The sequence below is a fragment of the Mycoplasma suis str. Illinois genome, from assembly GCF_000179035.2.
Taxonomy (GTDB): domain Bacteria; phylum Bacillota_I; class Bacilli_A; order Mycoplasmatales; family Mycoplasmoidaceae; genus Eperythrozoon_A; species Eperythrozoon_A suis.
The window spans coordinates 1-57,671 of the sequence record NC_015155.1; the positions used below are offsets into that span (position 1 = coordinate 1).

Below are 57,671 nucleotides of genomic sequence, written 5' to 3' on the forward strand. Positions count from 1 at the left end.
TTGTCAAAAAATTTACTAGAAGAAATAAAGAAGCACTTAAATAACGACCTTAATAAATTTAAAACTTTTTCTGAAACAGATTTTTACATAGAAAACTCAGAAAACTCTTCAATTAGAGGGAAAATTGAAGAACTTTTATCTTCAAATTCAGGTAATTCAATACTCATTTTAGGTGAAAAGGGATGTGGTAAAACACATCTTTTTAAGTGATTTTTAAAAGATTTGAATGACTTTTTATATATTGATTTTCTGAATTTTAGAAAGATTTCTCTTTTTTTAACTGAAAAAAATTTAGAAAAATTTGATTTTTTATTTCAAAAAAAGTTACTTTTAATTGATAATTTTGAAGATTTAAAGATTAATTCGAAACTTTATAAGAAGGTTAAGTTACTTAAAGAAGAAAGAGAAAAAAGAGGGAATATCAATATATTCATAGAAACTTGAGAAAAAAATCTTTTCGAATATAAAAATGCCTTATTTGAAAAAAAGGACATTATTTATTTGAGGAAACCGAATAATGAATTTTTAAAAGAAATGATAAAAAACTTAATTCAAAAGAATTTCAAAGAATTGAAGATTACTGAATCTTCAATATCTTTTTTATCTATTTATTTAGGAAATGATTTAAAGATTTTTATCAATAAGTTATTGAAGTTATTTTTATTCCTTAAATGTTTTGAATATAACGCTAATGTATTAGATACAAAAAATCTTCAAAAGATATTGGATTTTCTTTTTAATGAGCAAGAAAGGAAAGAATTAATTAACTATAGAAATAATTCACAATTAGAAATTATTTGTGAGAAAAAGAATTTTGAAGTTGACAGGATAAGAAGTAAATCTAAAAAAAGAAAAATAGTTTTTGAAAGAGATCAAGTTATTTTTATCTTGAAAGAAAAATTGAATTTTTCTATAAAAGATATTTCAAAAATTCTTTTAAAAAGTCAATCGGGAATAAATTATTCCCTAAAAAAGACTTATAGAAGAAGAAAAAGTGAAAATTTTAGAGAATATTTTGACTTTTTAGCTCAGATTTAGAAGGGTTTGGTAATTAAGAATAGAAAAATTAAATAATCTTTATTTTGTATTATCAATTATTTTTTATTTATTAATAGATTTATTAATTAATTAATAAATTAAATTAATTAGTTAATTAATTTAGATAGATAGATTATTAGATTAATTAATTAATAATGAACTTTTATATAAATAACAAAGTTAATTCAAAAATAAGAGATTTTTTGAATATGAACATAATTACTAATTTTTTAACACCAGAAAGAGAAGAAATTCTTATTAAGTGCAAAAAAGAAGAATTACTTTTTTATGCAAATAATGGATTTACTGAATGTAAGTTGACATTCAAAAGTTCAGAAATTAAATACAAAAAGCAAGGAGAATGTGTAATAAGTGCAAAAATTCTCCTAACTTTATTGGAGAATCTAAAAAATTGTGAAGAAATAGGTTTTAAAAAAATAGAAAATGCACTATTACAGATATCTTCTGATAAGTTTGAATGCAACTTAATTTGCTTAACAAAGAAATTACTAATAAAAGATATCCAAATTGAAGAAGATATGAAAAAATTGACTTTTGATTTTGATTTCCTTAATCTAATAAATTCCAAATTTAAGGATTTTTACAGAAGTTCTTCAAGTCAACCTCAAAAAATTCAAAAGAATTCAGTTTTCAGCACTATTAATTTCAGAAAAAAAATTGACTCAGAAGAAATTAATATCATCCTTTCCGATTCTTCTAGAATTTTGAAAGCTAATTTTGCTTTAAAAGAGTTAGAAGAGGTAAATTTTTTTGAATTTAACTTACCTGTAGAGATCTTGAATAGCATAATCTCCCTGTTTAGGGAGAATCATGATTCAAAAAAAATTAATTTTTACTTAAAAAATAATTCTCTTTTGATCAATTCAGAGAATTTGATTTTCAAAACACAACTATATTCTGGAACTTATCCAGATTTATTGAAAATGTTTTCAGCTCAAGAGAAAATTAATTTCTCAGTAAATAAAAGTACATTGATTTCTGCGCTAGAAAGAAATCTATTACTTTCTGAGAAAAATCTAAGTTTTGCCTGTTACAAAATTTTTGATAATAATTTGACTCTGGAATACAGAGACTCTTCTAAGGGTTATTTAAGAGAAGAAATAGAGATCCAAAATAATAAAGGTAAAGAAAAATTTATTGAATTTTCACTAAATAGTCTTTTCCTAAAACAACTTTTAAAAGGTATTCCGGATTCTGAAATAATATTCAGTATTTCAGAAACTTTTAAACCAATAATTTTGTTCGGAGAAGAAGAAGGTAAAAATTTCAAGCAACTTATCTTACCTCTTAAGTTCAGCTAGATAGTTAATGAAGATACTAAGTAACACAATCTTTAACTACGAAACTAATTTCAGTTCATTTGTTAAGAATGAAAAGAATTTCAAGATATTGATGCACATATTCATCATTATTTCGGTAGTTGTAGTATCCGTTTTGGTTTCTACAAAAGTATCCACATTACTTTATGAATATGTATTTAGATTTTTTGTTCCATTCAAAATAACTCATTATTTGACTGATTTTTTCCAAGATTTTGTTTTTTCCGGAAATAGCAAAGCTTTTTCAGAATTCCAGAACTTATTTACTGATTACAGGAGATATGTTTATGGAATAATAATTCTCTTCACCATTGAAAAAATCCGACTATTTATGAGGTATTTCTACACTATTAGAAAGTGAGATAGGTTCTCACTTTCATATGGAATTTATGAAAACAATAAGTTTTTGAAAGTGAAGAAAGAACTTCTCTCTACACTAGGAAATGTTCTTAGTTTTGGAGTATCACTTGTTGTTTTCTTTGTGATTATTACTTTCGCAATTTATAAACAATTGCAAAAGAAATTTGACTTCCAAAATAATTTCATGTTTGAAGGAATGGTGTTCGCACTATTTTTCTGATTAGCAATTGTTATATTTTTTGCACTAAATATTTATCAACGAATTCACAATTACTATAGAAACTATCTAAAAAATAATGCGATTAATCAGAAGAAAGATGCTTGACAATCAATTAAGAGTTTGATGTGACATTATCTCCTAAATATTTTTGGATTTGTAATCATTTCTTTGAATTACCCAATAGATTTATTCTTAATGTTTATGACTCTTAAATTCATTCCTTTTAGAGCTATTTTCTCCCGTTTGCGAGAAAATAGAGCTTCTAATCCTGAAAGATTTTTTCTTCCTTTCGGAAAGGTTCTTAATTATTAGAAGATAAGATAGTGACATTACATCCAGTTAAGTGCAATATGCTTCCAATCAAGAAAGAAGAAGAAGATCTTCTTAATGCTAGACAAAAGGAAATCATGAAAATGATCGTAGAAATGTACATAAATGAAAAAGAAGCTATAAGTAGTCTCAATTTGAAGTCCAAAAAGTTTTATAAGTGATCTTCTGCGACAATAAGAAATGAAATGATGGTTCTAGAAAGTAAAGGATTTCTCAAGAAAGAACATAAGTCTTCTGGAAGAATCCCTACTAAAGAGGGATACAAACTTTATATTGACTCTTTAATGGGAAGACTGAAGAGTGTAGATGTAAATGTAAAGGCTAAATTAATTGAACTCTTTTCTTATAGAAATGAGTCAATTGATGTAACTCTAAATAAAAGTGCGGAAATTATTTCTAATTTCCTTAATTTACCGATAGTTCTGTCAGGAGAAAATGATTTAAATCTAGAGATACTAAAAAAAATAGATTTAGTTGAAATAACTGACCATGAATTTATTATTTTGGCAGTAACTTCTTCTGGAGAGGTTTATAAAGACAAGATATGAGTAGAAGAATTTAAAGAGAAAGAGGACTTAAGTATTTGTATAAAACTACTAAACGAAAACTTAGTAGGTTGTCCTCTTTCAAAAATAGATTTAGAAGCTACTAAGCTTCTACCTAAGATAAGAAGAAGTGTTCATAGATATGAATTTGTTTATGAAAAAATCATTACAAAAATTTGTTCAAGTATCATAAACAAAGATCAATCCTTCTATAGGATTTACAACAAAAATGCAATTATTTCTCAACCGGAGGTTAAGAATAATCAAATAAGTTTAGAGAGAGTCTTCCATGTTTTGGAAGACTATTCTACTTTCTCCCAGTTAAATCTAAATTACTTTAAAACTGGAAAAACTCTAATTAACCTTGAGGGAGCTATGGATGGAATTTCAGTAGCTACTACAGTATTAAATAACAAAGAAAAAACTAGAAGTATGTCCATCATAGGTCCTCTAAGAATGGACTACCCACTTATAAGGAGTTTGTTTGAGTTCATAAATGAAAACTTAACTCCAGAAAATAAATAATAATATTTAAATAGAGTTTGTATTAATATAGAGGGCATTGAGCGATTTTTCTCCTAAAGATAAGAAGGACACCAAATTAAATGACCTTCTTAAGCTTAAAAAAGAGTTTAAAGATATTGAAAAAGAAACTAAACAACTAAAGGATTATTTAAACCAAAACATTTTTAGTGCTTTTGATAGCACTAATAATTCTTTAGAACTTAAATTAGAAGAACTTTTCAAAGCTGAAAGCGGATCTTTCAACTTTTTCAAAAAATTATCTAAGAGTGGAGTTTTTGACTTTAACTTCCCAGCTCTTGAAGTTAATAACTTAACTAAGTACTATGGAAATAAAAATATTTCCTCCTTAACTAATGTTTCTTTCAAAGTATTTTTTGGAGATTTTCACGTAGTGATTGGACCTTATTCTTCTGGTAAGACTACTTTGTTCCACTGTTTGAATGCAAAAGAAGAATATGAAGGAGAAATATTATTTGGATCTGTTAACCATAAGGGAGATATAGCTAAAGTAACAAAAGTTTGCGCTAGCGTTAGCTATGATCATGAATTTGATTTATTTAGTAGTTTGGAAGATGTAATTAATACCAAACTACAAATAATTGGTATTGAAGAGGAAAGCATAAAGAGTTATTTAGACATTCAATTAAAAGCTTTTGGTTTAGAAGACAAAAGAGGTGATATGATGATAGATTTATCACTTCTTGAGTTAAGAAAAACTCAATTGTTAATTGCTATGGCTTATGATCCTCCTGTTATATTGTTAGATCAACCTCTTTTGGGACTTCAACATTCTGAAAAAATGGAATTCCTAGAAATACTTTATAAATTGAAGACTCAAGAAAGAGCTATTGTTTTGATGTCTCATGAATTTGCAGATCTTTCCGAATATGCAAATTCATGTACTTTACTTCTAGAAGGTAAGACTTATTATTCCGGTTCTATAGAAAATCTTTTGCTAGAAAGTAAGAATAAATACTTTATTTCTTCTTCAGACAATGAAGAATGTCTGAAGATAGTAACTAAATATAGTGAAAAGTATTACATTAATGACTTGAAGAATTCAATTTTCTGTGTTTTTGATGGAAAATTAAATTTCCTTTTATTCCAAAGAGAATGTTCACAACAAAACATTATTCTCTTTGAAATTAGAAAAGTAAGTCTAGAAATAGAAGATATTTACTCTTCTATTTCTAAGTTAGGAAGTAAGTCTGCTAGACTAGAACTTAATAGAAAAAAATACTTTTCAACAAACTAGTTAAATAGTTTCCATTTAGGGACTTCCCCAGCCCTAATAATCTCTTTTTTATCGTAGTCATAAATTGTTGAATTAATTCCTGAGCAAACACAACCAGAGTTAACAATCATAAATTGATCTCTGTATTCCCTGAATACAGATTTAGCTTCTTTTAGAGTTTTAATAGGTTCGCATCCAGAGATATTGGCACTTGTAGAATAAAGAGGTCCTAGATGTTCACACAATTTAATAATTATTGGATTATTGGGCATTCTATAAGCTATTCCCTTATATATAACAGTTAGGGGTCCTGGTCAGAATCGCTTTAGAATGCACTTTAAATCAGAGGGGATAGGAGCAGGAATCTGCTCTATCTTACCTATGAAAGTGACTAGTTTTTTTTAAGGGTCTATTTTTCATCCTGTAAAGGATGTTTTTGTTAAGCGAGACAAGAGCCATTAAAGTATCTGTTTCTATTACAATAGCTCTTCCCAGAATAAGAGTTTTGCAAATAGTAATATAGTTATCTAAATATTGCTTTATGAATTTATTCATTATGAAATCTTTTTTAGCTGAAGACATAAGTTTATGCTTTCATCCCTAAATTCTTTTTTATCAGATTATTAAATGGAGCAGAATATGAGAATCAAACTCACGACTCAACCTTGGCAAGGTTGTGTTTTATCACTAAACTAATTCTGCAAGCACAGTTTCTGCTTCTTAAGTTAGATAGCATAACTTACTAGCTATTTTACTTACTTAGAATAAAGTTTATTCAGAAGAATGGAAAATCAGAGACCGAAAGAAAAAATTTTAGATGAGTATTCTTGATGAAAAGTTCATTGCTATTACACCAAGTTAAGAGCAATAACTTTTATAGAAGAATTCATCAAAAATTTTCAAAGAATACAGTGAAGTGACAAGAAAAGGGTAATAAGAGAAACTTGTTTTGTGTTGATTATTGCTGGAATACTAACTAGTTTCTTTTACTTTGTTTTCTTATTTATGTGATTAGTTACTAGTTAAGAAACTAATCACTAAATATTTTTTTAATTAAAGTTTTTAATTAGATGAGCATTAATACAGAGTACTACAAAATTCTCAATTTAAGCGAGAATGCTTCTATCGCTGAGATAGAAGAATCTTATGAAAAATTAAGCGATCAAGTTCACGCAGGTAAAGGAAGTAGAGAAATAAAGAATATTCGACTAGAACAATTAAGAAAAGCTTATTCTTCACTAATTGAATTCAAAATGGAAGCAGAAGATGAAAAATTAGGACTTACTTCTTCATTCAGATGATATGTAGCGAGAAGCTACATAGCTAATGAAGATAAGTTAATAGAGTCACTTTGAGACAAAATAAGACAACACAAAATGGTTGATTCTGTAAAGGAAATTGTTTCCTTTAAAGAAACAGTAATAGATGAAGGAGAAGAAATATTCCCTGATTCAGCTGAATTACCTAAATTAGCTTTCAAGAATAGCAAAACAACTATATGAGTTAAGTTAAAGAATGGTAATTTCAGAAAGATTAGATTGAGGGTTAAGAGACCCTTCAAATGTTTCATATTCTTCAATATGCTAAATGATCTTGATGTGTTTGTAAAGATCAATAGTTGAGCATTAGGACTAAGTTTCCTTGAATTCCCTAACTTAAAAGTGATTTCCGAAGAGGAAATTAAGGAAATGAAGGGAAAAGTTAGTGATGAAATCCCTGACTTAAATGAATATATTGGTGAAAAAGGTTATGAAATAGTATCTGGATCAGTATCTAAGCACGTTAATGAAAGTGCTTCAGTATACATGAGAGATGAGGAAGATGATGAGGAAGGAGTTCACCTAATAGAAAAAGAAGAAAAGTTTGCTGGTGAAGTAAAAGAAGAAGAATACAGTTATGGTCCAACTGACAGAACGAGAGAAAATATTGTTATTGAAAAATTAAAGGCGAATGACTTTGTTTATGTTTCTGAAATGGGAACAAAAGGAGTTGTTCTGTCAGTAGATGTAAAACAAAGAATTGTTACTGTTAATATCAACTTGTTCGGTAGAAATCAAACAATTAAGTGTAAGCCAGAACAATTAAAAGAGTTTTAAAATAAAACTAGTTTAGAAACAACTTAAAAATGTTTGGTTTTTTCAAAAAGAAAAAAGTAGATGATGAATCAAATGTAATAAATGTTTATTCTCCAATTGATGGTTTTGTAGTATCCCAAAAGAAAATCCCTGATGAGGGATTTTCAGAAGGATATATGGGATTAGGAGTTGGTTTAAGACCTAGAACATTTCAAACTGGTGAAGAAAAGAAGCTAGAAGTAGTAGCTCCTTTAGGAGGAAAACTAGAAGTAGTATTTAAAACTGGTCACGCTTACATTATTAGAGAAAATAAGCATAACTTAGCTGTTATGCTTCACCTAGGAATTAATACCGTTGAAATTTCTCAAGATAAAGGGGCATTCGTAACTGAATTAAAACAAGGTCAAGACATAAATGAACTAGAACCTCTTTGCACTATGAATTTAGATGTAATTCATGAAATAATGAAGACAGAACGAGAAAAACCTGCTAGTCCTGAAGAAGATATGGAAGGAAAGAAAACAAGTGATGTTTCTGCTCTTTTAGTTCAATCAGAAAATTTAGAAGGAAAAACAGTTGTTCCAGTTAAAAAGGATGGAGAACCTGTAAGTAAAGGAGAAGTAATTTTGAAAATTATTCCAGAAAAGTAGTATTTTTGTAATGGTTTGTCAACCATCAAAAAATACGAATCACTTCTCCTAGAGAGTAAACTAGCAAGTCCCGGACTTGTTTCCGGTACTTTTTTTCTTCACCCTCGTGGTTGTTTTATTTGGGAACAAATTCAGTCTTTCTTAAATGCTGAATTCAGTAAATTAGGTGTTTCCAATGTTTTGTTTCCAGCCCTGCTACCTTTTCAAAAGTTCCAAGAGGAACAAAAAAATAGTGAAACACTTAATTTGGAAGAAATTATGAGACTTCACAATAGTAAGTCAGAACAAAGTGTTGTAGCACTCAGACCAACTAGTGAGATATTATTTTCTCACTATTTCAAAGAAAGGTTAAAAGAGAGGGATATTAAATTACCCTTTCTCTTAAATCAATGATCCTCAGTCTATAGAGAAGAGAGAAATACAAAACTCTTTTTCAGAAGTAAAGAGTTTTATTGACAAGAGTTACATTCTCTTCACGAAAATCAAAAAGATTTAGATTTTCACTTAGAAAAAATTCACGAAATATATAAGAAGCTCCTGAGAGAGCTTCTTTGTATTGAATACATTACAGGAGAGAAAACAATACTAGAAAGATTTCCTGGAGCCCAAAAAACATTAACTAATGAATGTATTCTTCCGGATGGACAGTCTCTTCAATTGACTACAACACATGATTTATCTAATTTCTTTTCTAAATTGATGGATATCAAATATTGGGGAGCCAATGATATTGAAATGACTCCCCTGCAATTGTCTGCGGGTAGTTCTACTAGACTAATAGGAGCTTTAGTTGAGATGCACAAAGATAGTGTTGGAGTTATTCTTCCCTGAAATCTCTCAAAGGAGAATATAGCTATTCTCCTATTGGGAGAAAATAGAGATGAAGAAACTATTTCTTATATTTCCTCTATTAGAGAAAAATTATGTAATTACAGATTACATATAGATGATTCTTATTCCTCTTTCGGGAAGAAAATCAATAAAGTAGAGAGATTAGGAATTCCTGTTAGTCTAATAATTGGACAACAGGAAATTAAAAATAAGAAAATTACGATTAAATCTAGGTTAAGTGAAAGTAAATATGAATGTGATCTTTCAAATCTTGAGAATGAAATCTCAAGATTTTCTAAAGAATATGATCAAAAATTAAGGGAAAGAAGTGAAAATAAAAAATTAAGTTTGATAAAAGAAAGTTATAAGATGGAAGAATTAGTGCAATTAGTTAAAGAAGGAAATTTAGCTCTTTCTCCTTGGTTTAATGATTTGGAGAATGAACAAAATTTTCAAGAATGTAAATACAATTTTTCTCCTAGATGTATAAAGGAGAAAATAAAAGATAAAGATCTATATTGTGTATTTAGTGGAAAGAAAGCCAATTGCTTGGCTTACTTTGGGAGAAGTTATTAGTTTTTAGGTAGGTATGGCAATTAGTCTAAATTTTCAATTTATTTCAACAGTAACACTAGATGAAATAAAAAAGAAGTATTCTCATAGATTAGTAGAAATCTATGAGAAATTGCAATCAAGAACTGCTGAGGGAATTGAAATGACTAATTGAATGCCATGAATATTTGAAGATCATTCAAATATTCTTTCTCAAATGAGAAAGATTAGAAATGAATGAATTGGTCAATTAGTTGATACTGTAGTAATAATAGGAACTGGAGGTTCCTATTTAGGTTCTAAAGCTTGTTTAGATTTTGTTCTCCCTAAATTCGAAGATCAAAATCTAGAAATAATATTCCTACCTTATTTTGCAGATAGATATGTTTCTTCTGTTCTCGAATATCTAAAGAACAAGAAATTTGCAATAGTAGTTATTTCTAAGTCTGGAAGCACTCTTGAGAGTGCTGTTTCATTCAGACTTTTGAGAGAACTACTATTCGAACAAGAAAAAGAAAATCATTCAAAATATATTGTTTCAGTAACAGGTAATTCAGGAACTCTATATGAACTATCTAAAAAACATGGATATCAAATTTTTGAGATAGATCCCGGAATTGGTGGCAGATACTCTACTCTAACTCCAGTAGGATTAGTTCCTGCAATTTTGAGTGGTATTTCAGGAGATGAACTCCTAAAAGGAGCTAGAGATTGCTATAAAGAGTGTTATCATATGGATTTCTCTTCTAACTTGGCCTTTCAATATGCAGCTTTTAGAAATTTCTTTGCAGAAGAAAGAGGACTTTCTTCTGAATGTTTAATTTCTTATGAACCCCAATTAAATGGAGTTCTCCACAAGATTAAGCAATTATTTGCTGAATCTGAGGGAAAAAATGATAAAGGATTAATGCCAGTGATATTAGATTTCACTCCTGACCTACACTCTGTAGGTCAATTACTTCAAGAAGGTAAAACTACTTTTTTTGAAACAGTTTTCTGAGTTAGAGATCAAGAAAGAGTTTTCCTTCAAGATAGTGTCTTCGGAAATGAAGACAAGTTAGATTGACTAAAAAATGTTAGTTTATTAGAGATGAATCATTCAGCTCTAGTTGGAACAGCTAGAGCTCACGGAGAATTAAAGAAGATTGATACATTAGTATTCAATCTTCAAGATTGATCAGCTTATACATTCGGATATCTTTACTTCTTCCTTTGCCTAAGTGCAATGTTCTCAGCTTATCTATTTGGTCAAAATCCTTTTGATCAACCAGGAGTTGAAGCTTATAAAAAGAGAATGATCTCTCTATTAAAGAGAGAGACCTTAACTAAGTAGTATCATAACAACATTAGAAAAGCTGAAACCTATAAGTCTCTACAGACATTTAGACGAATTGGTCTATCTTCTTCGTTTGTCTTCTTTGTCCTTTTAGTAGTTAGTTTCCCCTTTTGGGGAACTAACTACGTAGGAGTAAGTCTATTTACTGCTTCTTTTGCCGGTAATTATTTACTCACTATCTATACAATCCTGAGGATGTATAGTAACTTCGGTAAAAGTAATTTACTTTTAAATTTCTATTTCATTTCTTTTATATTGCTTCCATTTATTTTTCCATTCCTTTACTTCTTAATGTGAATGGACAAATTAAGTGATGAAGCAATAAAAAAATTTAAAGAAAAAATAAAAGTATTTCAAGACTTCGAGAAGAAGACTTTGTCTCCTTCTATATATACAACACTAGCTCCTTATAATTCTGATGACTTAGATAAAGTCATCAGATACAACTATGTCTCTTATCAGAGACCTTTAAGTAAAAATAACTCTATTAAGTTTGTTGTAAAGCCAAAAGATCATATAACTTGTATTATCAACTTAATAAAGAGAGCTAAAAAATTTATACACATAGAATACTATGTGTTTTCTGAAGGTTATGTCTTTAACTATATAGTTCAATTACTCTCTAAGAAAGTTCAAGAAGGAGTAGAAGTTAAGTTAATTGTTGATGGTTGAGGTAACTATAAAAAAATATCTAAGAGAACTTCTGAGAGATTAAAGAGTTTAGGGATTCAATACAGAGTATTTAATCCCCTATTTAAGAAAAGTAAAGAATTGTGATGAAATTTCAGAAATCACAATAAGTTACTTATTGTTGACAATGAATTTGCTTTATTCGGTAGTTGCAATATTTCTGATGAGTATTTCAATATAACTGATAAATTTTTCCCAACTACCGAATTATCAATTGTTTTGGAAGGTGAAATAGTAAATTCACTTAATTTATTATTTGCCTTCCACTGAAGCATAATTAAGGTAGAAAAGAAGAAAGAATTTGACATGCTTCTTTCTACAAGCCATTTCTTCCCGCAAGCTGGAAGAAAATGCGGAAATATAGCTCTTCAATTAATTAATTCTTCTCCTTTCTCTCTAAATCAACCTATTAAGACTAACTTACTTCAATTGATTTTTTCTGCAAAAAAATCAATTAAGATATCTACTCCCTATTTCTATCCTCCACAAGATATAGTTAATGCTCTTAGAATCGCTGATCAATTGGGAGTTCGAATTCAAATAATTCTGCCTAAAGAGGCAGACTTAAATGACAGAATTCTAAGAGTACATAGAGAAATACTCTCTAGTTTCTATTCAGAAACTATAGAGATTTATGAATATTTCGGATTTAATCATGAAAAATTCACAATAATCGATGAAGAAACTGTTTATTTTGGGACCTATAACTGGGATTATAGGTCCTTTTACTGGAACTTTGAAAGTGCCCTTATTATCAAGAATAAGGAAGCTGGACTAACAGTAAATAAATTATTTGAAGAAAGTAAAGCTAAAAGTCACAGAATGAAAGACTTTGAACTAGTAAATACTAGAAGAATATTCCCCAATATATTTATTGGGGTAGCAAGATGATGTCAAGCTATGTCTTAAATTTTTAATAATTTAAATTACATTTAATGGGTAACTCTAATAGTCTTTATTTTTCAATAAACCTTGATGAGTCTTTAAAAAAGACTCTTGAAGAAAAATATAAGTTCAATTTTTCTGAACTAAGACTATTTTCATTCCCCGATGGGGAATACTTCTCTAAACCTACAGTATCTGTTAGGGGAAAGAAGGTATTTATATTTCACAGTCTTTCTTCACCTGTAAATGACAACATTATGAAATTACTTATTACTGTGGACGCTTGTAAGCGTTCTTCAGCAAAAGAAATAACTTTATTAGTTAACTATTTATCTTATGCTAGACAAGATAGAAAAACTGAAGAAAGATCAGCAATCACTTCTAAATTAATTGCAGATTTAATTAGCAATTCTGGTGCTACCAGAATTGTTACTTTAGATCTACATACAGATCAAATAGAGGGATTTTTCAGTATCCCAATAGATCATCTTTATACTACCCCTCTATTTGCTGAATACATAATAAGTCAATATAGAGAAACTATTAAAGATTTTGTAATAGTTTCTCCAGACTTTGGAGCTACAAAGAAAGCTAGAATGCTTTCTAACTTACTTTCTATTCCAATAGTTATTATGGAAAAACTAAGAGGAAAAGAAGGTTCTATAGAAGAACATAATGTTTATGGAGAAGTTAATTTCAAAAAATGTTTAATTCTTGATGACATTATTGGGACAGGTGGAACTGTTTTAAAAGCTTCAAGAGTACTTAAAAAAATGGGAGCAGAAACAGTTATTGTTTGTGCTACCCATGCACTCTTTAACGGAAATGCCTGATCACAATTTGAACAAGCATTTAAAGAAGGAGTTATAGAAAAAGTTATAGTTTCTGATAGTGTTCCGGTACCTAGAAATTATGAATTTATAAGTGTAGTTAGTGTAGCTAGACTTCTGTCTAGCGTTATCAAAATATATGAAGAAGGTAGTGGATCAGTCTCCAAAATATATGAAGACTGATCCAAAAAAATAGTTTCAGAAAGACTAGCAAAATAAAGAAGTCAGACTTCATAAACCTTCTCTCCGAGAAGGGAATAATATACAACTCTACTCCTTTAGATAATCTAAAAACTTTATTAGATTCCGGTCACGGAATCTATTTAGGTTTTGATTTAACAGCTAGTTCCCTCCATTGAGGGCACTATCTGCTAATGCTAGTACTTAATAAAGCTTCAGATTATGGAATTAAAACAGTTATTATTTTGGGAGATTTCACTACCAAAATAGGAGATGCTTCTTGAAGAACAGAAGATAGAAAAATACTAGAATCTTCTGTTATTCAATCTAATTTAGAGCAAATAAGAGAGCAATTTAAAGTTCTTTGTCCTAAATCAGAAATTGTTTTGAATTCCACATTCTATAGAAATTTTTCTATAGAAATGATGTCAGATCTTATGAAGAACTTTAAATTGTCTACTTTATTGTCTAAAGATTTTTTAAGTGTTAGATTATCTCAAGATAGTCTAACACTTAGAGATGCTTTTTATCCAGTACTTCAATCTTTTGATTTTTACAACTTAGCAGTTGATAAAAATGTAACTATTCAAATGGGAGGTCAAGACCAGTGGGGAAATATAACCACTGGTATTGAATTCATTAAGAAAAAGGATAATAGTATTCCTACAGGGGGATTTACTATCCCCCTATTAACTGACTCTAATGGGGTTAAATTCGGAAAGAGTGGTAAAAATACACTCTTTCTGAATAGTAAATTAACTTCTCCTTATAAGGTATATCAATACTTCTGAAATCTTTCAGATGAGAAGTTAAAAGAACTATCTATCTTTCTATTTGATAGCGAGATAGATAGTTATGAAAGTATGACTCCAGAATGTAAATCGAAAATAATTGAAAAATTATTTTCTGGAGTTTACAGAGATAATAGCTTCAGAGCTATTAAAAAAGCTTCAGAATTATTGTTCCAAAAAAATTCAGATATAAGAGAAAAAGTATTTACTGAAGAAGATCTAAAGGATCTTTCTTCAGTATTGCCCTTTTATGAAACTAGTGGACCAACTAATATATCCACTATATTAGTTAATTTAGGATTCTCTTCTTCACATAGTGAATCTAAAAGACTAGTAGAACTAGAAAAATGTGTTTCTTGTTTCTCCTATGTGTTTAAAAATCACAAGGAGATACTAGATACAAAATTATCTAGTTCTTCATATTTTTTAATTAAGAAAGGAGAAAAAGAATATGGTATTTTTCACTATTCAGGAGAATAGTTAAAAATAGTTAGATAATGCTTCTTTCAGGAATAATTCAAAAAGCATTAACTAGAAAGATAAAGCATAACTTTCTCGCTAAGATGATTAGCGAGAAAGATTTAGACCTCATTTTTGAGGACTTAAAAGAAGAATTTGTTAAGTCTGACGTTAATTTAGATGTAGCTACTCAGTTCTTTAATGAACTAAAAGTAGTCATTAAAGAAGAAAAGAAAATTTTTCTTGGTAAAGAAGAAGTTCAGAAAGAGCTTTACCAAAGAATAAAAGAAAAATTAATTGAATCGTTGGGACAAAAGTCCCAACCACTAAAGCTTAGAAGAAAAGGAGTTAATAAATATTTATTAGTTGGGGTAAATGGAGTAGGTAAAACTACTACAGCAGCTAAATTGTCTTATTATCTTCAAAAAAAGGAAGATATTAAGACAATAGAGACTGTTAGCTTAGACTACAACAGAGCTGCTGCATTTACCCAACTACATCAATTAGTAACTCCTCTAGGAATTAATTCTTCATTTGTTGATGAATTAACAAATGAAGAACAAACAAATAAATTTAGGGAATTCCTTAGTGGGCTTAAATCTGAGGTAGTTATTTTTGATAGTGGAGGTATTCTTCCTAATTCTCCAGATAGTTTAGTCTATCTGAAGAAATTAGCTGAATTAATAAATCCAACTGAAACAATTATTGTTGTAGATGCTCTTTCGGGACAAGAGTCCCTAGAAATAGTAAAGACTTTCTACAACAATATACATATAGACAGTATTATTGTTACTAAGTCAGACTCCCTATCTCCGTTGGGAGCTGCTTTATCTTCTCACTACTTCCTAAAACTTCCTATTAAGTTTTTGGGTGAAGGAGAACATATTCAGGATTTAATCCCCTTTTATCCTGACAGAATAGTGTCAAGAATAATAGGGGAAGGGGATTTTGCCAGCTTAGCTGACAAAATCAAAGATCAGAAAGAAAATACAGCTGGAGCTGAACAAGTATTTCTTAAATTTCTTCAAGGTAAATTTGACCTTGAAGATTTAATTAAGCAATTTAAGGAAATAAAGAAGTTGGGATCTTTAAGTAGCATACTGAAGCTATTCCCTAAATTAGGGAAATTTGCTTCAGTAACTTCTTCTAATTTAGATGGACTAGAAAATGAATTCACTGCGTGAGAATATCTAGTCCAATCTATGACTCCATATGAAAAGAAAAATCCTAAAGTATTTAAAACAGAAAGCAGTAGAAGAGCTAGAGTTATAAAGGGTTCAGGGAGAAAGCCTGAAGAGCTAAACCAGCTAATTAATAAGTGAATGTTAAGTAAGGAAAAATCAGAGGAATTGAGTAAGAAATTAGCTGGTAATCAAATGGATTGAAATCAATTATTCTCTTTTATGAAATAAAAAATATAATAAACTGAGAAATAGAGAAGTGTAGCAATAGCTCAATCTGGATAGAGCACAAACCTTCTAAGTTTGCGGTTGTAGGTTCGAGTCCTTCTTGCTACGCCATTTTTAATTAACCATGTCTAAGTACGAAATAATGTTTTTATTAGATGCTGACTGCAGTCAGCAAGATGCTGTCAAGGAGGTTGAACCTCTACTTAATCTATTTAAGGAAGAAAAAGATTATGAAATGACTGTAAGTTGATCTGATCAACTTGCTTATCCAGTACAAAAGAAAACAAGTGCTCACAGATATCTTGTTAACTTCAGTACAGAAGATATCTCTAAATTAGAAGAATTTAAGAGATTATCTTCTCTAAATAACAAGATATTGAGACACTTGATTATTAATGTAGAGAAAACTTATGGATATAAAAACAGTATTAATCCAAAGAAGATATTGAAAGCTCAAAAGAGAGCTCAAAAATATGAAGAATTTAGAAGTAGAAGACAAAGTAAAACTAATGAAAGATCTCCACAAAGACCTTACTCACAAACGATTTAGCTAAAATGCTGCCAAGGGGTTACTTAATAGGTAACTTCACAGCGGACCCAGTGCCAGGGATGACTAATTCTTCCCTAGATTACTCTAGATTCTCTATAGCATGCAGTGAAAATTACACTAGAGCTAATCAAAGCGCAAAAACTCATTATTTTCACTGCATAGCTTGAGGTAAAAGAGCGCAATATATCTCCACTTATTTAAAGAAGGGAGACAGTGTTTTTATAGAATTTACTCTACTCACAAGTAGCTATACAAATATGGAAGGAAGAATAATTAGAAAAATAGATTTACAAGTAGAAAAAATAGAAATGCTTTATCAGAGACTTAATAGAAGTCTTGATTCTTCTGGAACTATTTCTTCTGAAAGTAATCCAGAAGATAAAGATATTCTGAAAGAACAAGCAGATAGCCTATCTTCTAGTTCTTTGAACAATAGTAGTTCAGAAGAAGATTCTTCTACTGGTCAGTTAGACTTAGATTTGAGTGAAATTTATAAAGATAACGAAGAAGAAAATTAATAATTTTTAAAGTGAGTAACGTACAAGAAAACAAAGAAAATTTAGTGCAAAACACTACTACTCAATCAGTAGAAGAAAATAATTCTTCTACCTCTCAACAACAAGGAGAATCTTTCTCCTCTCCTAGTGAAGGAAGAACAAGAGTAGGAGATTCAGGTCAACGAACTAGAAGAAATAAGAAATTTAAGAAAGTTTGCTGACTTTGCAGAAGAGGAATTTTAACAATAGATTACAAGGATACAGAATTTTTAAAAAATTATCTAAAGAGATATAACAAAGTTTTGATTCACAAGATTTCTGGTAATTGCCTAAAACATCAACATCAATTGTCTCAGGCAATTAAAAGAGCTAGATATATAGCTTTGCTGCCTTTCGTCCCTGAATAGGGATAAACAAATAATTAACAGTTTCATTTAATTAGTTTTTCCCTCCCCTCAGGGTAGGAGGGAGAAAAAATATTTTCTTCTTTTACTGTGAGCTTTGAGGTAGAGAAAGCTGAAAAAGCTGTTCTCTCCTCATACATTTATCATTACCTAGAAATTATTAATTTTGCAGAACTAGAGAGTGTTCCTCTCGAGTTCTTTGTTAGAGAAGAAGCTAGAGCTATTTTTAAAGTTCTTCTAGAAATGGAAGTCCAAAGTAAGGGATATGATCCCATACTCATTTATGAAACATTAAAAAGACAAAACAATATTGACTTTTTAAATAGATGTTCTAGATATCTAGAAGAGCTACCTAGAGAATCACAATACATTAATTTCAAAAAGTATCTTTCGATACTTCAAACAAATTGAATAAAAAAACAATTAAGTGGTTTAACAATAGAAATTCAAAATACATCATTAAGCCACAATAATATCGATGAATTTCTTCAAAAATGACATGAGTCATTCATCGATATTACGACTAAAAACAGTAAGTTAAATTACTTAATTTCTTCAGAAGTAATTAAGTGTTATGAAGAATTAGTAAGAAGAAATCAAAATAACAAAAATATAACTTTTTTAAGAACAGGATTTCCTGTTCTTGATGCCAAAATAAGAGGACTTAAGCCTGGTCAATTTATAGTAATAGCTTCAAGACCGGGTGTAGGTAAAACTACATTTGCTCTCAATTTAATTGAGAACAATTTATCTAGAGTTCTAATTGACAAAGAACAAAAATTGAATCCTGCAATAGGAGTTTTTTCACTAGAAATGACTAATGAATCTATTATGGAAAAACTAATAGCTTTGAGATCCAAAATGGAGCTCTTTAAGCTCCACAGAATAATGGAAGATAAATCTATTCATAATGAAGATTGAGCTACTTATACAGCTGCTAAGGAAGATATAGGTAAAACTAATCTTCTTTTTTGTGATGATACAAACATCACAATAAATAAGATAATTTCAACTATTAAATTTTGGAATCGTAAATATGATTTGAAAGTAGTTATTATTGACTACCTTCAATTAATTAATCTTCCGCTAGAAAAAGAATTAAATAGCAATATTACTACTCATCAAAAGATTAGCTTGATCTCTAGACAATTAAAAATATTGTCGATAGAACTAGATGTATGTATTCTTTCCCTTTCTCAGTTAAATAGAAAACTAGAAGAGAGAAAAGGAATGGAAAGAGTCCCTGTTCTTTCTGACCTAAGGGACTCTGGATCTATCGAACAAGACGCTGATATAGTTATGTTTCTTTATCCCTTTATTCAAAGGGAAGAGAAATTTAATAGAAGAGATGATGATGAAGATGATGAATTTGGTTTCGGAGAAATAGAAGAATATTCAGCTCCAGAAATTAGAAGTAGATCGGAACAAACTGTTGTTCTGAAAATAGGTAAGAATAGACATGGACCTATAGGATCTATAAATTTCAAATTTGAGAAAGAATTTGGAAAATTTTCTATCTCTCGATAGAAAAGTTATTTTTAGTTATGTTGGGTAATATGGTGCGTTTAGAGGGGATCGAACCCACACATCCTTCTAAGATACTAGCTCCTAAGGCTAGCGCGTCTGCCAATTCCGCCATAAACGCATTAAACTTTCCTTTTTATCGGACAAATTGGTGCCGAATACAGGATTCTAACCCGTCTCACTCGATTACAAGTCGAGCGCTTTTACCACTAAGCTAATCCGGCAATGGTGGAATGTAAGGGATTTGAACCCCTGACCTACTGCTTGTAAGGCAGTTGCTCTCCCGCTGAGCTAACATTCCAAAATGGCGATCTGTATGGGATTCAAACCCATGCATGCATGCGTGAAAGGCATGTGTGTTAATCACTTCACCAACAGACCTTTAAAAAATGGCGGCCACAGCAGGGATCGAACCTGCGACCAAACGGTTAACAGCCGTTTGCTCTACCACTGAGCTATATGGCCAAGGCAAAAATAAGGAAATGAATTCTAGTTTCCCTAGACTACTAAATTTAAACAATTTAGTAGATTAGAGTAAATCTAAATCTCTTAAATTTTAGATTTAGATTTTTAGTGTTACATATAAGTTTTACTAACACTAACTAATATGTCTTCTTTTAATACCTCTTACAGTAGTGCAGATAAGTTAGCTTCCATAGATACTAGAAAGCTAACTTTCAAAACTACTGGAGGTCTTTCCTTCCAGTATTTCTGATCTCTGAAAGATCAGAAAACAAAAATACTTCTAGTTCTAATGTTGTCAGTATTTTCTGGTTGTCTTAGCTTTTTCTTTGTAGAAAAAGTGGGAATTTATAGCCCCGGAATGTTTTCTATTTGACAGTCTATTGCTAGACTGGCAAGAAGTCAAATGGATCAGAATAAAAGTCATGTAGTCTATATTCTTTTCTTCTGAGTCTTTAACAGTATTATGAATATAGTCCTCGCAATATGTACTTGCAAGGCTATAGGTAAAGATATGACCAAATTAAGTATCCTGTTTATAGTGGGTTCTACTATAACAGGTCTTATATTGACTAATTTGCCTCAAAGTTGAGGCTTAAAAGATTTTTTCTTGTTTTCTAATCCTTTTGGAAATTACAAGGGTTGTCAACAACAAGTTCAACAAGAAGCTGGAAAATCGGCTCAATTTCTTCAATGAGAAGCAATTGCTGGAGGGACAGAAAAATCTAATGGAACGCCAAATAGTAATGGTGTAATAGTTCTATTTATTTATGCAATTGTTTATTCCATTCTTAACTCCCTCATGACCTCCTTGCTTTATGCACTAGGAGGTTGTGGGGGAGGAGTAGACTGAATTATTTTCTATTTATTTAAGAAGAAGTCTTATTTCGCGAATAAATTAATTTTTTATACTGGACTATTTCTTTCCTTTTCCTCTTATACTATAGGGAGTTACCTCCCTTGAGCATTAAGTGGAAATGGAAATAATGGAGGATTTAGTTCATTCATCACCAATTTCTTTTCACCACTATTTTTCGCTCTTTTGAGCTCAATATTTGTAAAGAAATTTATCTTTACTGTTTTTTACCCTAGGTTCAAATTTATTAATGTAAAGATCTTTACAACTATGTGATTAGATATAAGAAAAGAATTAATAGAGCGAAAATTTCCACATAGCTTTACCATAGTACCTTCCTATGGTAGCTATAGTTTGAGATCACAGACTCAACTTGAGTTTGTTTGCCTATTAATTGAATTACAAGAGTTAATTCAAATAATTAGAAAAATAGATAAGAATTGCTTTATTTGCTCTCTACCTATTAAGTCATTAAATGCCAGAATAGGTATTTAGTTATATGAGCCAACTTATGTATAAGATTGGCTCATTTATAGATGGAGAACTAGTAGCTCCAGAAGAGCTACAAAAAATGGAAGTATTTTCTCCACTAACACAGGAGTGTATTGGAGTTATTCCTCTACTAGATAGAGAAAGAACTAGACAAATTTTTAAAAGCTCAAAAGAAGCTTTTAAAAAGTGAAGTCAATTGGATTACGACACTAGAGAGAAATTTCTATTTCTTTTTAGTTCAAAACTTCAAGAAAACTCTAGAGAGTTATCTCAAGTTATTAGTCTAGAGAGTGGAAAAAGTAAAGAAGACTCTCTAGACGAAATAAAGAGAAGTTGTGAATACATAAGTGAAACTATTCACTTCTTTAATGCAATAATGAGAAACCCTAGAGAATATAACTCAGAAAAGTATCCACTACTTTCTGAGGAGTTACAAGCCCTTTACTTTAGAGTTCCTCTGGGAGTAATACTATCTATTACTCCCTTTAACTATCCCCTAAATACTATGATTACCAAAATAGTTCCAGCACTATTAATGGGTAATTCAGTTATTCAAAAATCTTCGATAAATGGATCCCTTACAGGATATTTAGTATCGAAGATTTTTAATGAACTAAGTATTGATGGTTATTTAGTGACTCCTGGAGTACTAAATTACTACACAGGAAGAGGATCAACACTTGAATCCTTTATAAGAGAAGAAAAACCTGAAATATCAGCTCTTTCCTTTACAGGAAGTAGTGATGCAGGTTTTTCTATTGCAAGTGCACTTCCTGGAATTCCACAAGCACTAGAACTAAGTGCACTTAATACAGCTTTAGTTCTGGATGATGCAGAACTAAGCACAAGTGTTAGTGAAATACTTAAAGGAACTCTTAAATATAGTGGTCAAAGATGTACGTCTATTAAATTGGTGTTTGTTCCCAAACACCTAGAAAAAGAATTTAAGTCAATTCTTATTAGGGAATTAAGCTCCTTTAAGTTAGATAATGTTCCAATAATTAATAAAGCATCTTTAAGGAAAATTGAAGAAGCTTATAAAGATGCTTTATCTAAAGGAGCACATTTAATAACTGCTCCTATTAATTGGGGGGAACAGACTAGTTTAGTCATTCCTCCACTAGTATTTTTTGATGTGAAACAAGATATGCTTGTTTCACATAAAGAAATATTTGGTCCCATTCTGTCTGTTATTTCCTATACAGACTTAGAGGAAGCTATTTCTCAAATAAATAACTTAGGGTATGGACTTCAAGCTTCTATCTTTAGTAAAGATATAAAAGTTGCTGGAGAGATAGCTCTAAAAATAGATGTAGGAAGAGTTAATTTAAACCTAGCTCCAGCTAGGTCTCCTGATTTATTACCTTTCCCTTCTTCCAGAAAATCTGGAAATAGTGAACAGGGAATAATTAACTCTCTTTACTTTTTCTCTAAATTCAGAGGTATAGTGTTTAAAGAGAGTAAAGAAGAGATTAAAGATTAAATTTTTTAGTTTTTACTAAAAAAATTAACTTTAAAATTCGTTTTAGGCACTTCTTTAATATTTGAAAATAAGTACCAAAAAACTAATAAATTATTAGTTAAAGAATAGTGAGTACAGAAGAAAAGAAATTAATAAATCCTACTCCAAATGTGGAGTATGGAGATAGCTCCATTCAAGTACTTGAGGGACTTGAAGCTATTAGAGTTAGACCGGGGATGTATATTGGTTCCCTTGGTGTAGAGGGATTACATCACTTAATTTGAGAAGCACTAGATAATGCAGTTGACGAAGCAACTGCAGGATATGCTACTGAAATTAAGTTAACACTTGAAGAGGAACACATAGTAAGTGTTGAAGACAATGGTAGAGGTATTCCTATTGGTATAAACCCACAAACGGGTTTATCCAATATAGTAACTATATTTACACACTTACATGCTGGAGGTAAATTCAATAACTCCAGCTATAAAACATCTGGAGGACTTCATGGTGTAGGTATTAAGTGTGTAAATGCTCTTTCTACATTCCTAGAAGTAAATGTATGTAGAGAAGGAAAGGAAGTATTCACTAAATTTACTGAAGGTGGAAAACTAGAAAGTCAACCTTCAGTAATTAGTGAATCAGTAGGAAGTAAAACTGGAACAAAAATTAGATGACAACCTGACTTTAGCGTTCTAGAGCGAAATGACTATGATATAGGACTAATAAAAGAAAGATTGCAAAATCTTTCTTACTTAAATAAAAATCTTTCATTTATTTTTGAAAACAAAAATACTGGAGAAGTAGAACAATTTCTATCCAGTCAGGGATTAGCTGATTGAGTAGAAAGTATTAATCAAGGTTTTGAAACAGTTCACCCAATTCAAAACATTGTTATTGAGGAGCAACAAGTAAAAAAGAAAGAAACTGTAAACAGTCTTAGATGTGAAGTTTCTTTCCAATATTCATTGGAAAGAGATCATCCTGTAATTTACAGTTTCTGTAACAATATAAAAACATCTCTAGGTGGTGTTCACCTAGAGACAGTAAAAGAAGGTATTTTGTCTTGTGTAAGACAATATGCAGAAGACTGAAAGATAATAGATGACAAATACAAGTGAATTAAAGAGGATGTAATTTCAGGAATTAGCTTAGTAGTGTCTGTATACTATACAGACCCTTCCTATAAAGGTCAAACTAAAGAAACATTAATTAGTAATGAAATAAGACCTATATTAAGAGAACAAATAGAAGGTAAGTTGCACACTTCTTTCCAAGACAATATTGAAGTGGCCAAGTTGATACTTGGGCACATTCAACAAGAATATAGAAAGAGAATTAATAGAGAGCAAATGCTCGAAATGAGCAAGAAGATTCACAAGGAAAACCTACTAGGTTTTGCTGAAAAATTAGCTGACTGTACCATTAAGAATCCAGAGTTCTCCGAACTCTATATAGTAGAGGGAGACTCCGCTGGAGGTTCAGCTAAAGGAGCTAGAAATAGAGAGTTTCAAGCTATTTTACCTATAAAAGGTAAATTAGCTAATGCAAGTAAAAAGAAAAATAAGATATTTGACAATGAAGAAGTTAAGAACTTAATAACAGCTATAGGATGTTCTTATGGTCATAACTTTGACATATCAAAGTTAAGATACAACAAAATAATACTTATGACTGACGCAGATGTGGATGGGTCCCACATCCAAGTACTTATTATGAACTTCTTCTATAAATACATGAAACCATTACTAGAAAATGGTCATGTATATATAGCTAGATCCCCTCTTTATAAAGCTTCATCAAAGAAGGAAACTATTTACCTTCTTGATGAAGAAGAAAAGAGAGAATTTGAGAAGAACAATAAATCTTCTTCTTATGAATTTAGTAGATTTAAAGGGCTTGGGGAAATGTCTCCTGCACAACTGTGAGAAACTACTATGGATCCTAAGAGAAGAACTTTCTTGCAAGTTCAAATAATAGATGATCCTAAGACTCAAGCTACTATGGAAAAATTAATGGGAGCTAAAGTAAAACCTAGAAAGATATTTATTACTGAAAATTACTCTAAAGCTATGATAGACAGATGAGCAGCGTAAAACCTTCAAGTAAGCTAGAGAAGATATTAGAGGGGCTACCCTCCTCTAATGTTGAGAATAAAGATATTTCTGTTGTATGTGATGAATCGTTCCTTAATTACTCACTTTCTGTAATTACTTCTCGGGCTCTGCCCGATCTTAAGGACGGGCTAAAGCCTGTTCACAGAAGAATACTTTATGCAGCTTATGAAGAAAAATTATTTAATGACAGTAGATTTAAGAAGTCAGCCACCCTAGTTGGTGCTGTAATGGGTTCTTATCACCCACATGGCGATAAGTCTATTTATGATGCATTAGTTAGATTAAGTCAAGACTTTAAGATGAGATACCCTCTACTAGAGGGTCAAGGTAACTTTGGTTCTATAGATGGAGATGTTCCAGCTGCTATGCGTTATACAGAAATTAAGTTAAGTAAGTTTGGGGAAAAATTCCTATCAGGAATTAAAGAAGAATGTGTTGATTTTGTGGATAACTATGATGGCTCTAAACAAGAACCATCAATATTACCTGTTATTGTTCCTTCAATTCTTCTGAATGGTTCAGAAGGAATTGCAGTTGGTATGGCAACCAAAATACCTCCTCACAACTTAAGAGAAGTTTGTGATGCTATCATAGCATTAATTGATAATCCTGAACTACAGGATGAACAATTTATTGAATATATAAAAGGACCTGATTTCCCAACTGGAGGGGAAATCATAGGAATTGAATCAGTTAAGAGATATCATTCCAAGGGACTTGGAAAAATAATACTTAGATCAAAAGTAGAAATTGATGCTAACAAGCATCAATTAATAATTAAGGAAATTCCTTTTGGAATTAAAAAAGCAGATCTAATTAAGAAAATAGCTGATTTAGCTTATGAAGGAAAAAATGCTAAATCTAGAAGAACTAATGAAATTCTTCAAAGATTCCTTCAAAACATTAGAGATGAATCTAACTTGAAGGAAGGTATCAGACTAATTATTGAATGTAAAAAAGGATCTAAGGAATCAGATTTGAAAGCTGTTCTAAATAATTTGTACAAGTATGCAAGACTGCAAGTAACTTTTGCAGTCAACTTAACACTTCTAGTTGATGGAAAGCCTCAACTATTAGGAATAGGTGCAATAATAAGAAATTATCTGCAACATCAACTTGATATGTTGCAGAGAAAAACCAGATTTAACTTAAGAGAAGTTCAAAGAAGAATTCACTTACTTGAGGGAAGAGAAACAGTAGTTAGAAATCTAGATGAAGTAATAAGAATTATTACTGATGAAGATAATCCTGAAGTTATTATTCAGGAGAAATATTCTCTAACTCCCGTTCAGATCAAAGATATCTTTGATCTTCCACTAAGACAACTTAAAAAGATAGAGTTCCTGAAACTAACTAATGAATTAGATCAAAAAAGAGCTAAGAGAGATGAATATCAAGCGTTGCTTGATGACAAGAATAAACAATATGAAAATATAAAGAAGGAGTTAATAGAAATAAAGAATGAATTTAAGAATGACTTAAGAAAAACATTGATTACTCCTAAGGGAATTGCAAAAATTACTAAGTGAGATTGCATTCCTAAGGAAGACATTATTTTGAAAGTTACTCAAAATAATTACATCGCTGCAATTCCACTTGACAAGATTGACTTAACTAACAGAAATACTGTTGGAGAAAACTCCAGCAGTGAATTTAAGACTGGAGATCTAGATGTAGACTTACTTCTGTCATCATCACATGATGATCTATTTATATTTACTAACTACGCTAGAGTATTTAAGTTGAAAGCTCATGAAATCAAGATTAGTGCTAATAAGAAATGATCTAAGAAGCCTCAAAAATTAAATAACTTAATCCCATTGATGGGTAAAGATGAAAAGGCTGTTAAGATTATCTCCCTTTCTAGAGAAGAACAAAATAATGAAGAAAAGTGAAAGGATATAGATCTATTATTTGCAACCAAATTTGGTTTCATAAGAAAGATCTCTTTCTATAAGTTCTTCCTAGAAAAGAAGTGAAAGAGCGGTAAAACAGCTATGAGATTAAGTGAAAATGACCAATTGAAGTTTGTTATTAAGATGCACAAGGATTCTGAAATCCTTCTTGCATCTTCAAAAAATAAAGTTATTAGATTCAAGAGCTCAATTCTTGAAGCTAAGAGAACAAGAAAAACATTTGGTGTTAGAGGAATCAATCTTAGAAATGATGATGGAAAGATAGAAGGAGAATTAATTTCTGCTTCTTCAACTTATGATGGAGACCAACTTCTTTCCCTTGTAGAGTCTGGTAAGGGAAAGATTACAAGTTTGGACTCCATCAAGCAAGAAATAGTTAAGGTAAAGGAATATGATGAAGAAACCAAGCAAGAAGTTGAAAAAATTATTAAACAAGATAAGAAGGATGAAGATGGAGAACTTGAATATGAAATCAAGTTATCCAAGAAGTGGGGAGGTAAGGGAGTTTTGGCTTACAAGAACAAAGAAAATGAAAAGCTAATAGCTTGTGTTCTTATTAAGGATTCAGATCAAATCTTGTTAATGACTAACACAGATCACATAAATAGATTCCAAGCTAGTCAAATTTCAGTGAGAAAAACTAGAAGAACTGAAGGTAGTCAGTTAATCTCACTGAAGCCAAATGAAAAATTAGTATTCTTCGCTAAATATCAACTTCCTGACGATATCGAGTAAAATAGTTCAGTAGTTAAAATGGAAGGGATAAATATGTTGTTATTAGCTTTTTCAAGAAGAAACTTTATAGTTTCTCTCCCTTATGCTGAATTCAATTTAGGAGAAAAAATTGAAAAAGGAATTAATTTATCTGGATTAATTTCAACTGATGACATGATTAGAGATGTTATTGCACTCTCAAGTAATGATGATTTGCTAATTATCACCAATAAGGGAAAAATATATAGAACTCAGGCAAATCAATTACTAAGAGTTAAGAAAGAATTAAGTTCAGAAAATAAATTACTTCAATTACAACATGTAAGAGAACTTTTGGATCTTGATTCATCAACATTTAGAGATGATGAACAAATAATCAAGATTATTAATGTTGAACCATCTAAGTATTTAGATAGTTCATTCTTATTCCTAGCAAGTAAAGATGGAATGATTAAGAAGATAAAAATGATGAACTTCCAAAATGCAAGTAAGTCTGGTGGAATAGTTATGGGACTTCAAGGAGAGGATGAAGTTGTTTCTGCGCTAATAGTTAGAGATGCAGATGAAATTCTTCTAACTTCATCTTTTGGAAGAGTAGTTAGATTTAAGTCAATAGATTTGAGAGATGTTGGTAAAACAGCTATGGGAGTTAGAGGAATTAAGTTAGTAAATAGTAAGGGAGAAAAAGAAGGAGAATTAATATCTGCTTCTTCAAATGCAGATGGAAAAGAAGTATTTGTGTTGACTAATTTAGGAAAAGGTAAATGAGTGCATATAGATCATTTCAGAATGACATCTAGAGGTGTAGCTGGAGTTCTTTCCCAAAAAGGTTATGGAGATGAAATATTCAGCTTCACAATTAACATAAATAATCCTCTAGAAGAAATATTTATGTTAACTAACCTAGGAAAAGTGTCAAGAATTCCTGTGAATGCAGTTTCACAACGAAAAGGGAGAGCAACTTCTGGAGTTTCAATCATGAAATTGAATCACTCAAGAAATGAAAAAATTGTTCATTGTTTCAAATTTATAGGAGTTAAGCAGTAGCTTAAACAGTGTCCGATCTGGGGGGGGCCCTGGAAACGATTAAGTTGTTTTACAACAATAAACAACAATGTTGGATCACAATCAACCTTGTTGCTATTAATGACACAGGTACAATTGTTATTCTCGGAGCTTCCGCATTCTTCTGCATTTGAGGTCTTTTTGAATGATGAAGAGGAACTATGAAGATGAGATATGGAAGATTTATTAGATATATATTTACTGACTTCACAAAACAATGTTGTGTAGCTGGATGGACTCAATTCTTAGGTTTTTGTCTACAACACAAACCAAAAGTTCAATTTAATTTCGCAAAGAAATTACATTTCTCTGCTGCTAGCAGAGTTAATAGCAATATATTAGGAAAAGGAGTTGGAACTACTGATATTACTTCAGGAGGTCAACAATTGACTCCTGAAGCTATGGCAGCCCTTCTTGGAGGTAAAAAGAAGAAGAAACTAACAAAAGCTGAAAAGAAAGCTCTAAAACTTGCTAAGAAAGCTGCAAAAGCAAAGAAACTTCCTTACTCAGTAAGAATTCAAGATTTGAAGTCCAAAGTTATGAAATTAAGTGTTGCTTTAGTACCTCAAGTTAAGGGAATTAAGTTGAAGAAAAAAGAACAAGATGTTAAAGAAGTTAAAGAAAAGAAAAAACTATCTCTATTCAGTAAGAAGCCTAAAGTTGAAAAGACTAAGACAGTTGCAGCAACTACTGAAGCTCCAAAACAAGAAAAAGTTAAGAAAGAAGGAATGTTCGGGAAATTGAAACCTAAGTCAGGGTCTTTCTCTTCTCTTTCTTATGACACATTCTCTAAGGAAAAGTCAAAACTAAAGATGCAAAAAGAACAAGAAAAGAAAGCTAAGAAAGAAAAAGAAGCTCTTCTAAAAGCAGCTAAAAAGAAGAATAGTGCAATGAAAGATTTCTTAGCTAAGATTAAGTCTCTAACAGCTAAGAAGCCAAAGGCTCCTAAGGTTAAGGATTCTAAGAGTTCAGCTCCTTCCAAGCCTTCATTTGCAGCTCCTAAGACTCCTTTAAAGACTTCTTCAAAAGTAAATCCAATTAAAAAAGATGCAAAGAAATCTTTTGGAGGTATGTTCGGAAAAAGTAAAGAAGCTAATAAAAAGAGTTAATACTCTTTAAACTAATAAGTAGTTAGTTTTAGATAATGTCTTTTAGTATGCTTTTCTTGAACGGACCTGTTATAGGTGGAGTTCTAGGATCAGTAATTCCTGTTGTAATAGGAATTGCTTACTATGTTTGCAAATTCATCATTCAAGTAAAGCAAGATGGATGAAGAAACATTAGTGCTGAAGAATGAAAAGAATTTGCTAGAAATATTGAAAGTGAAATAGATCTTTTTGTAAATGGAAATAAAAAGATGAATTTCCACTGTGAACACTGTGCACAACAATGTAGTAATCACAAAAACAATGTAAATAACATCAACAAGAATATTTGTGTTCTAAAGGAAAAATGAGTTTACAAAGCTAAGACTAATTGAGAAAATGCAGAATCTGAAATAGTAAATCAACAAAAGCATAAGAATCATGAAAATAAATCAATTCTTCCTGAACAACCACAACAAGACTAGTCTTTAGAGACTAAATTATCCCCCCCTTTTTTTAGGGGGGTGTAGTTTTTCTCTTTTTACCTAGTTATTTTTTTAGGAAAAAGAAAAAATAAATGTAATTTTTTTAGCAAGAAAGTTTATATAGACTCTTTCTTTTCTAGATTTCTAATAAATTTTTATTTCAGTATCTAAAAAAAAGAAATCTAATAAGTATTCCTTAATCTTCTAAAGATAAAAAAGAAAAATAAATAATTCTCCTTTCTCTCCCCTTGAAGGGGAGAAAGAAGAATATTTACTTACTTATTAACTATTTACTAAGAAAGCTTCAAATTTCTTAGTTAATGTAGTAATTAAGTAATTTAATTGAGCTCTCTTTTCTCTTATTATTGATTCTCATTTTTCTTCTTTTTCTAACTCTTCTGGAGTTATATCTGAGTATAAGTTGAAGTACAACTTAAACTTATCTTCTGTTCCAGAAAATCTAGCTTTTACCCAATTTTGGGAATCTAAAGAAAAAGTGAAGATTCCCAATTCCAGATTTCTGGAAATAGTGAATTTATATTTCTCTAGTTGTATTTCTGAGTTTTCTTTCTCAGAAATATCTTTCAATTTATTAAATATTCTGGTTTTGTCTCCAGGTTTTAAGTTGAAGCAAACAGTCTTTCCTTGTCAAGCAGACTTAGTTTTCCACATCAACCAAAATAGTTGTGTAAGTAAATTTCTCGAATAGTGGAATTTATAGTATCCAATCATAAGCATTGTTAATGCTGTTTGTTGGAAAGCATCTTTTTCCAGAGATAATTCTGGAAAAAATAAACCTCCTATAGCTTCTTCACAACCTAGAAGTACTTCTCCTTTAGTGGAAAGACGTTCCACTTCTTTACCTATACTCTTAAAACCTGTATCAACCCTTCTAATTTCAATAGAAGGGTCAAAATACTTAACTACTTTATCTATTAGGTTTCCACTTACATGTGTAGTCACTAAATAGTTGTACTTCATATCTACTTCATATTTAGAGCTTTTTGAAAGCTCTAATAGGAACGCAGCTAGAAGTACAAACATTTCATTACCTGTAAAGTAATATCAATCATTTTTAATTAGTTCTCCTAGAGCTCCACGATCTGAATCAGGATCGTGAGCTATTAAATAATCTGTTTTAGTACTTTTTCCTTCTCGTTCCATATCTCTGAAGGAACGAGGATTTTCTGGATTAGTTATTTCCTCATCAGGGAATAAGTGAGTAGGAGTACATTCTCAGAAGTACTCCTTAAATGAAAGAGCTCCTAATACTCTAGCTAGCGATAGCATTCTTCCAGAAGAAGTTCCGTGATGAGAAGAGAATAAGAACTTGATAGTTCTTATGACTGTACATCCTAATGTGTAAAAACTACCAACTTTTCTTCTTATAGATTTCTCTAGATCATCTAAATAGGAGTCTCATCACTCCTCTTCTATTGAAGTTATCTTAGGTTTACCCTTAAGAGAACTTAAGTAGTAGTGAGGAGGAGCAAATAAACTTCTTATAGTTTTTTCCTCCTCCTGAGATAACTGACCTCCATTTTCTCCATATAACTTAATTCCATTGTGCTTTTGGGAATTATGACTAGCAGTTATCATAATTCCTCCTCTATATTTTTTGTGCTTAACTAAATAAGCTAGTACTGGAGTAGCCATAGATTCTCCAGAAAATATAGAGGGAATGTGGAATCCTTTTAGCACTTTACAAATAGTAAGTGCAAAAAGTCTCCCATTCTCTCTATTGTCAAAACCTACTAGGATAGGACCTTTTTCCTTGTTTTTGCTAGAAGTTATGAATTTTGCATAAGCTTCTGCAAAAACTCTACAAGTATGAACATTTATTCTCTTGGGACCTATTCCCATAAGAGCTCTTATTCCTGAAGTTCCAAATTGGAACTCTTGTCCATCCACTGAAAAGAGTTCTTGCTTCATTTCTTCGTCTAACTCTTGGAGCTTTTTTTGCTCCTCAGGAGTTAGACTGTAGTGGTTAAATCAGTATTCGAAGTGATCTTGATAAGTTCACTTACTGAAGTGTTTTCTTTTTTTCTTGGGGCTAAAAGAGTTTGAAAAACTCAAACTTTAAGCCCCTAGACTTGAATAGATGAACTCTAACTTAGAGTTAGCTTGTTCTCTTAAAGTATCTGTATTTTCTTTAATTAATTGTTTGAGTTCATCTAAGTTATTGTTTACTTCTTTATAGTTTTGTTGTTTCTGACTAATGAAGTCAGAAACTAACTTAGAAATAGTTTCTTTTAGACTTTTGTAGTCTAAATGATTTAGTTGTTCGAAAGCTTTTTCTAAAGGCAAATCATTTAGAGTTGCAAAAAGATTAAGGAGGTTATAGATTCCTGGTTGGGATTCTCTATCTATATTTACCTTATTAAGGGAGTCTGTTTTGGCTCCCATAATCTTTTTGTGAATCTCCTGAGGAGAATCACTTAAGAAAAGTACACCATTTTTATTTTCTGTACTTTTTGACATTTTTTTCAATGGATCTTGCAGATCCATTATCTTCAGGTAGTTAGAGTTGAAGCTTAGAGCTTTTATTTTTTTTGGAAAAATATCTAAAGAATAAAGTCTATTAACTCTTTCTTTTAGTTCTGAACACAGCTCTAAATGTTGTATTTGATCTTCACCTACTGAAAGATATTCTGCATCATATAGCAGAATATCTGCAGCCATTAGTACTGGATAAACTAACACTCCAAATAGAGCTGGCTCAGTACCATTAGCTTCCTTAAATTTGTTCATAAGGAATTTGTACTGAGTCATTAATTTAAGTTCTCCTAACCTTGAATGGGTTAGGAGAAAGTAGAAAAGTTCTAAGTGTTGAGCTCTTAAATCAGACTGAAAAACTATCTTAGTTTTTTTAGGATCTACACCTAGAGCTACTGCTCACTTAACTAACTCCCAACTTCTTTTTTTAATCTCTCCAAAAGGAATCTTTTGGATAGATAGTGGAATAGTATATGCATGTAAATCGGCAATTAAAAGTATGGAGTCATAATTTTCTTGATTTTTTATTAGGGGCAATAATGCCCCTATATAGTTACCTATAGTTAGATCAGAGGTAGGTTGTATCCCACATATTAATGTGGGTTTCCTGTCCTTTTCCGAAGAAATTTTTATATTTTTATTTGCTTATTTTTAAGATTAAATTTTTTTACTAGTTTTTTGAGAAGTCTTTTTCTAAAAAAGAACTTCTAAAAAATAAATAAGTAATTAAATAGTATATTAAATGGAGTTTTTAAAAACTCTAAAAAATGGTATAATTTAAATCAATGGCTTTTTTCGGGGGATTGTCAACTAAAATTCTCTCAATTATTGTGTTAAGCCTCTCTGGTAGCGGGGCTATAGCCGGTTCCGCGATATATAAAAATAGTCATCAAAACCTTTCAGAAGATTCAGAAAAAAATTTTGAAAATTCTGATAACAATTTAGATTCACAAAAAGAAGGAGAAATTTCTCCTTCTCTAACCATTAACGAAGAATCTGCAAAAACTTCTCCAATAAGCTCAGAGGGAACACAACCTTCTCCACAACCTGAAGTCTTATTAATCACTAAAGATCCTTCTCTACTTCAAGAACCTGCAAGTAGTAAGGAACAATTAACTCAACAATCTTTAGATAATTCCGAACAAATTAATTTAGAAGTATCTTCTCTAGAAAAACCTAAAAACTCTACTGAAGAAACAACTAAGAAATCTAGAAAACCTAGAAGAGAAATTAAAGAAGTATCAATTCAAGAAAAAATAGAACAAGAAATAAAGCAACGAAAGATATCTTTGGAGAGCTTGTATAAGGATAGTGTGGGTGGAGAAACACAAGCCAACTATAAGGCTTGTGTTTTCTATCAAGAAAATGAAGAATTTGATGAAAATGATTCTGATATTTCTGAGGGAAGAACTAAAGAAGATGAAAGTCATGATTCATGTGATGGTCAAACAATTTGATCTTCAAATAAGTTTGACGGAACTAAGGGAAAAGGTTTTTGAGTCAGAGGTCAAGAAGAAATGGCAAAAAAATTATTAGAAAAGAATTTAAGTGAATTAGAAACTCTTGGATTTGCAAATAGTAAAGAAATAAATGATTCTTCAAATATATTTAGTAATTTGAAGAATGATGTATGTTTAGTGAATCATTCACAAAGAGAAGAAAAGAAGTGAGTAGAAATTAGTTGTTCATTTGAAAAGTCAAATGAACTAGTTAAAGAAATTTAATAATGGCTGCACTAGGACTAACTGCTAAGATTCTTTCAGCTGTTATTGTTGGAGTTGCAGGATCTGGTATTGTTGCTGGCTCAGTAATTGCTACCAGCAATAACAGTTCTTTTGCAGAGAATGTTGATTTAAAGGAACAAATTAAAGGTCCTGAAATTTCCGGCAATAGAGAAGTTCCTCCCCCTTCAACTGAAGATAATGACTCTAAAGGTTCTGATGATGTTTCAGAAGCGCAAGATCCTGAAACAGAAAAAGTTTCTGAAAATTCAAAGAATCCTGAACAAAATAATAGAGTTTCTTCTTCTTATAGAAGAGTGAGACAAATTAAAGAACAAGAAAAAGAACCAAATATTAGAGATAAATGGGATTGAGAAATATCTAAAAAAGAAGGTGTTTGATTGGAAAGCGTTTATTGAAACGGAGAGGGAGATTTAATGGCAAAAAATTGTATTTTATACAGAAGAAATGAAGTAATAAATGTAGAAAGTGAATTACAAAATGAAAACTTTGACATTACTGAGGGAAGAACTGTAGCTAACAGAAATCATGGATCTTGTGATGAACAAACACTTTGATCTTCTAGAAGATTAGAGAATGATGATCATAAGGGAGTTGGTTTCTGAGTTAGAGGTAAAAGAAGTTGAGTTAATAAATTATTAAGAGTTAATTGGAATAATCTTTCTTCTGATGGATTTACAACTCAAAGTGTTTCTCTAAAAACTTCTGAAGAATTAGATAAAAAATTCTGTAGTATAGAGAGAAATGATGGTCTTTTATTGGAAATTAGTTGTATTAAACAAACAAATCAACTTCTAAGAAGATAAATAAATAGGTTAGCCCTTTGGGGGCTGACCTTATAGTTTAAAATTAAAAATTAAATGTTCTCTGCAAAATAAATTATGCCTTTACTAGGAGTTTCTTCAAAGATTTTGTTATCTACAGTTATAGGAATAGTAGGTTCTGGAGTTATCGCTGGATCTGTTGTAGCTTCCAGAAATAACAATGTAAATGCTGTTGAAAAAGAAGTTGTCGTTAACAACAATCCAAATAATTTAGAAGGACAACAACATTTATTGCCTGATTATACTTCCCAGACAAAGGGAGAAGATTCTCAGAAATCTTCTGAAATATTGGAGGATAGCGATCATTTTTCACCACATTCAAAAGTTAGTGATCGAGGAGAACCTGAAGCTTTATTAATTATTAGAGAATTTTCTTCACAACAACCCAAGAAACTTGAAGAACAATTACCTAAACAATCTTTAGTTAGTTTTCCAAAAGATGAAGAATCTTTTGCTGAAAAATCAACTTCTGAAATTGTTCTCCCAAAATCTAGAGAAAGTTCTAGGGGAGGTAAAAAAGTTAGAAAAGAAGTAATTGAACAAACAGATGAAGAAAAGTGAGAATCAGAAATAGTTAATAGAGAGATATCTTTAGAAAGTCTTTATAAAGATGGATTTGCAGGAAGTCAAGAAGCTAGTGATAGAAGCTGCATCTTATATAGAAAAGAAGAAGAAATAGATGATGATAACTTTGACATTACTGAAGGAAGAACTATAGTAGATCAAATTTATGAATCTTGTGAGAATCAAACTACTTGATCTTTAAGGAGATTTGAGAAAACTAAAGGAAAGGGTTTTTGGGTTAGAGGTGAAATTGAACTAGTAGATAAATTAATGAGAAGCAATTGAGAGAATCTGTTTGTAGCCGGTTTCGCAGAAAAGAGAGAAACTCCAGCGGAATCTGTAGATGCATTAACTCAACTTAAAAAAGATTTGTGTAGTTCTGAAAAAACTACAAGAGAAGGAAACATTAATTGATTAGAAGATAGTTGTTCTTTTGACAAGTCAAATGGATTAACTAAAGAAATTAGATAATGGCTGCACTAGGACTAACTACTAAGATTCTTTCAGTTGTTATTGCGGGAGTTGCAGGATCTGGTATTGTTGCTGGCTCAGTAATTGCTGCCAGCAATAACAGAGTTAGTGTTGAAAATATAGCATTCGAAAAGCAATCTAAAAATCCTGAATCTTTTGATAGTTTAGAAAGTTCAAGTGATGATTCTTCTGGAAAAGTAACTTCACACTCAGACAAGATAGAAAGTTCTAAAGATTCTGTTGATGGACTAAAAGATCAAGAGACAGTAAAAGCTGTTGAAAGTGAAAAAACTTTGCCTTCTATCCCTGAATTTACAGAAAAAACTCTATCCTCAAAAACATTGCCCGAAAGTAAGGGGGATGAAACTCAACAACAAATATCTTCTTCGGTTAGTTCTGAGACTGGAACTCCAGAAAAAAGCAACTTTAGAACCAAAAGTAGAAAACAATCTAGAGATATAGAGGAGGAGAAATTAAGTATTCGTTATAAGCGAGAACAAGAAGCAGCTAAAAAATTAATTGGTTTAGAGAGTGTATATATAGATGGAGTAGGTACTGGAGAATTAGTTACAAAAGGATGTATTATCTATAAATTTGGGGAAACAATAAAGAATCAAACTGGAGATGAAAATTTTGATATAACAGAGGGAAGAACTGAAGAAGGTAAAAAACATAATTCTTGTGATGAATTAACTCTTTGATCTTCAAACAAGTTAGATGTAGATGATCATGAAGGAACAAGTTTTTGAGTAAGAGGGGAAAGAGGCCTAGTTAATAAATTATTAAGAGAAAATTGAGATAATTTGTCAACTTCAGGACTTATCTCAAAAGAATTAGATAAGAAAACATCAGAAGGATTAAGTAAAGAATTTTGTTCAATAGAAAAAGATGATGGAATGTGAATGGAAATTAGTTGTTTTAAGTCAACAAAACAAACTCTTAACAGATAACTAAGTAGTTTAAGTTAGTCCAAAAAGGACTAACTCAATAGTTTAAAATTAAAAATTAAATGTTCTCCAAATATTAAATAATGCCCTTTTTAGGAATTTCTTCAAAGATTTTGTTATCTGTGCTCACGGGAGTAGTGGGTTCTGGAGTTATTGCTGGTGCTGTAGTAGCTACAAGCAATAACAATGTAAATATTTCTGAACAACAAACAATCAGTTTAGGAAAAAACCAACATTCAACTTTTACTGTTCCTGAGGCTTCAAAAGGACAAGAAGTTGAACTAATTTTTAGGGAAGAATTAAGTAAAGGAATTGATGGAACAAAAAATCAAGAACCTTTACAAGAGCAATTAAGAGTAACTGAAGAAAAGTCTAGAACTCCTGATCAATCTTTAAGTCAAGAAATCTCTGAAAAAACTCAAAACACTCCTAAAGTAGAAGTTCAACATGAAAATCCAGAAAACAAAAGAGAAAGTTCTGTTCCCGCAACACAAAAAGTTTCAAAAACTAAAAAACCAAAAGTTAGGGATCCAGAATTAACTCCTCAAGAGAGATGATCTAAAGAAATAGTTGATAGACAAATAACTTTAGACAGTCTTTACATAGATGGAATTGGAGATGGAAGTTCAGGAGTTAAAAGTTGTGTTTTAGTTCAAAAAGGAGAAACAATAGAGGATGAAGAAGAGGAGTTAAACATACTTGAGGGAAGAACTAAATTAGGAGAAAGATATGAATCTTGTGATGGTCAAACTTTTTGATCTTCCTATAAATTTGATAATTCTTCTGGAAATGGTTTTTGAGTTAGGGGAGAAAAAGAATTAGTAAAAAAGTTATTGAAAACTAATTGAGATAGTTTGTGGCAAGCTGGCTTAACAAAAAATAAAGAAGTTAGTGAAAATGAAAACCTATTGAATGGACTAAATCTAGAAAATTGCAAAATAGAAAAAAATGATGGTCAGTGAATGGAAATTGGTTGTTCATTCGGGAAAGAGAAAGTTAGTGGATAATGGCTGTAATTAGTCTTTCTACAAAAGTAATTTCAACTTTATTTGTCAGTGTAGTTGGTTATGGGATTGTCGCAGGATCAGTAATTGCTACTAGAAAAAATGAAGGAATTGTTGAAAGGTCTTCAGCTTTTCAACAAAACAGTCATGACGATAAAGATTCAAAAGCTGAAGAAGATAATGAAAAATATTCAGAAAAAGAAAATATACCTTCTTTACCTTCAGAATCTACAAATTCAGAAGATTCAGCAGAAAAAATAGAAGAATCTTCTCCAATTCTTTCAGAACAGACCGATCAATCACAATCTTTTTCAGTTGAAATTATTGAAAGAAATTCAGATATTTCTTCCACTAATTCACTTACAGAAATTAAAGAGTTAGAACAGAAGCCTACTTCTGGAAAAAAAGTAACTAAAAAGCAAAGAAGAGAAGAGCCTTCTCTAAAAGAAAGAATTGAAACAGAAATAAAAAATAAACAAATATCTTTAGAAAGTCTTTATAAAGATGGGATTGGAAATGGAGATCTAGAAACTAAAGGATGTATTTTGGTTAAGAAAGGAGAAGAGATTAAAGAAGAAAATGAGGAAGAAGAATTAGAAATAACTGAAGGAAGAACTAAAGAAGGAGAAAGTCATGATTCATGCGATAACCAAACTATTTGATCTTCTGTTAAATCTGAAGAAACTAATGGAAAAGGATTCTGAACAAGAGGGGAAGAAAGTTGAGTTAAGAGATTAGTGAAAGTTAATTGAGAAAATTTAAGACTTGCTGGATTCACTAATAAAGATCAAATTAGTGATTCTGATGATCCTTTAAATAACTTGAAAGAAGATTTGTGTCTTTCAAGTCAAACACAAAGAGAAGGAGGTCATTGAATAGAAATTAGTTGTATTTTTGATAGAAAAACTAATTTAGAGAGAAGTAATTAATAAGTGGCTGCATTAGGTTTAACTACAAAAATCATTTCAGTTATTGTTGCGGGAGTTGCAGGATCTGGTATTGTTGCGGGCTCAATAATTTCTTCAAGCAATAACCAAGTTAAAAAAGAATCTGTAGATATAAAAGATCAAATAGAAAAAACTAAAGTATCATCTTCAGACAAATCTGATTTGTCTGTTCCTGAAGAAGATGAAAAAAGAATTGATATTTCTTCATAAGATTCTGAAATATCAAAAGATATTGGAGTTCAAAAAATTACAGAAGAAACTATTGATTCTCAAGCAACAACTGGAGAAATAAGTGATAAGGTTCAACCTCAAGTAGTTTCTTCCGTTAATGTTGAAAGTTCACTAGAAGAAAAGAAAGAATTATCTGAAACACCACTTGATAATAGTCAAGTTTCTTCCGGAGAGAGAAACAGAAATAAAAGAGAAAATTCGAGAGTAAGGGAAGAAGAATATAAGAAAAGAGATCGTTGGGATTGAGAAATAGTTAAAAGACATATTGCTTTGGAAAGTCTTTATAAGGATGGAATTGGAAATGGTAAAGAAGGATTAATTCATCAAGGATGTATTCTTTACAAAAAAGATGAAAGTATAGATGAAGATGGAGAAGAATTTGAAGAACTATAAAAGATCAGACTTATGCTTCATGTGATGGACAATCTCTTTGATCTTTAAATAGATTTGAAGAAACCAATAGAGTTGGTTTCTGAGTTAGAGGAGAAATCAATTTGGTTAATAAATTGATTAGAAAGAATTGAAGTAATTTATCTTCCCCTGGGGGTTTACAACTAGTCAAACTGATAAATCAATTAAGGGTTTACTAAGCACTAATTTGTGTAGTGTAGAAAGAAATGATGGAGATTGAATAGAAATTAGTTGTGTCGTTAAATAGTATTTTTTAAATAAGTGTTAGCCCATTTCGGGCTGACCTTATAGTTTAAAATTAAAAATTAAATGTTCTCTAAATATTAAATAATGCCCCTTTTAGGAATTTCTTCAAAAATTTTGTTATCTGTGCTCACGGGAGTAGTGGGTTCTGGAGTTATTGCTGGAGCTGTAGTAGCTGTCAGAAATAACAATGTAAATACTATTGAAAAAGTAACACAAAATAATGATCAAGTAGAAAAACCTCTTTTACCTTCCCCTAGTGAAGAAATGGAAAGAGTAGAAGTTGAAATAATCTCTAAAGGACCTTTAAATGAGATAATTGATGGTCCGAAAGATCAAAAACCTACTCAAGAAAAATTAGAGGTAAAACAAGAATCTACTGAAATTTCTGAACAACTCTTAAATTCAGAAATTTCTTCAATACAAAAATCTGATGAAGAAAATATTCAGCCTAAAAATTCTTTAGACAATAAAAAAGAAATAGTTAGTCCTTTATCTCAAGAAGAATCTAAAAAGACTTCTTCTAGAAAGGGAAGAAAAAATAGAGAACAGGAACCAATATTAAGTAATGAAGAAAAATGAGAAAAAGAGATAACTAGTCAACAAATTTCTTTAGAAAGCATTTATAAGTTTTCAGTTGGAAGTACAAGTGAAAACGAATGAAGAAAAGGTTGTGTTCTATTCAGAAAAGAAGAAAAACTTAGTGAAGATGAAGAAGATCTAGATATTATGGAAGGAAGAGTTGTAGAAGGATCTTTTGATTCTTGTGGTTGACAAACATCCTGATCATTAAATAAGTCTGAAGGAGAAAACCGAACAGGTTTTTGAGCTAGGGGAAAAATTGAATTAGTGAGTCAATTAATAAATAATGATTCAAATTGAGATACTTTGAAATCAGTTAGCTTTGTAAAAGTTAATGGAAATAAACAGGGAGTGGAAGGATTAAATACAGATTTATGTAATGTAGATAAAAAGAGGAGTGATTCTTGAGTAGAAGTCGGCTGTGTAGCTAAAGAAAGTTAATAAATGGCCTTACTAAGTTTTTCTACAAAAATTATTTCTGGCGTAATAGCCAGCATTGCTGGTTCCGGAATTATTGTTGGGAACTGTTTTAGCTACTAGCAATAACAAAGTAGAAGTTTCTGAAAATAATGATTTAAAACATCAAGAGACTGCTAAAGAAGATGTCTTTTTTTCTCCCCCTTCTTCAGGTGAGGAAATAGAAATTATTATTAAAGTTCCTCCGAAAGGAGAGGAGGCTTCTCTTGATGTAGAAAATAAGAGAGAAATTGGAGAAATCTTACCTAAAAAAGATTCTGAAACTCCAAAACAATCTTTAGAAAAACAAGTAATTTCTCCAAAAGAAAATACTTTACCCAAAAAATCTGAAATTCAAGTAGAAAAAAATTCTCGAAGACCAAGAAGAATTAGGGAACACAGAGAAGAATTAACTGGAGAAAAGAAGTGAGAAAAAGAAATTGGCGATTATCAAATTTCTTTAGAAAGTATTTATAAATATGGAGTTGGTGATGGCAGTTTATCTGAAAAAGGTTGTATTTTCTATAAGGAAACTGAAGAAGTTGATGAAGATAGTGGTCTTGACATTACTGAAGGAAGATCAAGAGAGCATTCTTATGATCCTTGTGAATGACAAACAAATTGATCTTCTAGTAGAGCCGAAGGGGAAGATAAGACAGGTTTATGAGTTAGGGGAAAAACTAATTTAGTTAATAAATTACTAAGAAAAAATTGAAATGATTTATTTGTCGCAGGATTTGCAAAAAATAAAGATATTTCTGTTGAAACAGAAGATTCAATAAGTGAATTAAAAGATTCTTGCAAAGTTGTAAAAAAGGAAGATAATTCTTGAGTTGAAATTAGTTGCATCCCTAAAAATTAATTAATTTATGGCTTTATTAAGCCTTTCAGCCAAGATTGTCTCTGGCTTGATAGTTAGTGTTGTTAGTTCAGGAGTTATTGTTGGAACTGTATTAGCTACCAGCAATAACAATTCAAAGAATGTTGAAGACTTTAAGTTACAACCTCAAAATCCAATAGAAAAAGGTATAGGGCAAAAAAGAGAAGAAAAATTAAACCCTTCTGAAGAAGTTTCAGATAAAGGAGTAAAACAAGGTGTTTCTGAAAGTGTAAATAGAGAACTAGAAGTTGAGGTAGTGCTTTCTACCGAAGCTTTAGAAAAAGTAAAAATAGAGCCAGAAATTATTTCTTCTGAAAGTATTTCAGGGCTAGATTCTCAAAAAACTAGAGAAGAAGATCTTCAAAGTCAAACTCTACCTAAAGAACAAAAAGTTAACGAAGATATTAGCTCCCCTAAGGGAACTAAGGGAAAAAGAAAAGTTAGGGAGCCTCAAAAAGAATTAAGTGATAGAGAAAGATGAGATCAAGAAATATCCAAATATCACGTATCTTTAGAAAGTCTTTACAAGTTTAGAGTTGGTAGAGAAGATCAAGATCAATGAGGAAGGGGATGTATCTTGTATAAGGGAGATGACATTGTCGGAGAAGATGATGATTTGGAGATAACTGAAGGAAGAACTGAACAACATTCTTATGATTCTTGTAGTTGGCAAACATCTTGATCTTCGAATAGATCTGAAGAAACCAATAAAGTTGGTTTCTGAGTTAGAGGTAAATCTGATTTAGTAAATAAATTATTAAAGAAAAATTGAGATGAATTAAAAATAGATGGATTTACAGAATCTAAAGAAGATTTAGTTGATTCTGAGGAGAATCCTATTAGTAAATTAAGTAAAAAAGTATGTTCTTCTCTAGAGAGTGAAAATGGTTCTTGAAAAGAAATTAGTTGTGTTATCGGAGAAAATAATTTCTCCAAAGAAAGTTAATTAATTTATGGCTTTATTAAGCCTTTCGACCAAGATTGTTTTTGGACTAATAGCTAGTGTTGTAGGATCGGGAGTTATTGCTGGAGCTGTTGTAGCTACAAGCAATAAGGGAATAGTAAATAATGTTGAAGGGGAAAAACCTTCCTCTGAAAATTTAGGAACAGATGATAGTTCTTCTGGAAGTGAAAACAAATCAGATTCAGAAAAAAATAAATCTGAGGATGAAGTTCGAGAAGATGAAGAAGAGAAAAAAAGACAACGTACAGAAGAAATTGACACTAAATCTCCTGAACCAGAAATCTCTCCTATCGAAGAAAAGGGTGATAGTTCAACTCAAAAGAACAATCCCATTACTTCTTCAGAAGAAAGACATGATGAATTATTAGAAGTTGAAAATGGTGAAGAAAGTAATGATGATCAAGATCCAGTTTCAGAAGATTCATTAGAGAATCAAGAAGGAATTGACCAACTTCAAATATCGGATGATTTTGTAGAACAGGAAGAGAGCGAAGAATCTAAGAAATTAAAAGAAGATGCAGAAAATGAAGAATTTGAAAATATTGGAGTTAAGTTAGAAGTTGTTTGGATTTATCAAAGTGTTGGGAAAGATAGAATGTGTTTTTTGTCGAAAACAGGTGTTGAAAAATCAACACCTGTACTAATGGATTTATTAGATAATGAGGAAGAAGGTCAGTCTTCAACTGATGAATGCGATCAAGAAACTACTTGATCTGGAAACAGAGATGTTTCAGATCTAAAAGATAATAAGGAGGCTATTTGAGCTAGAGGCGAAGAAGAAAAAGTAAAAGAATTTATTGATAAAAATTGGGAAAGCTCCTTAAAAGCTTCTAGATATGTAACTAAAAATAAACCTCAAACTGATGAAGAAAGAATAAAAGAATTGAAATTAACAGATAATTCTTGTGAATTATCTAATAAAGAAGTAGGTTCTAAAAAAATGTTGGAACTTTCTTGCATCTTGAAAGAATATAACTTCAATAGAAAATAACAAAATAATTAAACAGCCCTAGAGAGGGCTGTATTTAAGTAAAAAAACACACCAATAAAATCTAATGAGCCAATTTAGTAGTAGTTAATAATGCCCTTTCTTGGCAGTCTATCTTCAAAAATATTGTCAACTTTAGTAGTGGGTGTTGTTAGTTCAGGAGCTATTACTGGAGCAGTAATAGCTACTAGAAATAAAGAAGTAATTAATAATGTTGAAGAAGTTATTCAAGAACCTAAAAGTGAAGGAAAGGGAAATAAAGGAGATTCTAGCGAAGAAGAAAGAGATGAAGAAAAACTAGAGATCTCGGGAGAACAACAAGAAGATCAATCTTTAGAAAGATCAGATCCTAGCGCAAAAGAAATAAATATAGAAGAATCAAAGAATGAAGATTCTGACATTGTTCAACAAAATATTGTTGAACAAGAGGAAGTAAAGCATGATGTTCTGGAGCCAACAAAAATTAATAATGAACCTCAAGAAGATTTAAAGGGAGAATATCAATTATCTGATGATCCCGAACCTGAAAAAGAAAGTGAAGATTCTAAAAAACAAAGAGAAAGAGAAGAAATTGATCAATTAGGAGTTAGATTGGAAACAGTTTGAATTTATGGAGAAAGTAATAGTAAATATAGAGTTTGTGAATTTTTATCTAAAGATGATGGAAAAGATACAACAATTCTTATGGATTTATTAGAAAGTGATAATGATGATGAATGCGAAAAACAAACAGTTTGATCGGAAAATAGACATATTTCCGATTTAGGAGAAAATAAAGAAGCTATTTGAGTTAGAGGTGAAGGTAAAGAAGTGAAGAAATTTATAGAAAAGAATTGAGAGGATTCAATCAAATCCTCTGGTTATGTAGATAAAGAAAAAAAGAAACCAGAAACTGATGAACAGAGATTAGTAGAAATAGATTTGGAAAATAATTCTTGCAAAATAGATTATCAATCTTGAAGTGAACATCAAGATTGAATGGAATTAACTTGTATTCTCAAAGAATATAAGAATTCCAAAACCTTTAGGTAATGGCTTTTTTAAGTAGTTTTTCTCCCAAAATACTTTCTACTTTAGTGTTAGGAGTTGCAGGATCAGGAGCTATTACTGGAGCAGTAATAGCTACTAGAAATAAAGAAGTAATTAGTAGTGATGAAAGTGCAAACCCTGATTTAGGAGACGTCAGAAAATCTCAAGAAGACAATACTCCTTCTGAAGGTTTAGAAAAACTTAAAGGACAAAATTTCGAAGAAGATCAGCACTTAGGGAAAGATTTAGAGACAAATTTATCTAAAGAACCTTTGACCTCAGGACGAACTGATAAAGAAAATATTCAACCACAAACACCCGAATTAAATGAAGAGCATAATAATCCAGAAACTAATTTAGAAGCTCAGGGAAAAGAAGAAGTTAAAGAGGAAAAAGAGGATTTAAGTTTAGGGAATGAAAGTGAATTTCAACATAAATCAGTTCAAGAGAATAACAATCAACCCTCCCCACAAGAACTTAGTTCTAGTTCAGAAAATGAAAAAGAACTAAGAAAACAAAAGGAAGAAGAAATAGCTAAAGAAGATAAGGAATTTAGGGATAAAGAAGTTAGATTAGAGGCTGTTTGGATTTATCAAAGTGGAAGTAGTAAGGAGAAAATGTGCATTCTCCTTAAAAAAGGAGATAACAAGAGAATTCCTGAATTAATGGAATTAATAGATGGAGATGAATCTGAGAAGGGTGAATTTGTTGGAAGTGAAGATTGTAGAGATGAAGAAACTTCTTGAACAGAAAATAGAGATGTTTATATATTGGGAGAAAATAATCAAGCTTTATGAGTTAGAGGAGAAGAAACAGAATTTAAATCATTTATTGATTCCAATTGAAATGATTTATTAAAAGGTACTGGTTTTGTCGAGAGAGAAAAAGAAAAACCATCTACTGAAGAAGAAAGAATGAAGAAATTAGAGTCAGAAGGACATTTTTGCAAAATAACTCATAAAGAACTAGAACAACAAAAATGAATTGAATTAACTTGTTTGTCTAAATAATTAGTTAATAGTGGCTGTTCTAGGTAGTTTATTTTCAAAAATAATTTCAGGTTTAGTAGTTAGTGCTATTAGTTCAGGAGCTATTACTGGAGCAGTAATAGCTACAAGTAAAGGTTTTGAGCAAAATGTTGAGTCTCAAAATTTACAAGATATAAATTCAAAAGATTCTTTTTCGCCAAAAATAATTGGTGAAGAAAGTTCTCAAAATGAGGGCTCTCAAGCCCAAAAATTAGATTTAATGGATAAACAAAAAACAGAAATTGAAGGTTCTGGATTTGAATCTACTCAAATGGATTCAGAAAATGAAACTACAAAAGTTAAAACTACTTCAGAACTTAAACAAGAAAAAAGTACTAGCTATAAAGAAAAACCATCAGCAGAATCTGAAAATTATGCATCAGAAGATCTAGGAATTCCCGATAATTTAGAGAATCAACAAGTAGAAATTTCAGAAGAAGAAAAACAAAGAAAAGAAGTTGAAGAATTAGAAAGGAAGAAAAAAGAGTTAGAGGAACTAAAGAAGAAATATAGAAAAGAAAGAGAAGAAAAGCAGATTTCTTTGGAAGTTGTACTAATAAATAGAGATGGAGGATTTAAAAATTCTCCAGATAAACATTGTCTTTTATACAAAGACAATGATTTATTAGAAAAAGATATTGATGTTTCTAATGCGACAGACTCAGATGAAAGTTCTAAATATTGCGATTCAGGAACAGCTGTAACTGAATGGGCAGAAAATAAAGAAATTAATAATGAAGAAAATGAAGAAGGTTTATGAGTTAGAGGAAAGAATGAAAGTATTGTTAAGTTTTTTTTGAATCTAATTGAGATTCTCTCTTAAAACCTTCTAAATTTGTTAAGAAAGAATTGAGTAAACCCAATTCATTTTCTGTTAGTTCATTCTCTGATCATTTAGATTTGGAAATTTGCCAAATAGAAGAACAAAAAGGGGAATGATTTGAATTTGGTTGCCTTTCTAGGAGAATAAAAAATTTTCAATCTTAGTAGAAATTTCTTTTAAAAAAGCCCAGTAAGGGCTGGGAAATATTTATTACTTTTTGTAAAAATTCACTATTAATTTAGTAAGTAGAATTATTAGGAAATACCCATGAAATTATTAGGTAAGATCTTCTCTACTTTATTTATTGGTGCCCTTGGAGGGGGCACCATAACAGGAGTAGTTCAATTAGTGAATAATGGGAATGATGAAGTTAAGGATTCTCGCGAAAATAAAGATCATTTGTTCCAGAAAGAACAAAAACAACATCATCCTTCTGAACCCAATCATGTTGTTTTTCCCGAAGGAGAGAATAAGGATACTTTTGATACCGAAATAATTTCTTTGGAGGAGATCCCACCTAAAGGTCAAGAGAAATATCCTTTTTCGGAATCATCATCTTCTAATCAATTAGATATGAATGACAAGAATTCTGAGAAAGATGATCCTATTGAGATAGATGGGATAACTTTAGAAGTCAAAGATCAAGAAAATCTTCCTACTGAAATGGATTTAGAAGAAAATTCGAGAGGAGACTTTTCTGAACAAAAAAAATTCTCCGGAAGAAGAGAAGACTGAAATTTTATTGCTTAAAAAACAAAAAGAAATGGAACAAAAGAAAAAACAATATGAAGAAGAAATAAAAAATAGAAATATTTCTTTAGAGGTTGTATGAGTAAATAAGACAGATGGATTTGCAGAAAAAGCTTGTTTTTCTTTGACAAATAAAAAATCAGGAAAAGAGATTCCTGATATTTATGAAATGTCAGAAGATGCGGAAGATTGTGATGATCAAGAAGGAATAGTTTCTTATTGGTCTTATGACAAAGAAATAAATGAAAATGTTGAGGGGTTATGGGTTAGAGGTGAAAATAGTAAGGTTAGAGAATTATTTAAGAAAAATTGAGACAATTTTTCAGGATCAGACATCATAAATAAGGGGAAAAAGGAATATTCCTTTTCTTCAATTGAAATTGAAGAATTATTGAATAAAGAGATTTGCAAAATAGTTGAAAAGACAAATAAAGAAGTAGACAGTTGATTAGAAATTGAATGTTTAATTAGTCAGGAACACATCAATGCAAAACAGGAAAGGAACAAATTAAGAAATTCATATACTTCTTCGAATAGAAGAAGTTAGAAATGATTTGAACTACTTTAACTAAATCCTTGCTTTCCGTAGTGTTACTGGGTTCGGTTGCCGGTGGCGGTTATGGATTTATGAAATTAACTCAAGAAGGATTACTCCCAAATAAAAATGTTGTAGATTCAGGAGATAAGGGCAGTGGAAGTTCATCAATTTCAACTGATCATTCTTTTCCTGAACAACAGAATAGTGAAGAAGGAGTTAACTCCTTTAATTCCGGCCCTTCAACAGGAGATAGAGCTCAGACAAAAGAAGAAGGAGAAAGAAAGGAAATTCAAGACAAAGTAGAAACTCAGGTTAAAGAAGTAGATTTAAAAAATGATTCTTTAAGATCAAGTCGTCTTGCCAGCTTGCAAGAGGACAACTGAAGGGAAGGAGATACAGGACTTTAGTTAATAAATAAGAAATTTTTTCCCCTTATAAGGGGAAAAGAATTAAAAACTATACTTTTAAACCTAACTAATAAAAGTTAGTAGGTCTAAAGTAAGTTAGTTAATGTCTTTCTTTAGTAGTCTAGCTAATGTAGCTATTAACACTTTTATGAGTGCTGGAGCTATAGCAGGAATGGGAAACAACAATAGACAACAACCTAAAACTCAAGCAAGAAAGGAAAGTAGTTCTGAAGCCACTATAAGAACTACTTTTCCGAAAACCATTATTCTCGAAAAGAAAGAAAATAACAAGAAACAACAAGAAAAATCAATTCATCCAGATGTAGAAACTTTTATAAGAAGAATTGACAAGAAAAAAGATCCTTCAAAAAATTGAACTGTAGAACAAATGATTGAGAATGAACAATACTATGAAGAAGATATAGAAAGATTTGGAATTATTTTGGAAACTGTTTGATTTAGAAAAAAACCAGGAAGAACAAAGTGAAGTAGACACTGCACTTTGTTAACTGATACTATTCACAACAAACAGTTTGAAAAAGTAGCTCCAATTCTTCAATGAGAAGCAGATAGTTATGATGAACAATACTCATGTGGAGTAGTACAAGCTCAAACATATTGAGCTATTAATTTAGTGGATAACAATGATCAAGAAGGAGTATGAATTAGAGGTCAAGTGTACCATATTGAATATTTATTTGAAAAGAATCAAGATTTATTGACAGGATATTCACTCCTTAGAGATGTAGATAAGGAGTGAAAACCTTCATCTCCTAGTCCAGTTACTTGTGAAATTATTAAAGAAAGAGAAGGAGGGAGTTGACTAGAAATTAAGTGTGTTAAAAAAGATTCTTCCCCTTAATTAAATAGAGGTAGCAGCCTGTAAGGCTGCAATTAACTAAAACTTTTTAAAATCTAGTGAAATTTATTAGTTAGTTTATGGCTTTACTAGGTTTATCTAGTAAAGTTTTTTATTCCATAATTATTGGAGTATTAGGGAGTGGAGCAATTGCGGGTTCTGTATTTGCTAGTAATGTTCTTGGAGAAACCAATAACAACAATTTATTAGTTGTTGAAGGGGATAATGATGGAAATTCTGGAGAAAAAGTTCCTCCTACTTTACCTCCACCTCCTCCAGAAATTCCTTCTTTAGGAGATAAAGATGACACGGATTTAGAAGATCTTGAAAAAGAAGATCTTGATGAAAAACCTGAAAGTAATAATGATCCTGCAAATCAAGTTAGTTCTGATTCTTCCAAAAAATCTGTAGATTCAGGGAGAAAAGAAAGCCAACAGCAATTTCTAATTTCTTCAGAAGTTCGGGAGGAAAGTGATAAAGGGGAAGACTTACAACTAAAAAATTATTCTTCAGATTCAGAAGATATAAGTGAATCTGAAGAATCTAAAAATAAAAGATACGATGAAGAAAGATTAAGGGAAGGAATAGTTTTAGAAACCCTTTGAATTTTTAAGACTGGAGGAGGATCTTCAGAAGAAAATAGAAGTTGCACTTTATTAAAGAAAGGGGAATCTAAAAAGATTCCCAATATTATTGAGAAGCAAGAAGAGGAAGAAGAAACAGGTAAATCTTGTGATGATTATGATGCTGTAACTTCTCAATGATCGGATGAGAAAAGAATAGATGACAAAATAGAAGGTTTTTGAGTTAGAGGAGAAAATCAATTAGTTAAAGAGCTAATTAAAGAAAACTGAGGAGACAGAGATTTATTCAAAATCTCTGGTTTTGCAGAAAAAGAAAAAACATTACCAGAAAATATTTCTGATAATTTAGGAGAATTATTTAAGGAAACCACTACTTGTTCAACGAGAATTCTTCAAGAACAAAATTGAATTGAATTATCTTGTCTGATTAATTCAATAAATCAATAATTTAATTAAGTTATGTGATTTTCTAAAGTTTTTCTTTCTTCTTTAGCTTTAGGATCTATTGTTGCTGGAGGTAGTTATTACGGATTATTTGGACTAACAAATAAAGAGAAACTCAATAAAAATGAAGGAACTATTGTTCCTTCTGAAAATGTAAGAACAAATGTTTTAGGAAATAATAATTCCGGAAAACAAGATTTCAATACTCAAAAGAATATTTATTTAGAAGGAATTTGAAAATTCAAATTCTCTAGAGAAGCAAAAATTCAAAGAAATTGTTTTTCAATAAAAGAAAGTGATTCAGAAAAGAAAATACCTAATATAGCTAAAGAAAAAGATTTAGAAGATCTTTGCGAACAAATTGAAGAAAAATGAACTAAAGAAAAGGACATGAACCACTTAGAAAGTGGTTTTTGAGCTAGAGGTAAAGCTAAAGCAATTAAAGATTTAGTTGAAACGAATTGACAAAATTTGTTGTTTGAGGTTGGATTTGTAAAAACTAAAGAAAAACTTTCTACTCCTGAGGAAAAATTACAAGTTTTTAAACAAGCTTGTAATGTAAACAATGAGAAAATTTCTGAAGATTGACTAGAAATATCATGCTTAAAAAATTGAAATTAATTAACACATTTAAGTAGTTCACTTTAGACCTTTTTATAATTTCTTCTTAGACCAAGAAGAAATTGTGAGGTCTTTTTTAAGAATTTTGTTTATAAATAGGTAATTTAATTAGTTAAATTGCTGAAATTTTCACTATTCGGACTGGGAACAGTGGTCAGTGGAGGAGGCCTCTTAGCCCATTCTTATTCAGATTCAGTATTTCCTTTTTTCGGAAAGAAAGAAATATTTAAACAACCAGATAAAGTGATTAATCCAAATGATCTTGTGGATTTTTATAAGAGTCAAGGAATAAGTGAAGAAGATTTGCTAGTTTATGAATACTTATGAATTGATGGAGATAAAGAGTGTTATCAAAAAGTTAGATTACAAAATGGTCAAGAAGCAGAAGAATTTAAATTAACTGATTGTTCTCGTTGAGATGCAAAAAACAAAGAAATTAATAAAAAAGAAATAGTGCTAAGAGTTGAGCCGAAAGATATAAATCAAATATTAGGAAAGTGAATGGAAATAAATGATGGTTTTAAAAATGATCTTTCAGAAGAGCAAAATAAAAACTTCAAAGCTAAAGGAAATGAAGATGACTTTAGCTTTGATTGCAATAAAAAGCCAATAAATAAGAGAGGAAAAAGCAACAAAGTGGAAGTTCATTGCATTGAAAAGAGAACCTTTAGTTTAGTTCCAGACCAGAAATAAAGTAAGTGTTAAAAATTACTAAAGTTCTTCTATCCCTTTTAGGGATAGGAACTTTTGGTAGTAGTGGTGGTTACTTAGCTTATTCTCATTCAAACTCAATATTTCCTTTTTCCAAACAATTTGGAATACTTCATGAACCTTCTAGACCTGCAGATTCTGAAGATTTAAAGAGTTTTAAGGAAGGTTTAGAAAAGGGAGAAAATATTTTGATTTATGAGTATTTAAAAATAGATGGAGAAACTGAATGTCTTCAAAAAATTAAGTTAAAGGATCAATCTGAATCTCAAAGTTTCAAGACTAGTGATTGTTCTCATTGAGGTCAAGAAAACTTAAATGAAAATCAACGAATAATAATAGTTAGATCTAGTCCTGAAGATCTGAATAATATTCTTGGAAGTTGATTGATTGTTGAAGGAGGAAATGGATTTGAACAAAATATTTCAAGAGAAGAGGGCAAAAAATTAAAAGCAAAAGGAGAAGGAGTAGACTTTACATTTACTTGCGATAAAAATCCTATGGATCAAGAAAATCAAAAAGGAAAAGTAGAAGTTAAGTGTTTGCTGATTTCAGATAATCAACAAGAATCAACAGGTTAGCCCTTAAAGAATAAAAGTGATAAGAACTACTAAAGTTCTTTTATCACTTTTAGGAATAGGAACAATAGGTAGTGGTGGAAGTTATGTTGCATATTCTTTTTCAGATTCTTTTCTTACTTTTGGACAAAAATCAAGAGAAATTAGTCAGGCAACCACTTTAGATTCAGAGAATCTTAAGGATTTAACTGAAAGAATACAAAAAGGTCAAAGTACTCTAATTTATGAATTACTAAAGAAAGATGGAACTGATAAAGAGTGCATAAAGAGAATTAAGGGGGAAGAAGATAAATCACAAGATTTTCAAGATAAAGATTGTGTAGGTTGAGATTTAAGTAAGCTGGGAGAAAATTTAGAGAATAAAAAAATTATTTGGGTCAAATTGGTTGACCCAAATCAAACAAATAGTGTATTGGGACAATGATTTGAAACTGATGGAAATAAAGGATTTCAGCAAAATAAAGATTCAGAAAATAAACAATTAAAAGCTAAAGAATCTGGAGATGAAACAATTACTTTTAGTTGTGATAAAAGTCCAATAAGTTCTGAGGGAAATTTGACAGTTGAAGTTAAGTGTATTTTGGAATTACAGAATTCCAAAACAGAATAAGTTAGTTTTTAGCCAATAAAGTGGTAAAAGCTGTTAAAGTGCTTTTACCAATTCTAGGATTAGGAACTTTTGGAGGAGGTAGCTTTGCTGCCTATTCTTTTTCTGATACCTTATTTCCTGAAAATAGAAAACTAAAAGGAATTGGTAGCTCCACTACTTTGGATTCAAATGACTTACAAGATTTGAAAGGAAGAATAAGTTCTGGAACGAGTACATTAATTTATGAATTCTTACAAATAGATGGTGAAACAAAAGACTGCATTAAAAGAGTTAGAGAGGGTCAAGAATCAGAACCTAAAAATTTTCAAGATAGTAAATGTGAAGGATGAAATTTAAGTGAATTGGGAAATAACAATAAAAGAGTTATATGAGTCAAATATTTAGATCCTGAACAAATTAATAACACTTTAGGACAGTGATTCCGAATTAATAGTGGGGAATCACAATTCAAAAACAATACTGAAGCTGAAGACAAGAAGTTAATTTCTGGAAATTCTGATGATGACTCCATTACTTTTGAATGTAAGAAAAGTTCAATGGAGTCATCTTTAACAGGAAAACAGAAAGTAGAAATTAAATGTATAGAAAGTTCAAATAATGTTTCTGGACCAACAACTTAAGAGATCAGAATGATAAAAGCAGCTAAAGTGCTTTTACCAATTTTTGGATTGGGAGCAGCTAGTGGTGGAGGCCTAGCAGCTTATTCTTTTTCGGATTCATTGTTTACTACTATGAATCCTCTAAAAACAGTTAAAGCAGCAACTGTTTTAGACGGCAAAGATTCAGAAGACCTTAAAGAAAACATGAAATCGGGACAAGTAACTTTAATTTATGAATCTTTGAGATCGGATTATGGAAATAATGAATGTGAGACAGTAGTTAAGGAGGCAGATAAAGAAGAACATAAAAAATTTCAAAACAATAGTTGTGAAGGGTGAGATACTAATGGTTTAGAAAAAAATAAAAAATCAATATGAGTTAAGTTAGTTGATGCTAGTCAAGTCAATAAAGCCTTAGGCGAATGACTTGACACTGAAGGAAGTAAAGGATTTAAAACCAATACAGATCAGGAAAGTAAAAAACTTTCCTCTAGAAATTCTGTAGATGAAACAATTTCTTTTCAATGTGAAAAGAAATTAATAAATCCAGTTGGAAACTTAAAAGTAGAAGTTAAGTGTTTTGAAGAAGTAAAGCCTTTAACTCAAGCTTTAGAAAGTTAAAAAATAAATAATTTTTTTCACAAAATTTACTAAAAAATTTTTGTAATTTAACACAAAAAATTAACTACTAACTTTTTCTAGAAAAGGGACTTTTTAGTCCCTTTTTAAGGAATTAAAAAATTTATTTAAATCTTTCCTTAACTAATTAAACAATATGTAATTTAAGGAACAAAAACACATATAAAAAGGGATATTTTTATCCCTCCTTTTTCCTCTCAGAAAAGCCAAATTTATTGGCTCAAAAAATAAATTTCTAGAACAAATTTTTTAGTCAATTATTAATATTCAATTTCCCTCAACAAATTATTTATTTAATTTTTGGAGAAAAAGAAGGTATTTTTGAATACCAAGAACAACTTAAATAGACAAGTAAATCTTGTCTATGTTAGCAATAACTAATGAAAGGAAAGATTGCTGTTATTTCTGCTCTCACTGTTGGGGCGGGAGGAACTGCTGTGGCAACCACAAAAGCTTCTGGTCCTATTGGAAGAATATTTTCTTATTCTTCGCAAACGAGTGAATCATTAGTAGATAGGTGATCTTCTGGAAGTAGTAATACTTCCGGTTTATTTACCGGAAGAACAGATCAGAAAAACAATATAAACCTAACAGAAGAAAGTATTAGAAATTCACATAATTCGAGAAATCAAACATTTAATTTGGAAATTAATTCAGATAATTTAAGTTCTCAAATATCTTCTCATCGAGAAGAAACTTTGAATTTAATGGAAGAAGGGTCCTTGGAATTAGGGAAGAATAAAGGAGTTCTTGATTTTTTGGGAGATTTTTATCAAGAAATTGGAAAGACATCTGGAACATCCGGAGTTGCTGAAGAAATGAAACAAAAAATTCAAGAATCTTTAAAAAAATTAAAAGATCATAAAGAAAATTTTCGAAAAGCTTCCTCGAAGGTAGATAAATGATCTAAGAATTTTGAAGTTTTCAAAACAATTCAAACAGGAAATTTTCAAGATATTTTGCAAAAGTTAAATACTGAAAATATAGATCCTTTGACCGTTGAAGAAAAGAAAAGCTTAAAAGAATTCTACAAAGAATTCTTTTCTTTAGTAAAAGCAAAAAAAGAATTAATTCAAAAAGTTTCAGAAAAAAATGAAAACTTTAATAGACAAGATATTGAGGAAATTAAGGTGGAGAGCGAAAAAGTTCTTGAAGCACTAGATTACATTAATTGAGAAGAAAAGAATTTAGAGACTAGAGCCAAAAATATTTATGACAAAACCTTTAATAATAGAAATTTACTTTCTTACTTAATGACTGAAGAAGAAGGTAAGTTATTGCAAAAAACAGCTATAGAAGTTCAAAGAAGCATTAATCACCAAAGAGATGGAGGGTGACTAACAGAAGGAATTTGTACGTTCTTTTTTGTACCTACCTTTAGAACAGATGCCTGTTATGGAGATTTAGAACTTTTAAATTCCAAAAAAGTTTTGGTAACAACAACTTTAGATCACAAAGTAGCTTCGAAATTACTTTTCGATATGAAAAGAGTTGAAAAAGTTTTGGGCTTCAAACTTTTTTAGCGAAGAATCTAAAAAATAATTAGCCCTACACATTAAATAAGTAAAGGGGGTGGATAAAATCCCCCCTTATTTCTTATTTATTATTAATTAATTAAGGGAGGAAACTCCCAAATAACAATTAAATTTGTTAATTAAAAATTTAATTGTGATATTAATTAAAAAGGTCTGAGTTACAACACAATAAGCATTATTTAGTTGAAATATAGAGTAGGGTTAGTAGGTTTACCTAATGTAGGTAAATCTTCTATATTTAACTTACTTAGCCAAAAGGCTAAGTCTACAGTAGCTTCTTTTCCATACTCAACTATATATCCAATTCATTCTTTAGTTGAGATAAAGAATGAAAGATTAGATGAGTTGGAAGAACTTTTTCTCTTTCTTTTTAGAGAGTCTCTAAATAAGGAAAGACTCTCTAAAAAATATGAGAGTTTTGAGTTTCTTGATTTAGCTGGAATAGTTCCCCTTGATGGGGAACTAGATCAAAAAAAGAGTGATATGGGGGCAGCGTTTCTATCACATATACGAGCTGTAGATGTGATAGTTCTAGTAGTTAGGACTTTTACTGATGAATCAGTAGAGTCCCAACTAAATGTATTTGTGGATGAACATCCAGAGCTTTATAGCCTTTTAACGCATGAAAAAGCGTTAAAAGACATAGACAGAGAATTTAAAGATAAAACTTCTGAACTTCTAAAGTGTTCAGATGTTGGATTAGTCGGAAGACAAACTCCATCAACTCTTAATAATTTAGATGTACTTTTCTTTTCAGAGAGAAGTTCCTCTCTGAAAAGAGAAAAGAAAGAAGAAATTATTTCGGAAGAAATAAATAATAGTAGAACTAGCTATAACTTTTCTGAGCCAATACTGGAATTACAGCTAGTTCTACTAACTCTAATTAAGTCAGATTTAGAAATAATTTCTAAATTACTTTCTAAATATGTAAAGGACAGAAAAACTTTCTCTAAAGAATTAAGTATTCTTCCCAAAATAAGGGAAGAATTAGAAGAGAGAAAGTTTATTCCTATAAGTATGCTTTCTAGCTTTTTGTCTCTTCCAGAAGAGCAAAAAGACTTTATATGTAAATTAGGTTTACTTAGTACAAAAAAGATTGTTGTACTAGGTAACTATGGATCTAGTAAAAGTTCTATTTCCAAATTAAGTGAATTAGCTAATTGAACAGAAAAATATAAATTCAATTTCTGTTCAATTAACTTGGAAGCTGAAGAAATTTATAGTCTTGCGTCTACAGAAGAAGAAAAAAAGGAAATGAGGGAATCTGTTTTTCTTAAGAATTCTTCTGTAAACAATCTTCTAGACACCATATATAAAGTTCTTAATTTAAGAACTTTTTATACCTTTAAATTAGAGGATATGAAGGGAAGAAAATATAGTCTTTCTAATTTCTCCCCAAATATAGAACCAGTCGGGGGAGAAATTAGAGCTTGATTCTTTAAAGACAATAGCTCTTTAGGTGAATGTGTTTCACAAATTCACAATGAATTATCTGATTTCTTTGTTTCTGCTCACATAGCAGAATCAAAGAATTTTGTAAGACAGTTTATGACAGATAATTCAAACTTAAATGTTCTTAGAACAGGATCTAAGAACTACAAATTAAAGGGAGAAGAGATTGTTCAAATAATCTCTTCTGCCTAAATTAATTAACTCTTAGATTTGATTAGACATATTACTCCAGCAAGCCTAACAGTAATATGTGGGCCTATGAAGTCTGGAAAATCAAAAGAATTATTTTCCATAATTGATAGGCTTAACTATCAAAAAATAAATTACAAGATATTTAAGCCTAAGTTAGACTCCAGAAACTCTAACACTATATCTTCTAGATATTTTTCTCAGTCTAACTTGGCAATAATAATTAATGAATTAAATCCAAGTGAAATCTTGGATTTTATTCCAGAAACACTATCTAATCCCTTAACAGCTTTAATTGATGAAGCTCATTTCTTTTCTCATGAGCTCATCAATGTAGTTAAGTTAATGCTATTTAAGGGAGTAAATGTAGTTATATCGGGATTAGATTGTGATGCTAATATGAACCCATTTGGTCCAATGGGAGATTTGATGGCATTAGCAAACAGAATAAAGAAACTTAATTCTGTTTGTGAAGTATGCTACAGTACAGCTAATTGAAGTGCCCTTAAAGATTCCTCTCAAACATTTGAGAGAGAAAACATATTGGTAGGGAATGACCAATATGTAGTTCTATGTCTTTCTTGCTATGAAAAACATACAGGAATATATAAGAAGTTGT

Annotated in this window: 57 protein-coding genes and 7 tRNA genes (1 of these 64 running past the window's edge); 55 read left to right on the plus strand and 9 right to left on the minus strand. The window is 30.6% G+C overall.

The window, feature by feature from the left end; all coding sequences use genetic code 4:
* The 5 genes from MSU_RS00005 (at position 1) to MSU_RS00025 (ending at position 5,613) form a co-directional block, all read left to right on the plus strand.
* Positions 1 to 1,038: a P-loop NTPase family protein gene (locus MSU_RS00005; protein WP_013609539.1), complete on the plus strand. Its 1,038-nt coding sequence runs from the start codon at positions 1 to 3 to the stop codon at positions 1,036 to 1,038.
* Between the two features lie 155 nt (positions 1,039 to 1,193).
* A complete protein-coding gene (locus MSU_RS00010) occupies positions 1,194 to 2,360 on the plus strand; it encodes a beta clamp domain-containing protein (protein ID WP_013608710.1) in 1,167 nt (388 codons plus the stop codon).
* Between the two features lie 7 nt (positions 2,361 to 2,367).
* Positions 2,368 to 3,270, plus strand: a complete 903-nt coding sequence (locus MSU_RS00015; protein ID WP_013609540.1) for a hypothetical protein — start codon at positions 2,368 to 2,370, stop codon at positions 3,268 to 3,270.
* Positions 3,271 to 3,281: 11 nt separating this feature from the next.
* Positions 3,282 to 4,358 (plus strand): HrcA family transcriptional regulator, encoded by a 1,077-nt coding sequence (locus tag MSU_RS00020; protein ID WP_013609541.1) that lies wholly within the window; start codon positions 3,282 to 3,284, stop codon positions 4,356 to 4,358.
* Between the two features lie 37 nt (positions 4,359 to 4,395).
* Positions 4,396 to 5,613 carry an ATP-binding cassette domain-containing protein gene (locus MSU_RS00025; protein WP_013609542.1) on the plus strand — a complete coding sequence of 406 codons (1,218 nt, stop codon included), beginning with the start codon at positions 4,396 to 4,398 and terminating at the stop codon, positions 5,611 to 5,613.
* On the opposite strand, the gene MSU_RS00030 is transcribed toward MSU_RS00025, so the two are convergent.
* Complete coding sequence (locus MSU_RS00030; RefSeq protein ID WP_334198814.1) at positions 5,610 to 5,975, minus strand: L-threonylcarbamoyladenylate synthase; 366 nt, start codon at positions 5,973 to 5,975, stop codon at positions 5,610 to 5,612. The genes MSU_RS00025 and MSU_RS00030 overlap by 4 nt on opposite strands.
* Before the next feature lie 245 nt (positions 5,976 to 6,220).
* Positions 6,221 to 6,294: transfer RNA gene (locus MSU_RS00035), tRNA-Gly, on the minus strand.
* 81 nt (positions 6,295 to 6,375) lie between these two features.
* Between MSU_RS00035 and MSU_RS00040 the strand changes: the two genes are divergently transcribed.
* The 14 genes from MSU_RS00040 (at position 6,376) to MSU_RS00105 (ending at position 19,258) form a co-directional block, all read left to right on the plus strand.
* Positions 6,376 to 6,618 carry a preprotein translocase subunit SecE gene (locus tag MSU_RS00040; RefSeq protein ID WP_013609544.1) on the plus strand — a complete coding sequence of 81 codons (243 nt, stop codon included), beginning with the start codon at positions 6,376 to 6,378 and terminating at the stop codon, positions 6,616 to 6,618.
* Positions 6,619 to 6,662: 44 nt separating this feature from the next.
* Positions 6,663 to 7,688, plus strand: a complete 1,026-nt coding sequence (gene nusG, locus MSU_RS00045; RefSeq protein ID WP_013609545.1) for a transcription termination/antitermination protein NusG — start codon at positions 6,663 to 6,665, stop codon at positions 7,686 to 7,688.
* A gap of 29 nt (positions 7,689 to 7,717) precedes the next feature.
* Complete coding sequence (locus MSU_RS00050) at positions 7,718 to 8,317, plus strand: PTS glucose transporter subunit IIA (protein ID WP_013608718.1); 600 nt, start codon at positions 7,718 to 7,720, stop codon at positions 8,315 to 8,317.
* Between the two features lie 15 nt (positions 8,318 to 8,332).
* The gene (locus MSU_RS00055) at positions 8,333 to 9,724 is read left to right on the plus strand and encodes an aminoacyl--tRNA ligase-related protein (protein ID WP_013609546.1); all 1,392 of its coding nucleotides are present in this window, start codon (positions 8,333 to 8,335) and stop codon (positions 9,722 to 9,724) included.
* A 13-nt stretch (positions 9,725 to 9,737) separates the two neighbouring features.
* Positions 9,738 to 11,033 (plus strand): glucose-6-phosphate isomerase, encoded by a 1,296-nt coding sequence (locus tag MSU_RS00060; protein WP_013609547.1) that lies wholly within the window; start codon positions 9,738 to 9,740, stop codon positions 11,031 to 11,033.
* A gap of 258 nt (positions 11,034 to 11,291) precedes the next feature.
* Positions 11,292 to 12,635 (plus strand): phospholipase D-like domain-containing protein, encoded by a 1,344-nt coding sequence (locus MSU_RS00065; RefSeq protein WP_232500264.1) that lies wholly within the window; start codon positions 11,292 to 11,294, stop codon positions 12,633 to 12,635.
* Positions 12,636 to 12,661: 26 nt separating this feature from the next.
* Positions 12,662 to 13,660 (plus strand): ribose-phosphate diphosphokinase, encoded by a 999-nt coding sequence (locus MSU_RS00070; protein ID WP_013609549.1) that lies wholly within the window; start codon positions 12,662 to 12,664, stop codon positions 13,658 to 13,660.
* Between the two features lie 14 nt (positions 13,661 to 13,674).
* A complete protein-coding gene (tyrS, locus tag MSU_RS00075) occupies positions 13,675 to 14,892 on the plus strand; it encodes a tyrosine--tRNA ligase (protein ID WP_202795042.1) in 1,218 nt (405 codons plus the stop codon).
* Positions 14,893 to 14,909: 17 nt separating this feature from the next.
* A complete protein-coding gene (locus MSU_RS00080; protein WP_013609550.1) occupies positions 14,910 to 16,283 on the plus strand; it encodes a signal recognition particle receptor subunit alpha in 1,374 nt (457 codons plus the stop codon).
* A gap of 30 nt (positions 16,284 to 16,313) precedes the next feature.
* A tRNA-Arg gene (locus tag MSU_RS00085) sits at positions 16,314 to 16,391 on the plus strand.
* Positions 16,392 to 16,404: 13 nt separating this feature from the next.
* Positions 16,405 to 16,830: a 30S ribosomal protein S6 gene (gene rpsF / locus MSU_RS00090; protein ID WP_013608725.1), complete on the plus strand. Its 426-nt coding sequence runs from the start codon at positions 16,405 to 16,407 to the stop codon at positions 16,828 to 16,830.
* A gap of 59 nt (positions 16,831 to 16,889) precedes the next feature.
* The gene (locus MSU_RS00095) at positions 16,890 to 17,348 is read left to right on the plus strand and encodes a single-stranded DNA-binding protein (RefSeq protein WP_013608726.1); all 459 of its coding nucleotides are present in this window, start codon (positions 16,890 to 16,892) and stop codon (positions 17,346 to 17,348) included.
* 11 nt (positions 17,349 to 17,359) lie between these two features.
* Positions 17,360 to 17,734, plus strand: a complete 375-nt coding sequence (gene rpsR, locus MSU_RS00100; RefSeq protein WP_013609552.1) for a 30S ribosomal protein S18 — start codon at positions 17,360 to 17,362, stop codon at positions 17,732 to 17,734.
* Positions 17,735 to 17,821: 87 nt separating this feature from the next.
* On the plus strand, positions 17,822 to 19,258 hold the full coding sequence (locus tag MSU_RS00105) for a replicative DNA helicase (protein ID WP_013609553.1): 1,437 nt from the start codon (positions 17,822 to 17,824) through the stop codon (positions 19,256 to 19,258).
* Positions 19,259 to 19,288: 30 nt separating this feature from the next.
* On the opposite strand, the gene MSU_RS00110 is transcribed toward MSU_RS00105, so the two are convergent.
* From MSU_RS00110 to MSU_RS00130, 5 genes are all read right to left on the minus strand, one after another.
* A tRNA-Leu gene (locus MSU_RS00110) sits at positions 19,289 to 19,376 on the minus strand.
* 28 nt (positions 19,377 to 19,404) lie between these two features.
* A tRNA-Thr gene (locus MSU_RS00115) sits at positions 19,405 to 19,479 on the minus strand.
* Between the two features lie 2 nt (positions 19,480 to 19,481).
* Positions 19,482 to 19,556 (minus strand) — tRNA-Val (locus MSU_RS00120).
* A 4-nt stretch (positions 19,557 to 19,560) separates the two neighbouring features.
* Positions 19,561 to 19,636: transfer RNA gene (locus tag MSU_RS00125), tRNA-Glu, on the minus strand.
* Between the two features lie 9 nt (positions 19,637 to 19,645).
* A tRNA-Asn gene (locus MSU_RS00130) sits at positions 19,646 to 19,720 on the minus strand.
* A gap of 142 nt (positions 19,721 to 19,862) precedes the next feature.
* On the opposite strand from MSU_RS00130, the gene MSU_RS00135 reads away from it, so the two are divergent.
* The 7 genes from MSU_RS00135 (at position 19,863) to MSU_RS00165 (ending at position 29,909) form a co-directional block, all read left to right on the plus strand.
* Positions 19,863 to 21,068 carry a DUF2179 domain-containing protein gene (locus MSU_RS00135; RefSeq protein WP_013609554.1) on the plus strand — a complete coding sequence of 402 codons (1,206 nt, stop codon included), beginning with the start codon at positions 19,863 to 19,865 and terminating at the stop codon, positions 21,066 to 21,068.
* Between the two features lie 4 nt (positions 21,069 to 21,072).
* A complete protein-coding gene (locus tag MSU_RS00140) occupies positions 21,073 to 22,548 on the plus strand; it encodes an aldehyde dehydrogenase family protein (protein WP_013609555.1) in 1,476 nt (491 codons plus the stop codon).
* Between the two features lie 107 nt (positions 22,549 to 22,655).
* Complete coding sequence (locus MSU_RS00145; RefSeq protein ID WP_013609556.1) at positions 22,656 to 24,623, plus strand: DNA gyrase/topoisomerase IV subunit B; 1,968 nt, start codon at positions 22,656 to 22,658, stop codon at positions 24,621 to 24,623.
* Positions 24,611 to 27,295 carry a DNA gyrase/topoisomerase IV subunit A gene (locus MSU_RS00150; protein ID WP_013609557.1) on the plus strand — a complete coding sequence of 895 codons (2,685 nt, stop codon included), beginning with the start codon at positions 24,611 to 24,613 and terminating at the stop codon, positions 27,293 to 27,295. Before MSU_RS00145 ends, MSU_RS00150 begins: the two co-directional genes overlap by 13 nt.
* Positions 27,296 to 27,328: 33 nt before the next feature.
* Positions 27,329 to 28,321, plus strand: coding sequence for a DNA gyrase C-terminal beta-propeller domain-containing protein (locus tag MSU_RS00155; RefSeq protein ID WP_237696893.1), 993 nt, complete (start codon positions 27,329 to 27,331; stop codon positions 28,319 to 28,321).
* A 44-nt stretch (positions 28,322 to 28,365) separates the two neighbouring features.
* Positions 28,366 to 29,448, plus strand: coding sequence for a hypothetical protein (locus MSU_RS00160; protein ID WP_237696894.1), 1,083 nt, complete (start codon positions 28,366 to 28,368; stop codon positions 29,446 to 29,448).
* A 35-nt stretch (positions 29,449 to 29,483) separates the two neighbouring features.
* Positions 29,484 to 29,909, plus strand: coding sequence for a hypothetical protein (locus MSU_RS00165; RefSeq protein WP_013608735.1), 426 nt, complete (start codon positions 29,484 to 29,486; stop codon positions 29,907 to 29,909).
* A gap of 282 nt (positions 29,910 to 30,191) precedes the next feature.
* Here the strand turns inward: MSU_RS00165 and MSU_RS00170 are convergent, their stop codons facing one another.
* Positions 30,192 to 31,985: a phosphohexomutase domain-containing protein gene (locus tag MSU_RS00170; RefSeq protein ID WP_013609560.1), complete on the minus strand. Its 1,794-nt coding sequence runs from the start codon at positions 31,983 to 31,985 to the stop codon at positions 30,192 to 30,194.
* A gap of 3 nt (positions 31,986 to 31,988) precedes the next feature.
* Positions 31,989 to 33,038: a tryptophan--tRNA ligase gene (gene trpS, locus MSU_RS00175; protein WP_332370082.1), complete on the minus strand. Its 1,050-nt coding sequence runs from the start codon at positions 33,036 to 33,038 to the stop codon at positions 31,989 to 31,991.
* Positions 33,039 to 33,190: 152 nt separating this feature from the next.
* On the opposite strand from trpS, the gene MSU_RS00180 reads away from it, so the two are divergent.
* From MSU_RS00180 to MSU_RS00315, 29 genes are all read left to right on the plus strand, one after another.
* Positions 33,191 to 34,129 carry a hypothetical protein gene (locus MSU_RS00180; protein WP_013609562.1) on the plus strand — a complete coding sequence of 313 codons (939 nt, stop codon included), beginning with the start codon at positions 33,191 to 33,193 and terminating at the stop codon, positions 34,127 to 34,129.
* Positions 34,130 to 34,131: 2 nt separating this feature from the next.
* On the plus strand, positions 34,132 to 34,953 hold the full coding sequence (locus MSU_RS00185) for a hypothetical protein (RefSeq protein ID WP_013609563.1): 822 nt from the start codon (positions 34,132 to 34,134) through the stop codon (positions 34,951 to 34,953).
* Positions 34,954 to 35,028: 75 nt separating this feature from the next.
* Entirely contained in the window at positions 35,029 to 36,006 is a 978-nt protein-coding gene (locus MSU_RS00190) for a hypothetical protein (protein ID WP_013609564.1), read from the plus strand.
* The gene (locus MSU_RS00195) at positions 36,006 to 36,956 is read left to right on the plus strand and encodes a hypothetical protein (RefSeq protein WP_013609565.1); all 951 of its coding nucleotides are present in this window, start codon (positions 36,006 to 36,008) and stop codon (positions 36,954 to 36,956) included. The genes MSU_RS00190 and MSU_RS00195 overlap by 1 nt, the downstream gene beginning before the upstream one ends.
* Before the next feature lie 80 nt (positions 36,957 to 37,036).
* Positions 37,037 to 37,960, plus strand: coding sequence for a hypothetical protein (locus MSU_RS00200; protein WP_013609566.1), 924 nt, complete (start codon positions 37,037 to 37,039; stop codon positions 37,958 to 37,960).
* Complete coding sequence (locus MSU_RS00205; protein ID WP_013608741.1) at positions 37,960 to 38,886, plus strand: hypothetical protein; 927 nt, start codon at positions 37,960 to 37,962, stop codon at positions 38,884 to 38,886. Before MSU_RS00200 ends, MSU_RS00205 begins: the two co-directional genes overlap by 1 nt.
* Before the next feature lie 3 nt (positions 38,887 to 38,889).
* Positions 38,890 to 39,114, plus strand: coding sequence for a hypothetical protein (locus MSU_RS00210; RefSeq protein ID WP_043885130.1), 225 nt, complete (start codon positions 38,890 to 38,892; stop codon positions 39,112 to 39,114).
* 291 nt (positions 39,115 to 39,405) lie between these two features.
* Positions 39,406 to 39,528 carry a hypothetical protein gene (locus tag MSU_RS04880; protein ID WP_272941032.1) on the plus strand — a complete coding sequence of 41 codons (123 nt, stop codon included), beginning with the start codon at positions 39,406 to 39,408 and terminating at the stop codon, positions 39,526 to 39,528.
* A 348-nt stretch (positions 39,529 to 39,876) separates the two neighbouring features.
* Positions 39,877 to 40,812, plus strand: coding sequence for a hypothetical protein (locus tag MSU_RS00215; RefSeq protein ID WP_013609570.1), 936 nt, complete (start codon positions 39,877 to 39,879; stop codon positions 40,810 to 40,812).
* 73 nt (positions 40,813 to 40,885) lie between these two features.
* Entirely contained in the window at positions 40,886 to 41,689 is an 804-nt protein-coding gene (locus MSU_RS00220; RefSeq protein WP_148221822.1) for a hypothetical protein, read from the plus strand.
* Positions 41,690 to 41,696: 7 nt separating this feature from the next.
* On the plus strand, positions 41,697 to 42,653 hold the full coding sequence (locus tag MSU_RS00225) for a hypothetical protein (protein WP_013609572.1): 957 nt from the start codon (positions 41,697 to 41,699) through the stop codon (positions 42,651 to 42,653).
* A gap of 7 nt (positions 42,654 to 42,660) precedes the next feature.
* Complete coding sequence (locus MSU_RS00230; RefSeq protein WP_013609573.1) at positions 42,661 to 43,662, plus strand: hypothetical protein; 1,002 nt, start codon at positions 42,661 to 42,663, stop codon at positions 43,660 to 43,662.
* Positions 43,663 to 43,752: 90 nt separating this feature from the next.
* A complete protein-coding gene (locus MSU_RS00235) occupies positions 43,753 to 44,691 on the plus strand; it encodes a hypothetical protein (RefSeq protein ID WP_013609574.1) in 939 nt (312 codons plus the stop codon).
* Positions 44,691 to 45,698: a hypothetical protein gene (locus MSU_RS00240; RefSeq protein ID WP_013609575.1), complete on the plus strand. Its 1,008-nt coding sequence runs from the start codon at positions 44,691 to 44,693 to the stop codon at positions 45,696 to 45,698. The genes MSU_RS00235 and MSU_RS00240 overlap by 1 nt, the downstream gene beginning before the upstream one ends.
* Before the next feature lie 10 nt (positions 45,699 to 45,708).
* Entirely contained in the window at positions 45,709 to 46,539 is an 831-nt protein-coding gene (locus MSU_RS00245; RefSeq protein ID WP_013609576.1) for a hypothetical protein, read from the plus strand.
* A gap of 267 nt (positions 46,540 to 46,806) precedes the next feature.
* On the plus strand, positions 46,807 to 47,289 hold the full coding sequence (locus MSU_RS00250) for a hypothetical protein (RefSeq protein WP_013609577.1): 483 nt from the start codon (positions 46,807 to 46,809) through the stop codon (positions 47,287 to 47,289).
* Entirely contained in the window at positions 47,282 to 47,836 is a 555-nt protein-coding gene (locus tag MSU_RS00255) for a hypothetical protein (RefSeq protein ID WP_043885131.1), read from the plus strand. The genes MSU_RS00250 and MSU_RS00255 overlap by 8 nt, the downstream gene beginning before the upstream one ends.
* A gap of 41 nt (positions 47,837 to 47,877) precedes the next feature.
* Positions 47,878 to 48,234, plus strand: coding sequence for a hypothetical protein (locus MSU_RS00260; protein WP_148221823.1), 357 nt, complete (start codon positions 47,878 to 47,880; stop codon positions 48,232 to 48,234).
* A gap of 103 nt (positions 48,235 to 48,337) precedes the next feature.
* The gene (locus MSU_RS00265) at positions 48,338 to 49,096 is read left to right on the plus strand and encodes a hypothetical protein (protein ID WP_013609580.1); all 759 of its coding nucleotides are present in this window, start codon (positions 48,338 to 48,340) and stop codon (positions 49,094 to 49,096) included.
* 77 nt (positions 49,097 to 49,173) lie between these two features.
* Positions 49,174 to 50,124: a hypothetical protein gene (locus MSU_RS00270; protein ID WP_013609581.1), complete on the plus strand. Its 951-nt coding sequence runs from the start codon at positions 49,174 to 49,176 to the stop codon at positions 50,122 to 50,124.
* Positions 50,125 to 50,136: 12 nt separating this feature from the next.
* Positions 50,137 to 50,742, plus strand: a complete 606-nt coding sequence (locus MSU_RS00275; protein ID WP_013609582.1) for a hypothetical protein — start codon at positions 50,137 to 50,139, stop codon at positions 50,740 to 50,742.
* Positions 50,743 to 50,859: 117 nt separating this feature from the next.
* Positions 50,860 to 51,435: a hypothetical protein gene (locus MSU_RS00280; RefSeq protein WP_013609583.1), complete on the plus strand. Its 576-nt coding sequence runs from the start codon at positions 50,860 to 50,862 to the stop codon at positions 51,433 to 51,435.
* 5 nt (positions 51,436 to 51,440) lie between these two features.
* Positions 51,441 to 52,031: a hypothetical protein gene (locus MSU_RS00285; RefSeq protein ID WP_013609584.1), complete on the plus strand. Its 591-nt coding sequence runs from the start codon at positions 51,441 to 51,443 to the stop codon at positions 52,029 to 52,031.
* 16 nt (positions 52,032 to 52,047) lie between these two features.
* A complete protein-coding gene (locus MSU_RS00290) occupies positions 52,048 to 52,638 on the plus strand; it encodes a hypothetical protein (RefSeq protein ID WP_013609585.1) in 591 nt (196 codons plus the stop codon).
* 38 nt (positions 52,639 to 52,676) lie between these two features.
* Positions 52,677 to 53,258: a hypothetical protein gene (locus tag MSU_RS00295; protein ID WP_237696895.1), complete on the plus strand. Its 582-nt coding sequence runs from the start codon at positions 52,677 to 52,679 to the stop codon at positions 53,256 to 53,258.
* Positions 53,259 to 53,267: 9 nt separating this feature from the next.
* Complete coding sequence (locus MSU_RS00300; RefSeq protein WP_013608755.1) at positions 53,268 to 53,858, plus strand: hypothetical protein; 591 nt, start codon at positions 53,268 to 53,270, stop codon at positions 53,856 to 53,858.
* A 398-nt stretch (positions 53,859 to 54,256) separates the two neighbouring features.
* The gene (locus tag MSU_RS00305; protein ID WP_013609587.1) at positions 54,257 to 55,399 is read left to right on the plus strand and encodes a hypothetical protein; all 1,143 of its coding nucleotides are present in this window, start codon (positions 54,257 to 54,259) and stop codon (positions 55,397 to 55,399) included.
* 195 nt (positions 55,400 to 55,594) lie between these two features.
* Positions 55,595 to 57,055: a GTPase gene (locus MSU_RS00310; protein WP_013609588.1), complete on the plus strand. Its 1,461-nt coding sequence runs from the start codon at positions 55,595 to 55,597 to the stop codon at positions 57,053 to 57,055.
* A gap of 18 nt (positions 57,056 to 57,073) precedes the next feature.
* Positions 57,074 to 57,671: the 5' portion of a thymidine kinase gene (locus tag MSU_RS00315; RefSeq protein ID WP_013609589.1), read on the plus strand. Its footprint extends 32 nt past the window's final position; the window shows 598 of its 630 coding nt (coding positions 1-598); its start codon is at positions 57,074 to 57,076; its stop codon lies beyond the right edge, outside the window.